Genomic DNA, 55,549 nt, shown 5'->3' on the forward strand with positions numbered 1-55,549 from the left:
GGGGTGTCGGGCAGGGCGAACGTCGCCACCCCGCTGCCCGCCGCCGCGAGAAGCGAGTCGACGTGACCGTGGTAACACCCGGCGAACTTGATCACCTTGGTGCGCCGGGTGAACCCGCGGGCGAGCCGGATGGCCGACATGGTGGCCTCGGTCCCGCTGGAGACGAGCCGCACCTGCTCCAGGGGCTCGATCCGGGCGACCATCTCCTCGGCGAGCGCGACCTCGCCCTCGCCGGGCGTACCGAAGGACGTACCGCGCGAAACGGCGTCCCGGACGGCGGCGATGACCTCGGGGTGGGAGTGCCCGAGGATCATGGGACCCCAGGAACAGACCAGGTCGACGTACTCGCGCCCGTCGGCGTCGGTGAGGTAGGGCCCGCTGCCGGACACCATGAACCGAGGTGTCCCGCCCACCGCCCGGAAGGCGCGGACCGGGGAGTTCACACCGCCGGGTGTGACGGCGGCCGCACGGTCGAACAGAGCCTGCGAGACAGGCGCATCGTATGAATAAGGCAGTTCGCTCATGTCCTGCGACTTCTCCGACCTTCTCCGGGTTCTTGGGCTTCTCGGTCTCCGGTTGCCAGTGACTTCCCAAGGGTAGGCGGCGTGAGAACCGGGCGTCGGCCCCCACCCGTCCAGTCGTCTGCGAAACTGAGACCTGACACACACAAGCCCATGCCGGATCCCGTACGTATGTCATAGGGGAGCCCTCACCGGCCATGCTGTGGCAAGGCTTGTTCAGGGGCTGCGAAGATCCTGCGGACAGGTGTTTCAACGCACGTTTCGGCGGGCGGCCGTGGGGGAGGTCACTGACACGATGATCGGGTTGCGCGGCGGGGGCCACGCGTCCTAGAAAAGCAGTCGGGTGGAGATATGCATCGCGGTGGCGGACTGGGCGAGGGGACTGATGACCTGGGTCCTCGACGTGCCCGGCGGGGAAGGCACCGGCGCGACGCGGAGGAAGCGGCTGAGTCACGTCAGACACAGGGTGGGCACACGGAGTCCGAGGGGCTCGACCAGCGGGTCGAGCGGCTGCGGGCGGGGAGCAGGAATGGTGGTCGGGTGGGGGTGACGTACAAGTACTTCGGCGCACCTGACGGCGCGACCGCGGCCCGCGTCCCGATCTCGATGCGCCCCGAGGAACTCGGCGGCGACGAACTCGGCATGAACGGCATGTTCACCAAGATCAAGCCCGAGACGATGGCCGCGATGGTGCTCACGGGCATCGAAGGCGTTCCTCTGAACAAGGTGCCGCCACTGGAGCTCGTCGTCCTCCACCCCGACTACGCAGTGGTCAAGCTCCCCATGACGGTCGTGGACCCCCTCCGCGGCATCGGCGAGGAGGCGGTGGGCGCCGCCGCGTTCATCTGGTCGACGGTCCCGGACCGGGGTGGGCCGCGGGATGCGTTCAATGTGTACCAACTGCTGCACGAGTGGCAGGACTTCAGCCATCGGTTGCATGAGGCGGGGCATCAGCCGTACTGCTTGGTGTGGCCCTGACCTGGGGTTTCGTGGGATTCGGGCGGGGTCTTCGGGCCTCGCCTTTTTCATGTCCCCAGAGGGGCCGTCAGGCGGCCAGGGCACATTGAGGGCACATGGGTTGCGACCAGGGCACTGACTTGCGCGGACCGTTCCCCCACAGCTAGCGCTCCGCCCGTGCCAGTGCTGCGCGTGCCTCTATGGGCTGCCAGTGACGCGTTGTTCATACAACATTGCCCATTGTCAGAGGCATGCGCCAGAATCGTCGGGCATTTGAGAGGACCTCGTGCCGCAGACGATCCCGCAGGCTCCCGCGAACTGCATGGGTGCCCGCTCGACGGGCGGCGTTGGCGGCGAATGAGTTCCGTTGTGGGAAGGACACTGCTGTGAACAGCGCCGCTGGAAGCGCGAAGCCGGGGGCCTTACGCGCTTCGGCTGAGGCCGCCATACCTCTTCTGACCGACGACCGCGTCCCTTACCTCGCCCGGCTCCCGGAGGCGGCCTCGGCGGCGTTGATCGCAGCCGGAGCCGAACTGCGCTATCCAGCCCGTACGGTCGTGCTCATGAAGGGCGAGCCGTCCTCCCACGTCCTACTGATCCTGGAGGGCTGGCTGAAGGTGACCGACGGCTCCCCCGGCGGACACGAGGCGCTGTTGGCTCTGCGTGGACCGGGGGACGTCATCGGCGAAAGCGCCGCGTTGCAGGACACATCACGGTCCGCTTCGGTGACCACGCTGGAGCCGATCAGAGCCGTGGTCATCTCCTCGGACCGCTTCAGGGCATTCCTGGACGAGCATCCGATCGCAACGCGTCAGCTCATGGCCCTGGTCACCGACCGGATGCGTGCCGCGGATCGCAAGCGGTTGGAACTCGCAGCCTGCGGTGTCAAGGAGAGACTGGCGCGCCTACTGCTGGAGCTGGCCCGGCACCACGGTGAACCGGTACCGGAGGGGGTTCTCGTCAGGGTGCCGCTCACTCAGCAGGAGCTCGCCGGGGCCGTGGGTTCGTCCCGCGAGTCGGTCACCCGCCTTCTGCGCGAACTACGGGAGCGCGGATATATCACCACGCACCGTCAGGCCCTGGTGGTGGTCAGGCCGGAAATGCTGCGCCGGATCGGCGGTTCTGCGTAATCCGTCACATCAACCGTGCGGCATCAGTCCTCGCGGCACACGACGCGCTGCTGAAGTCTGGGCATGGAGCGGTTCGGACCAGGCAGAGCGGTTGGGCCGGTAGTTGATTCCCCACTCCCGTTTTCGCTTTTGACCTGACGCGACGGTCGCGCACACCCGAGGAGACACGCATGGCGGAACCCAGCAACAAGACGATCCTGCTCATGGACATGGAGGGATCAGGACGGCGACGCGACAGCGAACAAGCCGTCATTCACCGCATGTTGTACACAGTCCTCCACGAGACCCTGTCGGCTGCTGCCATCGAGCCGACCGAGTATCGGAGCGAGGACCGCGGCGACGGCGTCTTCGTCCTCATCCATCCGGCCGTGCCGAAGCCCGCGCTGCTCAGGGCCTTGCTGACGGCGACACCTGAGCAACTCGTCAGCACCAACCGGCTGGCCGCCGAGGACGCTCGGATCAGACTGCGGATCGTCGTCCACACCGGCGAGGTGGCACTGGACGAGTTCGGTGCGGTCGGCGCGGACCTCGTCCACGCCTTCCGGCTCTTGGACGCACCAGGGCTGCGAAAGGAGTTGGCCACGACGTCAGAGCCGAGTGTCCTGTGCGTGTCCGACGCCGTGTATCAGGGCGTGGTGCGTCACGCGCATCCCGGTGTCCGGCCCGAGCACTTCCACCCACTGACCGTCGACAGTAAAGAAGGCGCCACTCTGACGGGCTGGTACCACGACAGCTCGCGACCGCACACGGGCACCGTCCGGTCGGAACAGCCCGCTGCTGAGTCGATCGCGTCGACCGTCCCCGCTGAGGCGACCGCGACGGTATCCGAGTCCGAGCGCTCGGCCGATGCGGCTCGGGTTCCGGCTCTGCACACGCGCACCGGCAATTTCTTCTTCGGGACCGCGAGTATCGCCGGGGACGCCATTGCGGGTGACAAGCACGTTGGTACCGGCCCCGCCAAGTCGGCCCAACAGCGTGGCGTGGAAGGAACCGGACAGTGAACCAGCACGTGGAAACCCCCTTAGACCCCGAGGACGTCGGCACCGGACCCGAGGCGGAGAAAGATCCTGGGCGGCCCGCCGATACCGCGGACGTGGGCGCACCGCCACCGGACGAGGACGCCGCCCCTGAGGCATGGGAGGCCATCGAGCAGCTCTTCGCTCTCGCGCCGCATCTGAGGTCGGGGCGAGCCAACGTCATGGGAGACACCCGAGTGTCCGGCGATGTCGTCGCGGGCGACAAGCGCGTCGATGTGTACCTGCGCGAGAATTCGATGCCCCGGTTGCACACTGTCGGTCCCCTGCCGACGGCCGAACTCGACTACCTGGCCGAGACGTTCGCACCGAATCGGCGGTATGACGAGCTGTGTTCGGAACTCACCGTCCGGCGCGTCCTCGTTCTGCGCGGGCGGCCCGGCACCGGCCGCAGGACCGCGGCCCTGCGCATGCTCATGCAGGTCGGCCCGAAGGCCGGTGAGGTGATCGAGCTGGATCCAGGTACGGAGGCGGCCGAATTCGCCGACCACATCCAACCCGGCGGGGCCCATGTGGTGGTGGATCCGATCACCAGCCAGGACAGTCCGTTGCGGGACGTCCATCTGAACGCCGTCCGTCGCCGGCTTGGGGACGACGGACTCTTCGTCGTCGTCGCAGCGCACGGCACCGCCGTGGAGGACGTGACGGCGGATGGTTGGGAACCGCCTCCGGCCGCTGACATCGCGCGGGCGCACCTGCTACACGCGATCCGGCACTCGGCGGCAGACGGGCCATCCGGTGGTGCCGTGGCAGCCGACAAGGCCCGGCGTCTGCTCGAACTGGAGCCGACCGTAAGGTACTTGAGCGTCGGCCCGTCGCCCGGGGAGGCTGCAGGCTTCGCCCGGCTTCTCGTGAAGTACGCAGCGGGCCGCTGCGACGACGAGGAGCTGTCCGGGTACGGCCGTACATCGGCCGAGGAGATCACCAGCAGGTGGTTCGGCGAAGGCGACCAATTACGCGGAGCAACGCTGCGCGACAAGGCGTTTCTGATCTCGCTCGCTGTATTCGACGGATTGCCATATCCGTTGGTGGCCGAACTCGGAGACCTCCTCTATATACAGCTACGCACCGTCGAGGAACCCGATCGCGCCGCCGGATATCCCGTCTTCGGTTCATCCCCGGCGGACCGATTGGCGTTGGCCAGGGCCCAGGAATACGACGATGAGACCGACACCGCATGGGGACGCCTGCCCGAACGGGTCGTCGCATTCCAGAACGAATCCCTCTGGAGCAGTGTCCTGAGTCACGTCTGGACCAGCCACCCAGCCGTCAGAAAGCCCCTGCTGGCGTGGCTTGACACTCTCGTGACGGACCGACGGGTCTTCGTACGACTGCGAGCCGCGGTGGCCTCGGGGGTGCTGGCGGCTGCGGACTTCGGTTACGCCTTCGATAACTTCCTCAACCAGTGGGGTTCTTCGTCGCGGCCAATGCAGCGGCAGCTCGCCGCATGGGCGCTGTACACCGCCGCCGAACATGGTATGGACACTGCGGTCAGGCGCCTGCTCTCCAACTGGAGCAGGCGGCATAACTTGGCACGGAGATGGACGGCAACCCGCTCCTATGCCCTGCTGGGCGGTGCCACTGCGACAAGTGCGCTCCGGGACATTGGACGGATGGCCGCGACCGGACCGGCGCCGGACAGCGCGCTCCAATCAGCGCTCGAGCAGGCCCTGGAGGCATTGCTTCAGGGACCTGCAGCGGTCACCGTCCTGGAGCGGCTCGTGCAGTGGCACGGAAGCCGAGGTCCCCTGCGCGACCTGGCCGCAGCAGGATTTCTCCGGGGGGCACGCAAGCGCCACTCGGCTACGAGTACTGCGGCAACTGCATGGCCCAGGCTGCTGTGGCTGGCAGACCACGATGCCCGTGCCCGGCGGTACGTCGTCGTGATGTGGCGGGCCTTGCTGGCCAACCGTTCCCATCGCGACGCGGCACGTGACGAACTGGCTCGCTGGGTCCAGGTCGCAGAGCGTGCGTCCGCAAAAGCGTCAGAGCACCGCGCGTTCACGAACGCGGCGCAATTCGAGGAGACGGAGCGATACGACACTGCGTCGGACGTCGAGTCGGCGCTGGGCGGACTGCTTCCTCTGCTGGTCGAGACCCAGAACGACTGGGAGCGGTTGGACTTCCTACTGCGTCGGCTCGACACCTCGAACGGAGCCCGGGGCTCCACCGCCGCCCGGCTTCGTGCCGGTCTCGCCGACAGCCCTGCGGCACTGCTCCGTCCCCTGTGACGGCACGTCCGCCACACCCGATTCCGGCCGGAACCAACGCACCGCCCCTCGCGCAAATCGATGCCCCGTGTACGGCGCCCAGAAAGCAGGAGAACGCATGGCACTCATCAATGACCCCGTACGCCAAGTACGAAGCCTGGGCCGATTCGAATACGTACGCAACCGGCCACCGACCTACGCGGAACGCGCACTGGTATTCCTGACGTCCGGAGGACGACCCCAGACGTATCTCCCGCACCAACAGCCCACCCGCGGAGAGCTGGTGACCAGCAACTTCCGCACGTTGTACGAAGTGGACATGGGCATTCAGCACATGTCTCTGGAACACCGGCTCCCGAGCGACGGCGATGCCGCATTCTTCTCCGCAGAGACTGATCTGACCTGGCGGGTTGTCGACCCAGCCAAAATCGTAGAGCAGCAGATCCGTGACGTTCGCGCGGTGCTGGAGCCCCGCCTGCTGACCCAAATGCGCCGGGAAAGTCGCCGTTACGCCATCGAGGAGAGTGCCGCGGCCGAGATCGCGGTGATGGAGGCGCTGGCTGCCGCACCCTTGGCCGCCGACAAGGGGCTAGACATCCAATGCGAAGTGCGGCTCAGCCTCGACGAAGAGGCGATCGGCCAGCTGTCCTCGCTGCGTTCCCTCGACTACACAAAACAGCGGACACGGAGCGAGCACGAACTGACCCGGCTGCGCACCCACAACGAACAGGAAGTCATGGAGGAGAGCAGTTCCTTCTACGCCCGGCTGCTGTCCCAGGGCGAGTTCGAGCGCTGGGGCGCGCACCTGGCACAGAACCCGGGGGACATCCCGCTCGCGATCGAGTCGATTCGCGAGGACGAGCGCGAGGCCAGCGCCAACCAGATTCGCGTCATCGAGCGGGTCCTCGACTCCGGAGCAGTTGAGGATCACATGTTGGAGGATGCCTCGCGGGCGGCTCTGGCGGCTGTGAAGGAGCGACTCAACGACGCTGGCCGGGGACGGACTCGCAAACACCCCCTCTACCGGGAACAGCTGGAGCGGGGGCCCAGCCACCAGGACGAGCGACCGGACACGTCCGGAGACGGAGGGTGACCACGCCTGCGGACGTCGAGCGGGCCCTCGTGCCTGCTCTCAGCGTCGGCGTCGCCTGCTACGTGCTGCTCCGGTGGGCTGCCGTGCCGCTACTGACTCACCTGGAGACTGGCATGGAGTATGCGGTGAACGTCATGGTCGTCGGACTCCTGTTGCCCGAATACTGCTGGACCCGGGCGCAGCGCCGTGTTTCCGGCCATGCCGCACCCTTCGCCTACATCTACGGAGACGCGGTGTGCGCCGTCGCGAGCGCCGGGCACCGCTGCGTGAGCACGGTGCTGTCGGCGCTTCGCGAGGCAGTAGGCCGGCTCGGTCACCGCGGCGCGCTGTGGGGCGGCCTGTTGGGGGCCGGTGCGCTGCTGTGGTCCAGCTTGCCGTGATCTGACGGCAGCAGGGCTGTCTTCTTCCGGAACCAATGTCAGGAGTACCGAAGATGACGGGTGTCACGAGCACGACGTCCTCCTCTCACGAGCCCGCACCACGGCTCATTTCCGATTCGTCGGGGGTGCACGCAGCGGAACGCCTGTTGGCCGAAGTGCGAGCCGAAATCGGTCGTGCCGACGCCAAAGCATCAGTTCTCATCGGCGCGCTGGGAGTGTGTGCCGGAGTCGTCCTGAGCACGTACTGGAGCAGGATGCCGGCCACGGGTTTCAGCCGGCCCTTGGGCGTAGCCAGTGGCCTGACCTGGGCTCTTGCGCTGGGCTTTCTACTGTTCGCGACAGCTCCCCGCTACCGGGCAAGCCAGTGGCAGACCGGCAGTCCCCTGACGTATTTCCTCGACATCCGTCGAGCCGCAGGTTCCGGGGTACTCACCGACGCTCTGCGCACCACCGACGAGGAGCAGATGTCCGGTCTGGTGATCGCACTCCGCAACACGAGCGACATCGTGGCAGCCAAGCACCGGTGGGTCAGGACAGGACTGGTCTGCTTCCTCCTCGGAACGATTGCCCTCGGGGGGAGCGTGCTGGCAGCAGTCTGAGCGGTGAACGCGGCCAGTCGATGCGTGCCGTCCCACTCACCGCCCCGCCCTCGTAATGTGCCGGAAGAGGCCGTCAGGCGGCCAGTGCGCAACGCGGGCACGTTGGTTTCGGCGTAGGCACGGATGTGTCCTGGCCATCGGAAGCGCTGCCTCGATCTTCAGCGTTGGCCTCGGTGAAGGCGTCATCAATCGCCTTGCGAGTGCGGGTCTCGCTGGACGGCAGCAGATGCGTATACGTCCGCAGCGTGAAGCCCGGGTCCGAGTGACCGAGGTACTCGGAGAGCGCCTTGATGCTCTCCCCCGCGTCCAGGAGTACGGAGGCGTAGGCGTGCCGGAGGGCGTGCATGCCGTCTTCCGGGGCCGCTTGGAGGTAGCGCGCGCCGCGCTCGCGCGGAGGAATCACGCCGGCGGCGGCCAGGGCGAGCTTCCAGGCACCCATGTTGAAGACGCTGCGGTTGTACGCCCGACTCTTCTCGTCGACGAAGAGGAGGCGGAAGGTCTTCGGTTCGCCGTCCGGCTTGGCCCAGGGCAGGGTGACGGCGACGGGCGGGAACTCCTTCATGTGGGCCTTGAGGGCGGCGGCAAGTTGGGCTGGCAGGGGCACTGACCGGATCTTGTTGCCCTTGGGCAGGGCGAAGACAGGTTTCGTACCGACCAGCCGCACCTGGCGGTTGACGTGGATCCAGCCGCCCTTGAAGTCGATGTCGTCGACTGCGAAGCCGAACACCTCGCCCTGGCGCAGGCCGCAGCCGAAGGCGAGATTGCCACCGGCCTGGAAGCGCTTCGGGAGTCCGGCGACGACCGCACGTACGCGTTCCAACGGCCAAGGGATGATCTTCTTCTTGGTCGCCGTCGGCAGCTTGACCGACTTCGACTTGCAGGGGTTCTTCGGCAGCAGCCCGTCCTCCACGGCCATCCCGAGGATGCTGGAGAGGATGTCGAAGATGCCCTCGATCGTCGACACTTCCAGTTCCGCGTCCTGGAGCGTGCGGATCCAACCCTGAATGATCGAGGGCTGGTTGAGGGACCGCAGCTCGCGCCGACCGAGGTGCTCCACGATGTGGTTGCGAACGGTCGCCTCGTAGCGGAGCGCGGTCGTCGGGCCGACGGAGTTCGCGTCGAGCCACTTCTGTGCGTAGGCGCCGAGCGTCTGCTTCGTCTCAGCAGGGACGACGTAGGAGCCGCGACGAATCTCGACGTCGACTTCGGCGGCGCGATTGTCGGCCGCAGCCTTTGTGTCGAAGTTCTCCTTCCGCTGATGGCCGTCCAAGTCGCGGTAACGGACCTGCCAGCGCTTGCCGATGCCGTGATCGGCGGTGGGGACCATCCGCTTCGTACGGCTCTTGTGCTCGCCGCACTCGACTTCGGTGGGCTTGGGGTGCGACTTGTGCCAGCGGTCGTACACGTCAGCCAAGAAGGGCCCCCTGGATGTCGTCGAGGGACCCACCGAAGCGGGACACGGAACCGTGATCGGCCCACAGCGGCAGCAAGGCCACCGGCGCGATACCGAGAGCCGCGGCGATCGTGACGAGGTCGTCGATGTCGCAGCGGCGGCGGGCACGTTCGGTGCGGCTGAGGGCGGTGTTGGTCATCGGGCGGCCCATTGCGGTGCAGCGGGCGGCGAGCTGGTGCTGAGTCAGGCCGCGCGTGAGGCGTATGCACTCGATAGCGCGGGCGGAGTGGAGGCCGGCGGGGCCTATTTCGACAGGTCGGGATGCCATAACAGATAGCTGTAACTTGCATCCGGGCGTTATGGCAAGAGTTGGTTCTTAAACTCTCCAAAAGTCGTTCCGGGGCGAAGTGGTGTTCGTCTCATCGAATTCCGGTACCTCGCGAGCCTTTTCGCCGGGAAGGTCGTGCTACTTCCCCTCCGCATCCCAGAGATGGGCGATTTGAACGGGTATTAGGTGCGATGCCTGGCGGGTTGACCGCATCGCTTACGACTGCCAGAAGGCAGCTCTGAGCTGCGGAGGTACCGGATTCCGACCCCTCCGCCGATCGCTTCTCCGCAGAAAAAATCGGCGTCCGCGAGAGCGATTTCGGCAACCGGGGATCCGCCCGTACCGTTTCGGAATCGCCGGTCACACAGAAGTGCTGGAGAGTTTCAGAACCAACTCTGGACTTTTCCGCCTCGGGTGTGGCTGTGTTGTCCAGGCCCGATGGCCAAGACCGAAAAGGAGCCCTGTGCCGAATACCTCTCCCCGTAGCACCAACACCCCTGCCACCACCGAGGCTGCCAGGCGCGGCCCGCTCGCCAGCCCGCAGGAGGTCGCCGCCTACCTCGGCGTGCCGGTGAAGACCCTCTACCAGTGGAAGTACCGGGGCATCGGCCCCAACGTGCACAAGGTCGGCCGCCACCTGCGCTACCGCTGGTCCGAGGTGGACGCCTGGGTGAACGCCCGGTCCGCGTACGACCTCGCGGTCTGAAGCCACCTTTCCGGGACAACGAAACGGCCCTCGGCGAGCCACCGCCGAGAGCCGCAGAGTCCCTGCCCCATCGCCCTTGACTGATCGATCCGGTGGGCCGGGCCTTGCCCGTCCGGCCCACCAGGGAGGAACGCCTGTGGACGAACCTACGTCCTCCACCACCCCCACCTCATCCGTGACGCCCCACTCGCCACCCGTCGTCGCCATCCCCGGCCAACTGGCCATCCCCGCTGCCCCTTCCGCCGACAGGGACCGGGACGACGCATCCTCAGCAGCGCCTCTGCCCGAGGGCGCACAGATCCTGGCCGACCTGCGGGCGCAGATCAAGCGGTATGTGGTGATGCCGAGCGAGGAAGCCCTCACCGCGGTCACGCTGTGGATCGCGGCGACGCACCTGCAGCGCGCGTGGCAGCACGCACCGCGTCTGGCGATCGTGGCTCCGGAGAAGCGGTGCGGCAAGTCACGGCTGCTGGACGTGGTGACCGAGACCGTGTGCAACCCGCTGATCACGGTCAACGCCAGCGCGGCGGCGATCTTCCGGTCGATCGACGACGAGGACCCGCCGACCCTCCTGGTCGACGAGGCCGACGCCCTTTTCGGAACCGTCAAGGCGGCGGAGAAGAACGAAGAGGTGCGCGGCCTGATCAACGCCGGTCACCAGCGCAACCGGCCCACGCTTCGGGTGACCGGGCCCGAGCACAAGCCGACCGCGTTCCCCACGTTCGCCATGGCGGCGCTCGCCGGGATCGGCGACCTGCCCGACACGGTGATGGACCGGTCGGTCGTCATCCGGATGCGGCGCCGCGCGGCGGGCGAGAAGGTCGCAGCCTTCCGCACCACCCGGGATACCCCCGCCCTCCACGCGATCCGCGACCGGCTCTCCGCCTGGCTCAAGCCGCTGTACAAGCGGGCGCTGGCGATGGAGCCGCCCATGCCAGTAGAGGACCGCGCGGCCGATACCTGGGAACCCCTGGTGGTCATCGCCGACCTCGCCGGAGGCGAATGGCCCGCACTCGCCCGCACCGCCTGCCGCGTCATGACCGACTACGAGGCCGGGCAGGACGAGGAAGGCGGGCTGCGCACCCGTCTCCTGGTCGGCATCCGCCGCGCCTTCGCCGCCGAGAACGACCCGGCCGTGCTGGGCACAATGCGCCTGCTGGAGCACCTGAACGCGGACAAGGAAGCACCGTGGGCAGAGTACGGCGCCAACGGCCTGACCCCGCGCGGCCTGCAGGAGCTCCTTAAGCCCTACGGCATCAGCTCGGCCAACCGCCGCTTCCCAGGCGGCACCCAAGCCAAGGGCTTCGCCCGCAACCAATTCCTCGACACCTGGGCCCGCTACTGCCCCGAACCGGCACCGGCAGCCGAGCCCCCTCCCGGCACCGCAGCCTGACCCGACTTGTCTCGTCGCACTCGTCCCTGCCCAGGTCAGCGCGGGGACGAGTGAACGGACCGCAACGAGTCGACTCGACATCACCCCGCCACTCGTACCTGCTCTGACCAGGCATGCGACGAGTGGTACGAGACATCGCATCTCACGGCGGCCACGCCTCGCCCTCCCTCGCGCCGTGGCCGCCACCCCCAAGCCCACCTGGAGTACCCCGCTTGCATGCCCGCATCACCGCCACCGGCGCGATTCGCGTTGGCATCGCCCTTCTCGCCGTGTTCGCCTTCGCCCTCTCCTACGACGCCCTGCGACAGATGGCCGTCGCCATCCACATCCGCTGGCTTCTCACCTACGCCTTCCCCCTCGTGATCGACGGGTTCATCGCCATCGGCGTAGGCGCCCTCGTGATGCTGCGCGCCGCCTCGGCATGGTCCCGTGCCTACGTATGGATACTCGTCGGCGCTGCAACCGTGACGAGCATCTGGGCCAACGCCCTGCACGCCGTGCGCCTCAACCAGCAGACCCGCCACGGTGATGGCCTCCGCCTCGACGACTTCACCGTCGGCGGTCTGTCCGCCATCGCCCCGCTCGCCCTGGCCGGCTCGGTCCATCTCTACATCGTCGTCCATCGCCATGCCGCTGCTTACGGCCCAGCCAACGTGGCGCGAGATTCTGCCGACGTGGCTCCGGACACCACCGAAGTGGCTGAGGACTCGCGATTCTCCACCGAACCGCAGGATCGCGAACCCAGCGAAATCCCTCCCGAACGGCTCGCCCTCGCGCGTATCGCGCCGCTGGGGCGCAAAGGGCGTGCCTCACGCCGCCACATCGAAGCCACCTTCCGCAGCAGGGAGTTGACCATCGGCAGGACGGAGGCGGACAAGCTCAAGGACCTCCTTCAGGCCGAACTCGACGAAGCCGCTTCCCTGCAGCAGCGCGAACTCGACACGACCCCCGCCAGGGCCGCCTGACCCTGCGTTCGCGCCGACCGCCCCGCCTCCCGGGCTCATCCCGTGTCCCCGTGCAGCCGAGCACGGGGACACGGGAGCCGCGCACAGCGAAGCGCCCGACACCCAAGCAACCCCCGGAGACCCCCCATGCACGACCCGTACCGCGAAATCCTCACCCCTCAGCAGGAGATGACCACCGACCTCAACAGCGCAGCAAGTTGTCGGGTAAGGAGTCCTTACCCGGCCACCGCCCCGAGGGGGACGGAGGCATCCGGCGCAGCGCCGGAGTCGGCCGGCCCGGGGGGACCGACCGAGGAAGGGGACGAGAGCAAGCCGTCGTCGCACACTGCGCAGCCGTCCGCAGCGCGCCGCCGACTGCGTCAGTCGCGCCTGCGTGAGCGCCGTGTCCATCCCCGTTACAGCGACAGCGAGTTCACCGAACTCGCACGCGCCGCCGACACAAGCCGGATGCCGGTCGGCGGTTACGTCGCCGAGGCATCCCTGGCCGCCGCCCGCGCAGAGGACCCTACGGCCGCAGTCGCCGACTACCGCGCCACGGTGAAGGCGTTGATGGCCGCCAACGGACAGCTCGGCGGAGTCGGCAACAACCTCAACCAGCTCACCTGGCACCTCCACAAGGACGGCGCCTGGCCCCAGCCCCACACCGTCCATCGCCTCCTGGAACGCATCGAAGAGGCCATCACCACCGTCGACACCGCAGTCGCCCAGGTCGTAGAAGGGCGGTAAGCCAGTGATACCAAAGATCATCCTCGGCCAAGGCGACACCCGCCGCCTGATCGCCTACCTCTTCGGCGAAGGCACAGCCAACGAACACGTCGACCCGCACCTGGTGGCGTCCTGGAACGGCTTCGCCCCCGACCCCGGCCGCAGCCCGCACCGCGACCCCAAGGAAGTCGAGCAGCAGCTCCACACCCAGCTCGACCAGCCGGTGGCCATGCTCGGCCGCCGGGCACCCAAGACGACCATCTGGCACTGCCCGGTCCGCGCCGCCCCCGAGGACCCGATCCTGACCGACGCCCAGTGGGCGGAGATCGCCCGGCGGATCGTGGCCGCCGCCGGCATCGCCCCCACCAGGGACGCGGAGGCATGCCGCTGGGTGGCCGTACGGCACGCCGACGACCACATCCATATCGCCGCCACCCTCGTCCGCCTGGACGGCCGACGGCCCAAACGCGACCACGACATCCGTGCCGTTCAGAAGGAAGCCCGCCAGATCGAAATCGACTACGGGCTCCGCCGGTTGAAGCCCGGCGACGGCACCGCTGCCAAACGCCCCACCAGCAAGGAAGTCTTCAAGGCCAGGCGCCTGGGCCACGACGCCACATCCCGCGAGATCCTGCGCCTGCGTGTCCGCCGTGCGATGGCCGCCGCCTCCACCGAGGCCGAGTTCTTCGCCCTGCTCAAGGCGACGGGTGTGACCGTGCGCCTCAAACTCGGCCCTTCCGGCGACGCACTCGGCTGCAACTTCGCCCTGCCCGGCGACACCAACGACAAGGGCGAGCCCGTGTTCTACGCGGGCTCCACCCTCGCCAGCGACCTCTCCCTGCCCAAGATCCGCCAACGCCTCGCCACCACCAACCCCGAACCGATGGCCGTCCGGCGGGGCAACCCCTGGCACCAGGCCACCGCCGCCACCGAACGCATCCCCCACCACCTGGCCCACCGCGACGACGAAGCCGCCCAGGGCCAGTTGGCCGCGCTCGGCGGAGCACTCGACCTGCTCCCGCTCGCGGCGCCGACTGCAGCGCGGGCCGAACTTGAACGAGCCGCCGTCGCCTTCGAGCGCGCCACCCGTTCCCGCATCGCCGCCGACCACACCAGCGCCCGCGTCCTGCGTCGCAGTGTCCAGGCGATCTGGAAGGACCCCGCACAGCATGGGGACAGCGCCGGACTGGCGATGCTGCTGGACGTCGCGCTCACTGCGGTCGCCTACGCGATGCACTGGCACCGCACCCGCCAGCACGCCCAACAGCAGGCAGCGGCCGAACAGACCCTCATCCACCTGCAGACCGCGTACGCCCAGATCGCCGGACCCGTCCTCGCCGGCCTCGCCAGCCACGCACCCAGCCCGCAGACCCAACACCGCTACGCCCACCACCTGCAACAGGCGGTCCCCGAGCATGCCGAGCACATTCTCAACGACCCTGCCTGGAACGCCCTCGCCGCCGTGCTCGCCGAAGCAGAAGCCGCAGGCCACAACGCGGCCACCGTCCTGGACCAGGCCCTCGACCAACGAACCCTGGACGATGCACACAGCCCGGCCCGCGCCCTGACCTGGCGAATCCGCCGCCTGGGCCAACGCCGCACACCCAGCCCACAGGCCCAGGAAGCCAACGCCCGGCGTACCGGGGAACGTCCTACTGCTCCGCCCCACATGCGCCCGTCGGCTTCGTCTCCGAAGTCCTCGAAGGGGCAGCGGCGCTGATTACGCCCGCGAGGACAGCCGGGGAGCGAGAAGTTCCAGCGCTTCCTCCCAGCGGTAACGGTCGGCTCCGCCGCCGGCCTTCGGCCGGTGTGGCTCGTACGAGCCGATCAGGACGCCCATCTCGCGCAGCCGCTCCAGACTCTGGTGGTACGCGGGGTGGGCGGCCTGGGCCGAGTTCAGGTACGGCAGCACGGCGACCGGCACGCCCATGGCGGGTGCTTCGCACAGGATGCCCAGCGCGAGATTGTCGGAGATCCCGGCGGCCCATTTGTTGACGGTGTTGAAGCTGGCCGGGGCGACTGCGATCGCGTCCGCGGGTCGGGTCGGGCGCGGTAGGTCCGGTGTTCGCCAGGCCGAGCGGATAGGGAGACCGGTCTGCGCCTCGACCGCCTCCAGATCGAGGAAGCCGAGCCCTTGCGGGGTGGCGACGACGCCGACGTCCCAGTGCCGCTCGTGTGCTGCGGTGATCAGCTTGCTGACGTCAGCGGCGACCCCGGCCGCGCAGACCACGATCTGGAGGAACGGCTTGTCGGGCTGATCACTCACGCGTGGTCTCCATTGAGGCGAACTTCTCGTTCGGCAGTCAGTCTGGTCGCCAGTTCACTCGGGCCGGTCGCACTCAACGCCCAGAGGCTGCTGACCCGTCGGGCCCACTTCCAGAGCCGGTCGCCTGCATCCACAGGGGTGTGGAAAGGCACAACGGTGATGCCATGGACGGCGAACGGCTGGTAGTCGAGGTAGCGCAGGCCGCCGGTGCCACACAGGTAGTAATTGCTGCCGGTGGCCACGGCGAGGTCGGCCAGTCGCTCGGACCGGCCCTGGCCGGTCGGGATGGCGCTACTTTCCAGCACTTCACCACTCCAGCCGAGAGCGGTGAGCAGGGCGAGGGTCGATGTCCTCGCGAGGTCCGCCACACGGTCCGTGTTCTCGAACCGATCGAGGACCACGTCCAGGACCTCACTCACCGCAGGCCAGTAGCGGCTACGACCGTAGTACTGGCGAATGAGCAGGCTGACCGTTCGGCGAGACCGGCGCGGCTCGACGAGCAACGTCTGGTTGACGAGCGTCGGGCGTCCGTTGGGCAGGTGCGTGGGGAGCGTGAGCCACTGCTGCCTGCTCGGGTCGTCGAGAGCCGCGAGCCGGGTGCGCTGCTGGTAGTCCCGGCGAGCGAACTGAACATCGTCGAGGACGATCCACCGGTCGGCGGCGAACAGCTTGGCCAGCGTGGACAGCCGAGGAAACAGGTTCGGCTGGTGGATCGCGCACACCCCGCCGCTCGCCCCGAGTCGACGTGTGTCAGCTGTTGATGAGTCGGCTGTCGAAGCCGGCGCCCAGGAGGCGCTCGTAAGCGTCATGCACATCCCCCGGTACGTTCTGCTCGACGGCGAAGCCGAGCTTCGGGTACTCGATCACCCGTTGCAGGTCCCCGACGAGCATGTCGACGACGAGCTTTTCGTCGCCGATGGACTTGATGTAGTCGTCCAACTCCAGCGGCTCGGAGGCGCAGACCACCTCGGCCTCGGGCCACAGCTTGCGGCAGGTCGCGTACGAGCGGCGTTCCATGTACGGCTTGGAGATCAGCAGCAACGACTCCACCTCCACGCCCGCCTCCGCCAGCAACTCCCGGGAGAAGGTGATGTTCTGGCCGGTGTTCGCCGCCTTCGACTCGACCATGATCGCCTCGTCCGGCACGCCCAGGCTCAGCGCGTGCTCGCGGTAGTGGACGGCCTCGCCGCGCGGGAAGCGGGCGCGGGTGGTGGGGCTGTTTCCGCCGCTGAACACGACGACGGGGAAGAGGCCGGCGCGGTAGAGGTCGGCGGCTGTGGTGGCCACGCCCAGGTCGTGGCTGCCCAGGCCGATCGCCGCCGAGCAGGGGCGCTCCTCATGTCCCATCTGGTGGTAGTTCCAGATCAACGTCGCATCGTGGAACTGCTCGTCGGTGATCTGACGCTGCTGGTGCTCCGGCACTGGCACTCCCTGACTCATCCCTGCTGGCCCTTTCGGATGCCCTCGATGCTGCGCAACTGATGGCTCAGCCCGAACTGCTGGGCCACCTGTGCCGCCTGGTCGAGGACGGACAGCCCATCATTCCGGGTCGCCGCATCCGACAGAAGGATGTGCCCGTACGCGGTGTCCAACCGCACTCGCTGCATCGGGGAGTCAACCGTGCCGGTGGTGCGCGCGATGTCGATGTAGTGCAGGGCCTGTTTCAGGTCGCCGGCGCCGCGGTGGGCCAGGGCGAGCTTCTGGTGTGCCACGGACCAGTCCTCCGGCTCACCGAGTTCCTCGAACTCGCGGGTGGCAGCAGCCATGACGTTGGTGGCGTACTCGTTGTTGCCCTCCTTGCTCAGAGCCGTGCCGATCCACAACCGGGCCCGGGCTCGGTCCCGTCGGCTGAGCCGCTGGTCGGCGGCGAGTTGCTCGTACCATCGAGCGGAGGCTTCGAGCTGACCTGACATCTCCTGCACGACGGCGAGGGACAGCTCGATCTGGGCGACCCGGCGCGGGATCGCGAGCTCGGAGAACATGTCGCGCGCGGTCAGGTAGGACTGTCGGGCAGACAGCGGGCCGAGGATCGCGCCCTGATCTCGTTGTACATCACCGAGCAGGACAAGCGAACGCCCGTACAGATAAAGGCCCTTGTCATCCAGGCCGTGCGCGTCACGGCTCGCCAGCCAGCGGTTCAACAAGGTCGCGGCGAAGGGGAAGTCCTGGCGGCTGACGCAGACTACGGCGCGCTCGATGTCCTCGGTCCAGGTCTCGTAGTCCGCCGGCCGCACGCTCTTCCGCTCCGGGAACAGCACCGCCTCGAACCGGGCATGGGCAGCAGCGTCGGCACGAGCGAGCGCGGTGTCGAGGATCGCCTGGGTATCAGGCCGGGGCTGGGTTTCGGCTCCCAGGCTCTCCCACTTCGCCACCGTACGCAGCGCGACACCCAGGTGCTCGGCGAAAGCCCGCATGCTCATTCGCAGAGCAGCGCGCAGAACGCTCGCTTCCCGGCCCGTCCACTGCCGCACGCTGACCACGGATTACCTCCCTCCGTCACGTATGGAAGCACTCTCGGTGACGACGTGGGGCGGGAAGTGCAACGGAAGTACAACAGCAGGTCATTTCAAGGCCGTTCACGCCGACCGACGCTGTGGACATGGACGACGAACTCATCACGGAACGCCGACGCGTCGCCTTCCCGCAGGTCTTCGGCTACCTACGACACGTCACCGGCGGCCTGGTCCGCCATGCGGCGCTCGTCGACTGCCTCACCGACTACTGCCGCCGACACGAACTGGCCCTCTGCGGCGTCTTCACCGACCGCGACGCCACGGTGGCCATCCGCTCCCCCGCCTTCATCGGGCTGGTCGACACCCTCGAACTACCCGACACCTACGGCGCCGTGGTCCCCGCCCTCAGCCACCTCGGCCCCAGGAGCATCGGCAACGAACGGAAGCGACAGATAACAGCAACGGGCACCCGTCTGATCGTGGTCCGCTCCCTCAAGCCGATCACGGAGTCCGCACCTTCCCGCAGCACGAGCCCCAACCTCCAGCCGCAGGGGGACACATGATGTCCGTGCGCGACGCGCTGCGCAGCGCGCCCATGGTCAGCGACGTTCCCGGACTGCGTCTGCTGAAGGTCGGCAACGGCTGGGACCTCGTGCGCACCTCTGCCGAGACCGGCCTCCTGGCCCTGGCCCACCTTCGCGGCGCCGGTGCGTCGATCGGCCCGGTGCTCTACGACGGGCCCAACGAGCGCCTCTACTACGCCATCGCAGCCGGCACCGCCGACTGCTGGGACGGCCTGCCGGTACGGCATCTCTCCACCAACTCCTGGCTCGTCGCGCCCGGCGTGGAGCGGCTCGACGACTGGTTCGGCGGCTGGTGCGAGCTACCGGACGACGACACCCTCACCGACTCAGAAGCCCTCCGCACCGCGCTCCAACACCCGTACGTCGCCTGTGCCCAAGAAGAAGCGCGCACTGACGCCGGTCTCTAGTGCCAGGGACGCTTCGTCAGACCGGGCAACACCTACTTTCCTCCGACCTGACCACAAGGGGACATCCATGACGCCCCACCTCGTCTCACCGAACACCGTCCTCGCCAACGCCCTTCTCCGCGCCGAGGACGTCCTGACGCCACGCATCCTGGCCGCTCCGCCCGAGCGGATCGTGCTCGTCGTCGGCACCCAGATCAACGGCGCCCCGCACATCGGCACCTCGCTCGCACAGTCGCTCGCCTTCGCCATGGCGGCCCGCCTGCGTGACCGCTTCGGCATCCCCACCGAGGTGCTCTTCAGCGCCCTCGACAACGCTCCGTACGAACTGGCTACAGACCCGGCCAGCGGCCACCGCTACCAACGCGCCTACGCCCAGGCCCTCGGCGACCAGGCTCTGACCGACCTCGTCGCCGCCCTGTACCAACCCCTGTTCACGGCTCTCTCCCGGCGCCTGGGCATCCCACACCGCGTCGAGACCTACACCCACCAGCAAGCCGACGAACACTTCCGCCGCACTTGGCTGCGGCTACTGCCCCGGCTCGACGCCGCCCGCTGGTGGCTCGCCCCCTCCACCGGCACCCCACACGTGCGCATCCCCTGTCCGCACCCCGGCTGCGGCTGGTCCGAGAAACACGCGGAGCGCACGCGGGTACATCTCACCGACCGAGAAACGGCCACCGTCGCTGCCGTCTGCCTCCACCACGGCCCCTACCAGGTCACCATCACGCTCACCGCTGGCGCCTATCTCGACTTGGCCACCCTCTACCGCAACCTCGTCAAGGAACTCGCCCACACCAGCACGGGGGCGGGTGGAACCCTGCACGTCATGGTCAAGGGCGGCGACTGGGTCTTCGGCTCCCTCCTCGTCGACGAAGCCCTACACGCCGTCGGTCTGACCCGCGCCCAACTCCCCGCCCGCCTGTTCTGCCCGCAGATCGTCACCGACACCGGCGCGAAACTCTCCAAGTCCCTCATCCGCGAGGGCCACGTCCCCTTGCCCGAGGGCGCCGACGACTGGATGCTCGACACCCGACGATGGCCTGGCACCGGCTCCGAATATGCCGATCAACTGCTGGCTACCGCCGAAACGCTGCTGTCCGACCCCCGGCACTTCTTCCGCTCGTACTCCGCAGCCGAGATCGGCCGCCTGATCACCGCACCAGCCCCCAGGAGCCTTCACTCCCCATGAGCAACACCACCCCGCACGTCCGCGAACTCAACCTCTACCGCCAGTACTTCGGCCTCGTCGCCGCCGGCACCAAGACCATCGAGGTACGGGTCAAATACCCACACCTCGCCGACCTGGCGGCCGGTGACGTCATCCGGTTCCGCATCAAGGGCACGGACGAGACCTGCGAGGTCGAGGTCAGGCGCGTGACTGAGTACCCCGACTTCGGCACCCTGCTCGACGGCGAAGGCCCCTCGAACGTCAACCCCACGGCCACCCGCGACGAGCAGCTCGCCAACATCCGGGCCATCTACCCACCGGATAAGGAAGCCCTCGGCACTCTGGCCATCGAAATCCGGCTTCTCGACTGACCCGTCGACCGCCGCAGACGTTTTATGCGCGGCCCAACCACGATGGAGACCGCCTCCAGTGGATGGAATCCAGCCGAAAGGTCCCAAGTCGCCTTCAGCCGCCCCGACGCGCTGTCACACTGCTCCGCAGGACGAGCAGCTCGTCCATGTTGACCTTGGGGGAGGGTTAGCGGTGGCGCAGATCCGTAAGGGGCATTACCGGGCAGCCACGTACGTCAGGCCGACAGTGGTCTCGGGGCGGGCGAAGAAGCCGTCGACTTGGGTCATCGTGACTCTGGCGATCGTGGCCATCGCCCTCTGGAACACGGTCTTCGGAAGCGACTCGGACAAGCCCAGTACAACACCCCAGCAGACAAGCCAAACTGCCCAGGTATCGCAGGCCCCCTAGGCGCCGAGGCTAACGCGGCTTTGAGCGCCCGATGCGGCCGGTCAGCCTCCGCCAGGCGGCTCCTCTCGTTGTAGCAGGCTCCGTAACCTGGCCATCTGACGGTTGCACAGCGCCCATGGCACTTGGCTGCTCTGCCCGAAGTCTCGTCCAGGCCGCATGCCATTGCTTCACCTGTTCGTCCGGCACACCACAAGCGGACAAGAAGGCCGGTACAGCCGTCCATGTCCTGGGCAGGGTCTCGCGATTGAGCAGTGTCCTGACGCTGCCCTCCGAGATCCGCCCACCCGACCGTTGGCTGACCGCCTTCTGAGTCAAGCCAGAGGTTTCGCGAACCTCCCGGAGCCTGGCAGTGAACCCTTCGGCAGTACGGACACCGTCTGGCGCAGGCCAAGCTCGACGGACCGAGTCCGAGCCAACCGAGGCGCCGATAGGGAGTCCCGGCAGGAAGGCTCGGTTCCGTCCAAGTGCTAGTCGGGCACTGGTATTCCTGTTGCGAGCTTGTGGCATGGGACGCGCCTTCGCGCCGAGCGAGAGTCGCAGATGCCGGTAGACGGCATCGAGCTCCAGCAACTCCGGCCCACCAGGTATGCCTAGGCGAAGAACTTCCAGAAGCTCTCCGGTGAAGGCCGTATACGTCTCACCGGGCGGAGCAAGGGCGTAGCTCGTCTCCGACGCTGCCGCCAAGAGGTAGCTTCCTTCGACGGATGCTTGATCCGCCAGTCCCGGTGTGCCAGCCATCGTCCCCAAGGCCAGGCCGCCAAAGCAGCAGTCCAACACGAGCACATGTCGGTCTGCGGGACCTGCCAGAACGGCCTGGCGCAACCAGTCGTAGGGTAGCGCCGAACCCACCCACCCCTGACGGGACTTGGGCAACGCGAGTTGCAAGGCGTTCTGCAGGTCGATCAACCCGTGTCCGGCGTAGTACACGAGCAACGTGTCGTGGGCCTGCTCTACAGCGGATCGGAGCTCCGCCATCACTTCATCGTTGGATGCCGGGTTCGACACAACCACACAGTTCTGCGGTGCCAGCCCCCAGGAGGTAGGAAGAGACAGGGCTTCTGCAAGTGCTGTGAGGTTGTTGGCGACAGCCGGAAGCTGTTCCAGGTGATCGAATTGGCTGGAGCCGATCAGGACGGCTCGTGATGCTCCTGGGTCAGGCAGCACGCTCACTCGCCCTGTCCCTCCCCGCTCTGCCCCTCGCTGAGGATCCGGATCACGCGCTCCACTTCCTCGTCGCTGCAGTTCGTGAGCGAGACCGTGGTGTCGTCACGGCTGATCGTGATCTGTGGGGTCTGCGGTCGCGTCCGTTTCCATGCCACGACGGCCATCACGAATGAGGCCGCGCTCCACCCGTTCTCGGTCACCAGCTGGATCACTTCGGCAGCAGAGCCCATGTGCCCTGGCTGGAGTGATCCTTCCTGCAGTTCCAGAGTGACCGATCGGCGCGTAACGGCGTCACTCCGTAGCCATGCGTGGAGGGAGCGCAGCTCACCCGCACCGTGTTCCATACGCAGATCAACGCGCACAAGGTCCCCCTGTCCCCGTTCCAACTGTCCTGCTTGGCGCCTGCGATCCCATCGTCGGCCAAAGTCACAGTCCACGAGAGGCATTCGCACGAACGGTGCGCGATTCCATCCCGATCACCGGTGGCTCTGCTGTGCAGACGCCCCGTGAACGGGTTCAACACACAGGGGGGTGAGAAACGCCGGTAACACACGAGAACTCCGGAGAGGCGTCTTCCCAGACCAGGCACGCTGTGGCCGACGTATCCGCAGGTCCCAGTTCCACCGAGGGATAATTCCTAAAACAGTGGAATCCCGGCGGCCTCCAGATTCGCCGCCGCATCCCGCTCCCGGACCTCCAGCTCCTCCTCCGACAGCAGTCGGCGCTCTGCGACGATCACCTGTCCGCCAGCATCGAAGGCAATGCCGACCTCCCACACCTCCGGCAACCGGTCCGGTTCCAGCTCGCTGCACCCCAACTTGCGCGCCGTAGTGCGCATCCAACCGCCCTCATCACATGACATAACAGGCCACACTGCCGCAACGGATTTCACTCCGCCTCGTGAGAATGCGCCCTCCCAGAATGCAACGCAGAAAAAATCTCCGGTCGTGTCATGAGAATGGGCCTGCCACGCCTCTTCAGACATATACGGCCTCGGCCCTGGACCGCAGGGTGGGATGGCCACTGACTTTGAGGAGGAGCTCCGTGGAGATCGCGGGTGCGTTGCTGTCCATCGTCGTCGTCCTGGCTCCGAGCCTGAAGGGGTGGGTGGACAGCGTGTCCTACCGCAATCGGACGCAGGCCCGAGCGGCTCTGATTCAGGCCCGGCGCGGGCGAGGGGACGATGGCAGCAGCGGAGAGCAGGTCCGGAAGCGGGGGAAGAGCCGTGGCTGAGCAACCCGACGACGTATCGGACGGAACCCTGGGAGCTCTGTACCGAGATCACCGTGGGAAAATGGAAGGGTTTGCTCGCCGCCTGCTGGCCGAGGAGCGGCTTCCGGAGTCCGTGCTGTCCGCCGAGGATGTGGTGCAGACCGCATTCGCCAAGGCTCTGCGCACTCCTGAACAGATCCGCGAGCCCCGTGCCTACCTCTACGCCGTAATCCGCAGCGATGTACGGGCCTCAAGCCGGCAGAACCGACGGCGAGCGGCCCTGACCGCCATACTCGTCGGGCAGGCGCGATCGGCGGACATGCACGTCGCGGATTTCAGTGACCTGGTCGCGAATCGTGTGGCCGTGTACAAAGCCTTGTACGACCTGCCTCGTCAACAGCGGACTGCCGTGTGGGCGACCAAGGCGTTGGAGTACACGCACGCCGAGACGGCCGAGGCCATGAAGAAGAAGCCGGGGACGGTCGCCACCCATGTCGTTCGCGCGGTGGCAGCGCTCCGGATCCACCTGACCGCTCTGCTCGTGGCGGGCATCATGGTGTTCTCTCTCGCAGGGAGCCGCTTCCTCAGGACGATGCAGCCCCCAGGGGGCAGCCCACACGCCCCACTTCCTCAGGTCCCGTCAGCCTCGACGTGGATCTACCTGGCCGGAGCCTGCCTGCTCGTACTCGGCCTAGCCAGCTGGGCGTTGAGGCTGTGGACGCGGCGCCGACGAGCCATCGATGAGGGAGGAACGTTCGCACCGCGCCCCATCATGGACCGGATCCGAGATTCATTCTCGGGTAGTCAGTACAGCCGACCGATACGGCGAAATCCGCGGCGCCAGACGTCGGTGTCCGAGGAGGAACTCCCGTACGGTGTCGTGCGCACACGGACACGCCTACCGGACTGGTAGTCACGAGTAACGCACTTGCCCCGAGGGCACATGAGCCTGGGAAACGGCGTCGACCAGTGAGAACTGTCGAGAGCCGTTTCCGCAGTTCAACCCATGTGCATCCTAGAATCCCCAGGTCACCACCTCACCCCTCCCATTCGCTGCGCGAGTCACAGGGGCCTTGCACCTGCCGTGGAGGACACGGGGCGTCGACTGTTTCTCCGATGCTCCCCACCCCGAGCAGGTCTAACGCGTCTGCATGGGACAAGGTGCAAGGCCGCTGCTGGCTCCGCGCTATGCAAGGTCCGACGGCCGCTGCTGTAGCTCGCCCTAGGGACCACGGCGAATACGCCGAAGCCCAGCCTGCGGGAACCGTGGAGTCGGCTTGGACGTCTGTGGAGCGTGAGCACCCGGGCATAAGGGGAGGCATCGTGCGGGTCCAGGTCAGTGTTGAAGGCGCGGATGAACGTGCGAAGGAAGCCGAGTTGAGGTCGCTGCACAGTTGGCTCCAATCGGACCGGCAGACGAGGAGCCTGACGGTCTCGAAGTTAGAGGCATTGGACTCGCCGGTACCGGGAGCGCAAGGGCCGGTGATCGACGTCCTGTCGCTTGTGCTCGGTTCGACCTTCAACGCTGCTTCCTTGGCAATGAGCCTCATCAGCTGGCGCACCACGCGACCGCGTCAGCCCATCCTGACGGTTCGCCGACCTGACGGAACAACCGTCGAGATCAATACCGGCTCGTTGGCGGAGGCACGCGTCCTTCTCGAACAGCTCGGGCTTGAGTAGACGCGGCCGAGCTGTGGACCGCCTTCCCTACCCTGAACGTTCACGGGTCGTGCTCATCGGTGCCAGCAGCTACTCCCATCTGGATGATCTGCCCGCCGTGCAGGCCAATGTGCCCGCGCTAAGGGCGCTGCTATGTGGGCCCAACGCGCCGTTCCAAACAGAGAATTGTGCCGCCTTGGTCGACCCGGCCACCACCGTCGAGGTCTCGCAGGCCGTGCAGAAGGCGGCACGCGAAGCGACCGACACACTGCTGGTCTACTACGCGGGGCACGGGCTCCTCGACGACAGGGGGGATCTACACCTGGCCCTCCCACAGAGCGACAACGCCTCCGTCTACGACACGGCTGTCCCCTACGACTGGATCAGGCGCCCCATCGAGTCCACCGGGGCAGCCCGCCGTGTCGTAATCCTTGACTGTTGCTACGGCGCGCGGGCGTTCGGTGTGCAGTCCGAGTCCGTCATCGACCTTGCAGAGGTGGACGGCACCTATGTGATGGCAGCCGCGAGAGAAACCGCCGTAGCGCTCTCTCCGCCCGGGGAGACCTTCACGGCCTTCACCGCGGAACTCATCGAGACCTTGAGCGGGGGCGTTCCGGGCGCGGGTGAGCTACTCGACCTCAATGTCATCTTCCGCCATGTACGGGGACGATTGAAGGCCCGGAGTCGGCCCACGCCTCTGGACCTGGACCGCAACGGCCTGGGCGCCACCCCTTTCATCCGCAACCGCGCCTATGTGCCAGCCGCGCCCTCGGCGGACGCCCAGCACGACATGCTGCACGTCCTGGAGTCAACGCCGCGTACCGCGACGGTCTCCCAGTTGGTGACGTGGGTGGGTCTGCTGAGCCATCAACGCTCGGCCACCGCGGGCGATCTCGTCCGTACGGCTCTGCAGGTACGAGCGGTCGCCGAACTCGCCCCATTCTTGGCCGCCCTCTTCGACGCCGGCCATCGCGCCCCAGCCGAGGCAGCACTGCCGACTCTGCTGCTGACCCGACCCGTGGAGGAGACGGCGCATCTGTTGGACCTGCTCCAAGCGATGAAAGCGGACGAGTGCCTTGTCAGTGTGTTGCAGCTCTCAGTTCGATTGCAGCCGACACAGCAAGCCGTTCAGCTGGCTGCGGCTCTGCGCCAGATGGGCCTCGCCGAACACGCACTCGCGCTACTCACAGGATTCGCACTGACCAGGGATGTGACAGAGGCAGTCGAGTTGATGCAGCAGCTGGCTCACGGCGAGCTGGCCTGTTCATTCTCCGAGGTGGCTCGGGCCGTCGCTGAGCGCCGTACGGCCTCCGACGTCACGGCCTTGTTCCTGCCTCTACTCACGGACGCCATACCGGATACCTCGAACCTCCTCTCCCAGGTCGTCGCAGAGAGACGTACTGCGATCGACGCCGCCGAGATGATCTCCGATCTGGTGCGAGAAGGGTACGAACACGAAGCACGGCAGATCTTCGCAGTCTGCATGAGCCAACGCGGACCTCAGTACCTGGCCGAGCTAGTCGCAGCCTTGCAAGCGAACCAACTGGCGGACGCCGCCGCCACGGCCCGACTCCTGGCGGTGCGGCAATGGCCTGCAGAGGACATCTCCCAGTTCGTCGCGCATCTTCTGGCGGTCGGCCAGCATCAACACGCCCTAGAGGCTGCCGTGGACACCGCGCGGGAGCGGACGGTCGAGGAGTTCGCCTCGATCACCTCGCACCTCACCGAACTGATCGCCGATCAGGCCATGGAAGCGCTTCTGGACGATGCGGCCCGAGCGTGTTCGCCCAGTCAGGCGGCCTACCTGGTAACTAAGCTGGACGCCGCTGGCCAGGACGGACCGGCAGACCGGATCTTCCGGCTCAGCCTTCACCGGCCCATAGGTCACGCAGCCGAGATGCTCCGCCACTTGGACCAGGCAGGATCACGATTTCTCAGCGACGCCGAGCTGTCCGGACTGTGGCAGACGCGCCCACCCAGCGACCTCGCCCGGCTCGCCGTGGCGCTTGAGCGATTGCTTCCACACAAGTCAGAACTATTGCTCAGCATCGCCGAGCGCCCCGTCCACCAGGTGGCCACGATGGTCGACAGTCTGGAGAAAGCAGAGGGCAACTCACTGTCCAACAAGGTACTAAGGGCGGTTGCCGCTGACTGGGGTATGGCTGCGCAGGCGCAGCTCGTCATCGCGCTGGAGGAACGTTCACAGACCGGTTGCGCTCGGTATCTGGAGGAACGTGCCTCCAGCGCGAGAGGCTTCACCGAAGCCCTGCGCACTGCGCGCGACCAGGCCAAGCCTGCGGAACCCTGGTGGCCGTGGTGGCCACGACAACGGTTCGCATACCAACCATCGCAGCACACGCACGTGATGTATCGGGTCAAACCTGACGAAACCGTCAATGACATTGCACGACGCTACGGCGTACGCCAAGCAGGCATCCTCGAAGAGAATGACCTCCGGGCCCCGTACACGATCTACGCTGGACAGGAGTTGAGCATTCCCCTGCAGTCCGATCGCAGGCGCTTCATGGTTCCGCCTTTCCCTCGGCGCCTTGCACCGGGCCGCGTCCATGCTGACGTCGAGCAACTGCAGAAGCTACTGAAGCGGGCCGGATATCTCGACCAACTCGTAGCCGAGAGTGATCATTACGGCCCCAAGACCTCCCAGGCGGTAGCCAGGCTCAACCGGGAGCATCTACTGGGCCGACCTCCATCCCTAGACAACGACCCCCGAATCACACGCAAGGGCTGGGACATCCTGCACCGCCTCGCAAAAGGGCGGTGATGCAAAGGGTTGCCCGCTCCCACACTCTCCCTCCTGGCTGTAGACGCGGATACCTGGGAGATCTGGTGACACGTATCTCCAAGAATCTCCATTCGCCCATAGTCATTCAGAGCCCATGAGTTGGGCGAGCAACGCCACCATCGCAGTGGCGGCCACCAAGGACGCCCCGAATTCCGGCGCATGCAAGGTCAGGACGGTGACGAGGACTCCGACCAGCAGGAGGACTACGAGGCGCACGCTGATCTGTTCCATGAGGATCTGCCTTCCGTGTGGCACCGGCTGGGTTATGCATCCAGCGTGAGCGCTTCCCGGACGGCTCTGACGGCTCAAGACGATCGCTGACAGCATCGACCAAAAACAGCCGCCGAATGACAGGCGTGACGGATCCTGACGGCCGTGGACTCAGGCATCAACACGCCTAATTTACAGGGTCTGACTCAGAAGCACCAGGAGGAGGAGAGCTAATGGCCGCTCAGCCGTGGAAGAGGCCCGATCTGGCTGACCAGCCTGATCTGAAGAAGCTGAACGACGAGCTCCACGACCTGAGGCTGGACGCGGGGCTCCCATCAGCACGGACTATTCGCGAGAGCGTCGGGAAGGACGCGCAGGACTACTGGATCGTGAATCACCAGGCAGCGTTAGACACGTTCCAGAAGCCAGACCTGCCGCCGTGGGGCCGCCTTGAGGTAATCGTCCGTGTCCTGGCCGAAGCCGCTCAACACGGCGACGTAGACGGCGAAGTTGATCGTTTCAAGGGCCTATGGAAGCAGGTCGTCAGGGAAACCGTCGCCCATGCTTCAGTACACCCTCCGGCAGGTACCACAGCGTCTGCCGGAGATGATGACGTGAACGACGCGCCTGTTCCGTCCGAGGACTTGCCGAAGCAGGGCGCCGAGGGCGCAAGCAAGCGGACAGCTGAAGAGCCACCAGCCAGCACGGAGACGCCGACCAGCGCCGGCCAAGACTCTCCGCAGTTCAACTACGCGCATGAGTCCTTAAAGGGACTGGTCCTCAACGCGGCGCAAGCCCTGTGGTACGACAAGGACGCGTTGCGGGTATTCCTAGGCGTAGTGCGCCGTAGTGAAGGCTTCGTCAGGATGGCTGATGCCGCGGAGGAGCAACGGCCAGCAAACGCGACGTTCTACGGAGTGAAGAGCAGAGAGTTCGAGGTGGGCCACTCACCGGCGCGGCTGGAGTTGGTCACGCTGCATCGCCGCCTCGACGAACACAGACGGAAGCGCAAGTGGTCCTTCACTGCCATGGAGGAGCAGACGGGGATCTCGTCGGATGCGTGGATCCGCTGGTACACCCACGATGAGCTGCCCGAGCGAGAGGCACTTGTCGCCTTCTCCCACGTGGCGAGCCTGACGCAAGAAGATCACGTCCTGTTGCTCGGCCTGTGGGACGCGGCCCATGACGCGTTGGAGGTACAGAAACGCTCTGCCTCTTTGCCGTCCAGCATCAGCTTCGATGAAGCGTGGACCATGCGCGACCCTGCAGCACCGAGGTTGTGGGCACTTGCTGGTGTCGGGGGTGATGACCTGGCTGCATACGGCCCTGATCTGGCCTCCGGTACAGCTCCCGCGTTCGTTGTAGCCGGGCCGGAAAAGTCAGGCCGCTCCACGGCACTGATGAACATCGCACGCTCTTTGCTCGCATCTGGCACTCGGCTCGCCTTAGCCACGCCCAAGCCGTCGCCTCTACGGGAGTTGGCTGATCAGGATGGCGTAGTGGCTTGCTTCGATCAAGACAACATCGGGCACGACGAACTCGCGGAGGCCCTGTCAGTGGCGTCCGCTGAAGAGCCGGTCGTTGTCGTGATGGACGACGCAGAGGTCTTGGGCGAGTGCCAGGCCCAGCGTGTGCTGCGGAACCTGTTAGAGCACGGCTTCGATGAGGGGACGGCGCTGATCCTAGCCGGCGATGAAGACAAGCTCGAGCCGAGCTATGCCTGGCTGGGCAAAGTGAAGAGAGCCCACCGCGGTCTCCTGCTGTCTCCTCAGGTGCGGCACGCCGGCGATTGGATCGGCATCAGGACCGGAGACTCCGTTATCGGCAGCCCCGTCACTCCTGGCCGAGGCTGGCTCCACCTTGGGGACGGCAAACTTATGACAGTGACCGTGCCGCAGTGAGGCTGCTATCTGATTGGGTGGCGCCCTCTCCTCGTGGCCCACGTCGGCTGGGCCTTCGGTGTCGTAGGCAGTGCGGGTGCGGTGGACGACGAGGACGCGGGGCGAGGTAGAGAATCCCGACCTCAATGGGTGTAAGCATCCAGTACGGATCCTTCGTCCCCAAGGTGGTGTCGCTTCTTCGTGGCTGGCGTAGACGGCGCCGAAACCAAGGCTGAGTTCGGCGCTGTCAGCGACTTTCATCGCAGCGATTCGGCGGACATCGGGGCTGCGGCTGGATCAGACCCCACCTGCACCGTCTCTGATGGCGACGACCAACCCAGCCCCGAGGTCTGTCACTGGCTGGTCCACCACCCTCACAAAAGGCCCGCCAATGTCCTTAGCGCGACACCGGCCATCCACCGCACAACGAGCACGGCCATCCGCCGCCGCAGCCTGGGCGTGTGCCACACGTACCGCGCCTTACGCCAGAGAATGCGCATTGCCTGTCCCATCCATGGACTCGACCAACCAAGCGACCGGTCACACGCCACCTGACCTGTTCGGATCGGGGTTCGGCGAGAAGCAACTTCCGCCGAACTGCAGGTATGTGGTGGTCAGACAGGTACGGAATAGGGTTCGTAGAAGGTTCGGAGCGAACGGGGAATTGGCATGGTGGACATCCCGGCGGCAGCATCGCGCCTGGCCGATGAACTGAGGGCAAGCCGGCGAGCATCCGGGCTCTCGTTCGGTCAGATCATCCAGCAGGGCATGCGGCAGTCTCCGCCCGTCGCCCTAACCAAGAGCACTCTCAGCGCGTGGTTCAGCGCTCAAAGTGTTCCGCGGGCCGGACGCCCTTTCGTCTTCCTGACCGAACTTCTCGAAAGCCGCGCCGGTTCGAAGCCGGGGCCACGGTCTCGCGCTCGGTGGGAGAACCTACGCCGAGCGGCCGAGCAAAGCAGGACCCCAGCTCGCCTCAACGGTGCAGCGCCCGCGACCCGCGCTCAGAAGGAGTATCGCGATAAACCCCGCAACGCAGGGCTCCTGCGCGTAGGTCTGGTCCCGGACACAGCCGATGTACTCGTCGAGCGGGAACATCGTGATGCCCTGGCACACGCTCTGGACGGCCCTGAGGACAGCGACGGCGAGGACGCAGCTGACACAGCCGTTAGAGGGCGCGTCATCACAGGAACCGGAGGGGTCGGCAAATCCTGCCTGGCCGCCGACTACTGCCGTCGTGTCACCGAGGGGGCAGACGGTGGAGTGGACGTGCTGATGTGGGTGACGGCGAACACTACGCCTGCCGTAACCGGTGCCTATGCCCAGGCAGCCCGCGATCTTGAGCTGGTGGACAGCGGCGAGAACACCACTTATGCCGCTGAGCAATTCCTCAACTGGCTCCGTGTAACCGATCGCAGTTGGCTCATCGTTCTCGACGACGTGCACTCCCCCGGCGCGCTGGAGGGACTGTGGGCGCCTCGGCGCACCGCCGGTCGCGGCAGCGTCATCATCACCACGCGCAGCCGCGAGAGAGATCTCGTCATAGCAAGTGGTCATCCGTTCCTGTCTGTTGGCGTCTTCACTCCCAAGGAGTCCTTCACCCATCTGCGCAACACACTGCAACGGGCCGAACCCGCCGACCCCAGTACGGACGCGGAGCTGGCGGGACTCGCCAATGATCTCGGCCATCTCCCACTGGCGCTGTCGCGGGCAGCCGCATACCTCGACTACAACACCTCGTGCAGCATCACCCGTTACCGACACCTGCTCGCGGACCGTCGGCTCACCCTCGAACGACTGATCCCTGCCGTGCGCGGCAGTGTTGCGACAAGCTCACTGGCAGCGCTGTGGGACATCTCCGTCGACCAGGCCGACCAGCACACCGGCATGCTGGCCCGGCCCATGCTCGAACTGGCCGCCGTCCTCGACGGGACTACCGGCATTCCCTCCCCTCTGTTCACCAGCGACGCCGCCCTCGATTGGCTGACCGAGCGCAGCAGAACAGACCGACCCGTCGACGAGTTCGAGGCCGAGCACACCCTGGCGACGCTGGACCGACTTCACCTCATCGATCACACCCCGGGCGAGGGCTGTGATGACGCATGGCTGGTCCGCGTGCACCAACTCATCCAACGTGCCGTGCGCGAGCAGCGACCTCCTGGTTTATCGCCAGACATCCGGGCACAGCGCAGGAACACCGTCCTGCCGGCGGCTGCCCGCGCCCTACTTGAAATCTGGCCCGACACCGCCCACGACCAGGACTACGCACAGCGGCTGCGGGCCAGCGCCCGCTCGCTGGCCACCCATGATGAGGACGGTGAGGGCCACCCCCTGTGGCAGGACGACACCGCATACACCCTCCTGTTCCGGCTGGGCACGAGTACAGGTGAATCCGGCGACATCTCCTGGGCACGCGCCCATTTCGACGCGCTCTGCTCCCTCGCTCACCGGCACCTTGGAGCCGACCACCCGCGCACGCTTGTCGCCCGCGGCGAGCTGTCCAGCTGGCAAAGCCGAGCCGGGGATCATGCCGGAGCAGTCGAGACCCTGGAGAGTCTTGAGGCGGACCACGTCCGGTTGTTCGGCGACGAGGCCCCCGAGACACTCGTGACTCGTCACAACCTTGCAGTCGTGCGGGGTGAGACGGGCGACACACATGGCACCGTAGCCACCCTCACAAAGATTCTCGCTGTCCGGCGGCGCAACGAAGCGGACCGTGGCGCGATACTCGCCACTCTCCACAACCTTGCTTACTGGAAGGGCGTCGCGGGTGACGCAGCAGGGGCTGTTGCCGCCTACCGCGAGCTGATTCCAGTCATGGAAGAGGAGTTCGGTACCGACGCCGACGGCACCCTGACCGCACGCCACAACTTGGCCCGGTGGCAGGGTGAGGCGGGCAACCCCGCCGAGGCCGTGAGCTTGCTAGAAGCGCTGCTACCCGACCAGACACGAGCGCTCGGGCCTCGACACCTGCGCACCTTTACCACCCGGCAGAGCCTTGCCCGCTGGCAGGGAGAAGCGGGCGAGACAGACAAAGCCACCGACGGATATCAGGGGCTGATCTCCGACATGGGTGAAGTCCTGGGCACAGACCATCCTGAACTGCTCGCATCCCGCCACAACTTCGCCCATTTGCAGGCAAGAATCGATCCGACCGCCGCGGCCGAAGACCTCGCCGCCGTCATCGCCGACAGAACCCGAGTACTCGGCCCTCACCACCCAGACACACTCGCCTCCCGACACAGCCACGCCCTGTGCCTGGGCTGGGCGGGAAAGCCCCATAAGGCTGTACAAGCGCTGGAGCAAGTCCTCCGCGACCAGCGACACCATCTCGCGCCTGAAGACTCAGGCACTCTCAGCACCCGTCACAGCCTCGCCATGATGCGTGGCTTTGCAGGAGCACCCCAGGCAGCCATCTCCGCACTGCAAGAGCTCTTCCCCGATCAGGAACGCGTCCTGGGCCCCGGACACCTCCGAACCCTGGCGGCCTTCGACGACCTTGGCCACTGGCAGGCCGCAACGGGCGACGCACAGACGGCAAGCGACACCTACCAGGCCCTGCTGACCCACATCGAACGCCACCTCGGCCCTGATCACGTAGCCACATTGTCGGTACTAGACAAGCTCGCCATGTGGCGCGGACGCGCTGGCCACCCCAGGGAAGCCGTCCGTGTCCTCACCCGGATGCTCACCGACACACGACGCCTCGTAGACCCTGCTCATCCCGTCGTCCCCACCATCAGGAACAACATCGCCTATTGGCTGAATGAGGCCGACATTACGGAACAGCGCCACCGACGCTGAGACACAACCACAGGATCCGGAAGCCAAGGGGATTTCCTGGTTGGTATGGCTGTCGTCGTTCGGGGTTGGCAACGCTTTCGTGTGGTCGAGCATCCCTCAGCAGTTGATGTATCGCACGTTCCTGGGGTCGGCCTAAGCGAACAAGGAGATCGCCGACGGCAGCATCCGCTCCATCAAGCTGGACTGAACCACGGTCCCCCGATCAGGCTGACCGACGGCCCAGCCAAGCGTACGTACCACGCGGGCGACCGGCTATCGAAGGGGAACGCGACGATCATACGAAGGCGCTCCTCCGCAAGCAGGGAGTGTTCACGCGCAACTCGACGACGCGAAGACCCTTTGCTCGGCGGCGGAGCAAGGCGCACTCTGGTGAGGGGGCAGTCCCGAGGGCACATCCAGGGCACATGAGCCTGGGAAACGGCGTGGATCGGTGAGAACTACGGAGAGGTGTTCTCCCTGGTCAGCACACATCACGCCGAGAAACCCCAGGCCATCCCCCCGCCGCTCCCATTCGCTGCACGAGTGGCAGGACTTCAGCCACCGCCTTCATGAGGCGGGGCATCAGCCTTATTGCCTTGTGTGGCCGTGACCTGGGGTTTCGGTGGTTTCGGGCGGGGTCTTCGGGCCCCGCCCTTTTTGGTGCCGGAGAGGGGCCGTCCGACGGCAGCGCCTCACGCCGCCTCAGCCGGAACCCGTCCCGACCGGATGGCCTCGACCAGGGCCTGGTGGTCCTTCTCGTTCTGGTCCGCGTACAGCTCGGCGAAGGTCACGAGGGCGCGGTCGAAGGAGTCGCCGGCGCCCAGGTAGGAGGCGATGGCGATGCGGTCGCCGGAGCGGGCGTGGGCGCGGGCCAGGGTGGCGCCGCAGAGGCGGCCGAACAGGGCCATCCCCTTGGGCACCATCTCCTCGGGCACGGCGATTCCCTTCCAGTCCCGCAACTGGCGTACGTAGAAGTCCCGTTCCCGGCCGTCGATGCCCAGGACGTGCTCCCAGCCCAGGAAGATGTCGCTGGTGGCCTGCATGAGCCGCTGGCCGGCGACGACGCGCTCGCCCTGGTTGCGGTAGCCGCTGCCGCCGACGTAGGGCGCCAGCACCGACTCGTCGGCCTCCTTGGCCTGGAGGAACAGGGGGTCCTCGTCGTCCCTGCCGAGCAGCAGGACGACCCAGCAGCGGGTGCCCACACTGCCCACCCCGACCACCTTGCGGGCCATGTCGGCGACGCGGTAGCCGTGCAACAGGAACCGGCGGTCCGTCTGAAGGGTCTCGCCGTAGTGCTCGATGAGGCGTTTGATCTCCGTCTCCAGCGCGCCGCGTTCGGCGTCCGGCAGCAGGTCCTGGAGCCGGACCAGCAGCGGTGGGTCGGGAGCGATCTGCCGCCGCCCGTCGACGACGCTCGTGAGCTTGCCGAAGACCTGCCGGGTGTCGTGGGCACGGGCCCGCTCAGTGGCGTGCTCCCAGCGCTCGCGCTGCCGGGTGTTGAGCAACTGGCTGAACTGGTGCGCCAACTCGTCCGCGTCGGCATGGGTGTACCAGACCTCGAGATTGCCCATTTCGGCGAAGGCCCGCATGCGTTGGCGGTAGGCACCCACGGCCGCGCGGACCACCGTCGCCCGTTCCTTGGCGCTGAAGCCGTTCGCCCGGCCGGCGATGACAAAGCTGGTGGACAACCGCTTGACGTCCCACTCCCACGGGCCGGGCAGCGTCTCGTCGAAGTCGTTGATGTCGAACATCAGCCGACGTTCCGGAGAGGCCAGCAGCCGGAAGTTCAGCATGTGCGCGTCGCCGCAGCACTGGACCCTGATCCCGGTGCGCGGCGTCTCCGCGAGGTCCGCGGCCATGATGGCGGCGGCCCCGCGGTAGAAGCGGAACGGCGCCTCGCTCATCCTGCCGTAGCGGATCGGTACGAGTTCCGGCACCCGCTTCGCCGACTGGTGCCCGATGGTCTCCACCGGGTCCGTGCGCTTGGGCGGGGGCTGGAACTCGGCGTGACTGGACCGGGGTACGTCCACGCGCGCGGCCTTGCCGCGGGCGACCCGCTGCTGCGGGGTGAGGTGCCGTGTCTCGTCGCCGGAGAATTGGTTCTCGGTCATTGCGGACACGCTCCAAGATCTGGTGGCCGGCGCACAGCGCGTGGGTGGCTCGGCGGCCGCCGAGGTCGTGGGTCGTCCAGCATGACGTCGAGGTCGGTGCCGACCGGGTCGCTGCCGCAACAGGTCGTCCCTGTCCGGCCGCACCTGGCGAAACGGGCGTATTCACCCATTTGCTTCAGCCTATCGCCGCACGGTGTTCCCAGCTACCCGGCCCGGAGCCGCGAACCTGCCGTTCACGTGCCGCCGTCCGGTCGCGGCGGTGCCGCCTGTTCGGCGTCGACGGTGGCGCGGCCGGAGGCGGCGAGGAGCGCGAGCAGCGCGAGTACGGCCAGCAGGATGATGACCAGCAGCAGGATGGTCAGCGCCGTGGGGTGGTTCCAGAGCGCGAAGACCAGGGCCACGATCAGCAGCGCCGCCAGGGCGATCCAACGGCGGTGGGCCTCGACCCAGGTCCCCACCCGGCCGGTGCGGACCTGATGGCCGTACGCCCATACCGCCGCGGAGTCCGCGGCGCGCTCGGAGGTGCCGCGGATGGAGCGCGGGAGTCTGCCGGGGCCGATCAGATAGGCGCCCAGCGCGATGACCACGCCGAGCACGATCGCGGTGCGCAGGCTGACGCGCAGGAAGTGCAGCAGGGTGTCGAAGACGGCCGCCGCCGCGGCCTCCGACTGCACCTGGGCCGGCAGGTGGTCCAGGTAGTAGCGGCGGACGACGACCAGGACGATGGCCACGACCAGACAGGCGAAGGCCGCGCCGAGAGCGGTACGGGCCAGGGCACGGCGGCGTCGGTGGGCCAGCAGCACGCCGGCCGCGCCGATCACCACGACGATCACGGGGAGCCAGTTCCCGATCACGTCCAGCAGATGGGCGGCGTCGCGGACCTTCTCCAGCTGGTCGGACTGGAAGAGCACCATCTGCTTGTCGACGTCGGGGATCTTGGACGCCACGGACACCCCGGCGCCCTCGAGCGCCTTCTTGACCTGGTCGACGGCTTCGCCGACGTCGAGGGTGACCGTCCCCCCGTTCACACCCACGGCGCCCCGGCCCTCACCGGTGAGCGCGTGCACGACGGCGGCGTGGGCGTCCCGGTTGGCGTTCGTCCAGATCCGCTCGAACCGGTCGCTGGTCACGAAGCGCGTGGCCACCTTGTCGACCGTGTCGTTGACCGCGGCGTCCAGCTGCGGGCCGAGCCCCTTGACGGCCTGCGCGGCCCGCGGCGGCAGGCCCTGCGACTGGAGCCAGGCGGCGATGTCCGCGGCGGCCTGGCTGCCGTTCACCCGTACGTCGGCGGCATGCGTGATGCGCCGGACCGCCGCGTCCTCGATGGCGGGATCCGAGGCGAGCGGCGAGACCGTCTCCACGTAGCGGTCGGTGTCCAGCGCGATGTCGTGGACCCACACCGTGAGCAGCGCGACCGGCACCAGGATGCAGGTGAGCACGATGAGCACCGCCGAGACGGTCTTCCGTGCGATACGGACACCTGCGGAACCGCGCCCGTGTCCACCCCCTGCCGCATCACCCGCCTCCCCCTTCGGAGCGTCACCGGGCTCGGACAGCTCGTGCGGACCGGTCATGGGGCGCTCCTGGGCTTCAGGGTGGTGTGCCTCCATTCCCGCCGCTGCACGCCGTATCGGCACGCCCGGATGGACCGTATGGGCGTGATGCGTGTGGTGCGCGTGATGCGCCTACGTCCATCAGTGATCGGGATCGGCAGCCGCCGCGCCTCGGCACGCCCCCGAGCTGCCGCGACGAGCTACGCGTCGCGCTTGACCACGCACAGCGCCCAGATGACGAATGCGTACAGCGCGATCAGGGTGATCGACCACACCGGGTAGTACGGGATGGACAGGAAGCTCGCGATGAGCAGCAGCGCGGCGATCCCCACGCCGACGACCCTCGCCCACACGGCCGCCGAGAACAGGCCGAAGCTCACCAGGACGGCCACCGCTCCGAGGATCAGGTGAATCCAGCCCCAGCTGGTCAGGTCGAACTTGAAGACGTAGTTCGGGGTGGCGACGAAGACGTCGTCATCCGCGATGCCCATGATGCCCCGGAAGACGGCGAGAACACCGCCGATGAAGAGCATCACGCCGGCGAAGATCACCAGGCCGCCCGCAGCCGCCATGGATTTTTGCGATCGACGGGGAGTAGCAGTTGTCGTCATGGCCATCCCTCGATTCCTTCCGAGCCGCAGGCTCGCAGCTCCTCTCCTCCATGCTGCGCCGATCGAGGGAATGGGACCAACAGGGCGAAATAGGGTGAGGCGGACCGGCACGTCGGGTGCCGCCCAGGCGTGCCCCAGTCACCTCCACGGCGTGTCCCACTCACCTCGTATCTCGATGGCGCTGCGTCAGGAGCCCCGGTGGCAGCCGCCCAGTTGCAGATCTACGATGAATGTGTGCTGCATGCGCGGCAGGCCGGCACCCGGACTGCCCTGTCGGCCGTAGGCCGAACCGGCGCGTGCCATGCCCCTTGTGGAGCGGACTGCCCGCGAAGGCCCGCCCGCCCGGCGTACCGCGCACCTGCTCCATCCGCCGAAACGTCCAGCCCCTCGGCGGGAAGGGAGGACAGGCACGATGCCAGTCGAGTTCGAACCGACCGGCAGGCCCGACCTCACCACGGGCAGGGGCGCACCTGGACAGGCCGAGCTCTACGTCGACCGCCTCCTGGTCGGAGCCGCCGAGTTCCCGGTGAGCACCCCCATCATGTTCAACCCCGGCGGGATGACCTGCGGCGCCAACCCGGGCCAGCCGGTCACGCCCGACTACCCCTCGCCCTTCCGGTTCACCGGCACGATCCACACGGTGACCATCGACCTCTCGGGCGAACTCATCACCGATGCGGACAGCGAGATGCGTATGCACATGGCGCGGCAGTGAACAGGCTTCCTCGGACCGGACAGTGAGTGAGGGATGGACATGGGCGACGCCGTGAACGAGATAGGACCGATCGACTACCTGGTGGTCGAGTTCCCCGGCAGTCACATGACGGGCGAGGGACTTCCCCTGCTGGTCGATCTGGTCGACCGGGGCATCATCCGGATCATGGACCTGGTGTTCATCAAGAAGGAGCTCGACGGCTCCGTCGTCGCCGTGGAGATCGCCGACCTGACCGGGGACGGGAAGGCCGACCTGGCCGTCTTCGAGGGCGCTTCCTCCGGCATGCTCGGCCAGGACGACATGGAGGAGGCCGCCGCCGTACTCCAGCCCGGCGACTCCGCGGGCATCCTGGTCTACGAAAACCTGTGGGCAGCGCCCCTTGCCGCGGCGCTCCGGCGCGGTGGCGCTCAGCTGGTGGCCGGCGGACGCATCCCGGCCGAAGCCGTCCTGGCCGCCCTCGACGCGGCCTGACCGGCCTCTTCCTGACCGGATCGACCCCTTTCACCAGAACCTGCGACACCAGGGAGAGGAACCATGCCAGGTCTGATCCGCGGAGTGGCGCGCACAGCCGTCGTCGCCGGAACCGCAACCGCCGTCTCCAACCGAGTGTCACGCCGCCAACAGGGCCGCTGGGCCCAACAGACCACCCCCGAACAGCCCGCCCCGCCGCCCCCGCCGGCCAACGCCGCGGACAGCACGCTCGCCCAACTGAAGGAACTCGGCGAACTCAAGACCCAAGGGGTGCTCACCGACGCGGAGTTCGAGGCCCAGAAGCGAAGGATTCTGGGCTCCTGACCGCATCCTCAACGCCCGTCGTGGGATCGTCAGCCCCGCCCCGCCAGCACCCCGAGTGCCGCCTCGGCCGAATCCTCCGGCCGCTCCCGCTCGCCGACGCCCACCTCGACGTACCGGGTTCCGCTCGCCGCGTGGCGTGCGCGGACCGAGGGCACGGGCTCTTCGGCGCAGGGGACGATGGCCACGATGCCGTTGCGGGCCAGTACCTCGGCCATCAGGCCGATGCGTTCGGCGTCGGTGTCATGGTCGTTGAGCCGGTCGAGCACCTCGACCCGGCGCTGTTCGGCCAGCAGGCGTTCGGCCAGCGCGTAGCCGGTCGCGCGGCGGTCGGCGACCGATGGCCCGGTCACCCACACCGTCGCTCCCGGACACGTACATCGGCACTTCACATCGGACATGTCGCTCAACATGGATACCCCCAGAGACGCAGCGCCGCCGGAACCTCACGCTCCCATTGGGTGCTTGACCATACTGTGGCCTGTCCCTGGTTTCACCATGGGGAGCGGATGAGATTCTCCTGAGCGTTACGCGCCCCTGTCGGCTTCCTGGGCCGCGCGCTCCAGTCGGCCTCGATGGTTGTCCCAGAAAGCCGCATCGCCGGGCGGCATGCTGTCGTTGCCCTTGTTCATGCCGACGGCGCCGTCCGTGAGTTCCCGGATGATGTCGGCGTGCCCGGCATGCCGGTGCGTATCGGCGATCACGCGAACCGCGGCATGGTGCAAGGTCACCTCGTCCCGGCCGCTGGGCCACCACGGCACCCTGCCGACCGTGTCCAGCGCCAGCGCGTCGATCGTCGCGTCCGCGTGCGCCCACGCCCGGCGGTAGAGCGCCACGATCTGCTCGCGCGACTCGTCGGCGGTGGCCCACATGTCCGCATTGGGCTCGGCACCGTCCTCGACCCAGGGCAGCGGCTCGCCGGACGGTCGCCCGAAGGTGTCGCCGAGGTAGCCCAGCTCCATGGTGGCGACGTGTTTCACCAGGCCCAGGAGGTTCGTGCCGGTCGGCGTCCGCGGGCGGCGGATGTCGTACTCCGAGAGTCCTTCGAGCTTCCACAGCAGGGCGTCACGGGCGGACTGGAGGTAGAAGCGGAGGTCGGCCTTGGCGTTCGATTCCGGTGCGGTCATGGGCCCAGTCTGCTGCGCACGCGATCTTTGTTCACCGGCTTTTCCGTGCGGTCGTGCGGTCGTACGGCCGCCGGAAGGCACCCGGCGGCCGCATCCGACCTCACGGCCCCACGACCTCACATGTCGGCGGCGTCCACCACCGCGCCGAGGTCGACGAACTTGAAACCGGTGGCCGTACGGTCCTCCACGCCCGGGGTCTCGTCGCCGTCCTGGACGACGAGCAGACCGCGCGGATAGCGGTTGCCCAGCGGGGCGTTGCGGATCGCGGCGCCGTCGCACTCCTCGACACTGTCGAGCGTCGACGACGCGGCGCCGACCTTGAACCCGCCCTCGTACTCGTTCCGCTCGCTGACCTCACGGTCGTACAGGGCGAAGGTGTTGTCGCCCTGGCTGGAGGCGAGGAGGTAGCCGTCGCCGTCCCGCTCCTGGAAGAGCGTCAGCCCCTCGACGTCGGCCGACAGATGCTTGCCGCCGAAGCCGGGGTCGGCGCCCGGCGTGCACTCCTCGGTCGCCTCGTCGTACGTGCCCGGGACGCCGTACTCCTTGGTCTTGTCCATCAGGACGGGCTTACCGGTGAGGTCGGCGCGCAGCCGCCAGATGCCGATGTCCTCCTGTCCGGCGTACAGCGTGCCGGTGGCCGGGTCGACGACCATGCCCTCGACCTGCGGGAGTTCACCGGGCTCCAGGCAGGGGCTCCAGGCGGTGCCGTTCGGCAGGCGGAAGGAGGCGGGGAGGTCGAGGGTGCGGACCTTGCGGTAGCCGACCTTGCCGTTCGCGGCCGGGAGGAGTTCGAGGAGGGCGAGGCGGGTGCGTTCCCGCTGGCTGACCAGGGCGTACGTACGGCCGCTGGCCTTGTCCTTCCAGGTGGCCAGCCCGTACGTGGTGCGCTGGTCGTTGATCTCGCTCTGGTCGGCGGAGAACACCGGGGCGGCCGCCGGGTCGGTGATGTCCGTGAGCGGGGCGCCGGGACGGGAGGCGTCGATCCGGTAGATCCGCAGCCGGTCGTTGCCGCGGTCGCTGACCACCGCGACATCGGCCCGGCCGGCCGAGGTGCGCAGACCGGTGACGAGGTCGACGTTGTTGTACCGGCCCGGCGCGTCGTCCGCCGACGGCGGCTTAGGGGCGGCGATCGACTGCACCAGCCGCGCGTGGAGGTCGTAGACCCGCAGGCCGCCCTCCTTGGCGGTCGCCATGACGAGGCTGCGCCCGGGGTCCGCGGGGTTCCGCCAGATCGCCGGGTCGTCCGCGTCGGCGTTCCCGCCGGCCTCGTCGTCGAAGAGCGGGGCGGACTCGCTGCGCGCGGTCACCACCGGCAACTCGGCCTCGGCGCCCGCGGGGGACGCCGCGAGGAGGGTGGCCAGTGCGGTACCGGCGGCGAGGGCGGCGGCTCTGCGTGCGGCGCGGTGCGTCGTTCTCACAGGCGCTTCCTTAGATGTCGTCGGGGTGTCGGGGACGTGCCGAACCGATGGTGCGTGGGGAAGTTGGCGCCCAGAGGTACGGGGCCTGTCCGGGAGGCATCGCCGGTGACCGGCCGTCAGGGCAACCTCACTTCACCCCCACCGTCCGCAGCACCCCCACCGCCAACGTCCGCGCCACTTCCACCACTTCCCGCACGGACACGCACTCCCGCGCACTGTGCGCAACGGCGATGTCCCCCGGCCCGAACTGCAACGTCGGCACCCCGGCCCCGGCATACAGCCGCAGATCACTGCCGTACGGCGCCCCGCGCTCCCGCAGCCCCGAACCACCGCCCACCGCATCGGCGTACGCGGCACGGATCACCTCCGGCAGCGGATGCCCCTCCGCCAGCCGCCCGCTCGCGAACTGCCCGCCCGGCCACGTCACCGTCGCCGGATGGTCCCGCAGCCAGGGGTCGGCGGCGCAGGCCTCGGCAACGCGGCGTTCGAGCACGGCCCGCGCCTCGGCGGGATCCTCCCCCAGCCGCACCCCCAACCGCCCCTCCGCGACCAGCAGATCGGGCACGCTGCTCGCCCAGTCGCCGGAGTGGACGGTGCCGACGGAGAGGGCGTACGGGATCGGATACTCGGCCATGAGCGGGTCCGGATCGATGTTGCGGGCGGCCTCCAGCCCGGCCAGCGCCCGGTGCAACGGCAGATACGCGTCGATCGCGCTCACCCCCTGATCCCGGGAGCCGGCGTGCGCCGCCTTGCCGGGCACGGCGATACGGAAGGTCAGCGCGCCGGCGTTGGCGGTGACCAGGGTGCCGCCGGTCGGCTCGGCGATGACGCAGACGTCGCCGCCGTACCCCCGCTGCAACGTGCCGAAGGCGCCCAGCCCGCCGTCCTCCTCGCCGACCACGAAGTGCGCGGCCACCTGCCCGCGCAACCGCACCCCGCTGACCCGTATCGCCGCCAGCACGGCGAGATGCGCGGCCAGCCCGGCCTTCATGTCGCAGGCGCCGCGCCCGTGCACGAGATCTCCGGTGACCCGTGGCACGAAGGGGTCGCCCTCCCAGGCGGCGAGATCCCCGGGCGGTACGACATCGACGTGCCCCTGCAACACGAACACCGGCCCGTCACCCCCGTCCGCCGTCCGCCCGACCAGCCCCCACGCCTCCTCACGCGGCGCCTCCGAGCCGGGGAAGTCAGGGTGCGCGCGGAGCGCGGGAAGGTCCATCGACCACAGGTCCACGTCCAGTCCCAGCCGCTCCAGCCGCCCGGCAAGGTGATGCTGAATCTCCGACTCGGCCGCACTCCCGGTCACACTCGGGATCGCGATCAGCTCCATCAAGGTCCGGGCGAGCCCAGCCTCATCAATCTCGGCAACCACCGAGGCCTCTTCACGACTCAACACGCGGGCGGCTCCTTACACGAAGGGTGAGGTAGCGCCCCAAAGGGGCGCGGGGAACTGCGCGACCAGCCCCATCAAACCCGCAGCCGCACCGCGACAGAAAGCCCCGAGCTGGAAGGCGCACCGTCACCCCCGGTCCCGCCCACCCACCGTGAACCCGATCACCGACCCCCCACCCTCCCGCCGAAAGGCAAACGGCGCCCCCCCATGCGCCAGCGCAACCTCCCGCACGATCGACAACCCCAGCCCGGACCCCGGCAGGGACCTCGCATCCGCGGCCCGGTAGAACCGGTCGAAGATCCGCATCAGATCCTCGTCCGCGATCCCCGACCCGCGATCGAGGATCTCGACCCGGATCGTGCCGGGCCGGGCGGGCCCTGAGACGGCGATCTCGATCGGCGCCGACCCCTCCCGGTCGAACTTCGCCGCGTTCTCGACGAGATTGGACAGCGCGCGTTGCAGCATCGCCGGCCGCCCGTCCGTCGTGGTGTCGCCGCTCGCCCGCACCACGACCTCCCGCGAGGTTCGCCGTCGCGCCAGCCCGGCGACGTCCTCGGCGATGTCGGCGAGATCGACGCGCTGCGGCGGTTCCGTGTCCGACTGCCCGGCCGCCAGGTCCACCAACTCATTGACGAGATCGGTCAGTTCACGCGCCTCCTGACCGAGGTCGGCGACCAGCTCGTCCCGCGCGTCGGGCGGCAGTTCGTCGATGCGCCTCAGCAGGGAGATGTTGGTACGGAGCGAGGTCAGCGGCGTCCGCAGTTCGTGCCCCGCGTCCTGCACCAGCCGCCGCTGGTCCTCCTCGGACTGGGCGAGGCGGCCCAGCATGCGGTCGAAGGCGCGACCGAGGCGGCCCACCTCGTCGTAGCCGGTGACGGGGACCTGGATGCCGAGCCGCCGGGTGCGGGCGACGTCCTCGGCGGCGGAGGTGAGGATGACGAGGCGGCGGGTGATGCGGCGGGCCAGCCACCAGCCGAACAGCCCGGCGGCGACGACGACCGCGGCCATCAGGATCAGCGTCCGCTGCTGAAGCGCCCGCAGCAGATCCTCGGTGTCGCTGAACTCCTGCGCCACCTGCACCGCACCCCGCCCGCCGCCGAGCGCGACGGTGGCGACCCGGTACACGTCGTTCCCGACGTCGACGTCCGCGTGCTCGGTCAGCGCCCCGGCGGTGGAGCGGGCGGCGATCCGCCGGTCGGCGTCGGTGACGGGCAGCCCCGGGCTCCCGGGGTCGACGACGGCACCGTCGGGCCCCAGCACCTGCACATCGGTCCGGGCGGGCCGCACGAGGTCATGTCCCGGCGCCGACGACGAGAAGTCGTCCGGCGTCATCCGCTCCTCTTCCAGCGTGTCCCGCAGATCCTGCACGACCTCGTCGAACACGGTCTGCTGGTCCACGCGGACGAGCCGGGCGGCGGCGCCGTACGACAGGATGCCGACCAGGACGGTGACCGCGGCGGTCACGGTCGCGAACGACAGGGCGAACGTGGTCCGCAGCGACAGCAGCCGCAGCCGCCGGGGCCGGACCATTCAGTCCTCCCGCAGCACGTAACCCACGCCCCGCACCGTGTGGATCAGCTGCGCCGCACCCGGCTCGTCGAGCTTGCGGCGCAGATAGCCGACGTAGACGGCGAGGTTCTTGGAGCCGGGCCCGAAGTCGTAGCCCCAGATCCGGTCGTAGATCGTGGAGTGGTCGAGCACGATCCCGGCGTTGCGCACCAGCAGCTCCAGCAGCTCGAACTCGGTGCGCGTCAGCTCCAGCTCCCGCTGCCCACGCCAGGCCCGCCGCGCCTGTACGTCCATCCGCAGACCGGCGGCTTCCAGGAGCCGCTCGGGAAGCTGCGGCTCCGCGGCCTTGGCCGGCACCTCGACGGGGGCCGTACTGGTCCTGCGCAGCAGTGCTCGCAGCCGCGCGAAGACCTCCTCGACGTCGAACGGCTTGACGACATAGTCGTCGGCGCCCGCGTCCAGTCCCGCGATGCGGTCCTGTGTCTCCACCAGCGCCGTCAGCATCAGGATCGGCGTCCGGTCGCCCTCGGCCCGCAGCACCCGGCAGACCTGGAGGCCGTCGATCCCCGGCATCATCACATCCAGCACCAGGACGTCCGGCGGGGTGCGATGCGCCTGCGCCAGCGCCTCCACCCCGTCGGCGACCGCGGTGACCTGGTAGCCCTCCAGAGTCAGGGCCCGTTCCAGGGCATGACGGATGGCGCGGTCGTCTTCGGCGAGCAGAACAGTCTGGGGCACCCGTCCATAGTGGCAAAGCGCGGGGATCGTACGACCTGATGAGCGGGTCAGAACGGTCCTTCTTACTTACGTCTCACCCTGCCGGGCGCAGCGCCGCGAGCTGCTGCTCGAACGGAACGATCTCGTCCGCCGCGGGCCGCGCCGCCTTCGGGGCCCCGGTCATCAGCCCGGCCAGCTCCCCGGCCGCCCGCTCGATCCGCCCGTCGAGGCCCTCCGCGCCCCAGTCCTCCGAGGCCGCGTACACGGCGGTCGGGACGACGATGGCCCGCAGGTAGGAGAAGAGCGGGCGCAGGGCGTGCTCCAGGACGAGCGAGTGGCGTGCGCTGCCACCCGTGGCGGCGATCAGCACCGGCTTTCCGGCGAGCGCCTCCGGATCGATCACGTCGAAGAAGGACTTGAACAGTCCGCTGTACGACGCGGAGAAGACGGGGGTGACGACGATCAGCCCGTCCGCCCCGGTCACGGCGTCGATCGCGGCGGACAGGTTCCGCCCGGGGAATCCGTTGGTGAAGTTGTGCGCGATCTCGACGGCGAGTTCGCGCAGCTCCACCACCTGGACCTCCGCGGCGGCCCGTGCCGCGGTCGCCTTGGCCAGCCGGTCGGCCAGCAGGCGGGTGGACGACGGGACGCTCAGCCCCGCCGAGACGACGACGAGCTTCATACGGTGGTCACCTCGTCCGAAGCGGCACCGGCGGTGGCGGTGGCGAGCAGGGAGGCGTGGGTCGGCGCGTCCGGCACGGACTCCGGGCGCCCGGCGGCGAACTCCTTGCGCAGCACCGGCACGACCTCCTCGCCCAGCATGTCGAGCTGCTCCAGCACGGTCTTCAGCGGCAGCCCGGCGTGGTCCATCAGGAACAGCTGGCGCTGGTAGTTCCCGGCGTAGTCGCGGAAGCCCAGCGTCTTCTCGATCACCTGCTGCGGCGAGCCGACGGTCAGCGGGGTCTGGTCGGTGAAGTCCTCCAGGGAGAGCCCGTGACCGTAGACCGGCGCGTTGTCGAAGTAGGGCCGGAACTCGCGGACGGCGTCCTGGGAGTTCTTCCGCATGAACACCTGCCCGCCCAGCCCGACGATCGCCTGCTCGGGCGTGCCGTGCCCGTAGTGGGCGTACCGGGTGCGGTACAGCTCGACCATCTGCTTGGTGTGGTCGGCCGGCCAGAAGATGTTGTTGTGGAAGAAGCCGTCGCCGTAGTACGCGGCCTGCTCGGCGATCTCGGGCGAGCGGATCGAGCCGTGCCAGACGAAGGGCGGTACGCCGTCCAGCGGGCGGGGCGTGGAGGTGAACCCCTGAAGGGGCGTGCGGAACTTCCCTTCCCAGTTCACCACGTCCTCGCGCCACAGCCGGTGCAGCAGGGCGTAGTTCTCGATGGCGAGGTTGATGCCCTGCCGGATGTCCTGCCCGAACCAGGGATACACCGGACCGGTGTTGCCGCGGCCCATCATCACGTCCACGCGACCGTCCGCCAGCTGCTGGAGCATCGCGAAGTCCTCGGCGATCTTCACCGGGTCGTTGGTGGTGATGAGGGTGGTGGAGGTGGAGAGCACCAGCCGCTCGGTCCGCGCCGCGATGTAGCCGAGCATCGTCGTCGGCGACGAGGGCACGAAGGGCGGGTTGTGGTGCTCGCCGGTCGCGAAGACGTCGAGTCCGACCTCCTCGGCCTTCAGCGCGATGGCGACCATGGCCTTGATCCGCTCGCGCTCCGTCGGCGTCCGGCCGTTCGTCGGGTCCGGCGTGACATCGCCGACGCTGAAGATCCCGAACTGCATGATCGCTCATCCTCCAGGTTGTTGACTGTTCAACTATACCCGGAGAACGGCACCCCGGTGCCTCCTATTCCCTCACACCACCGGGGCCCAGTGCGGGTCCCGCCCGGTCGCCGCGAGCAGCCGCTCGAAGGGCGACGCCCCCTCCTCCACCGGCACCGGGTCCGCGAACACGCCGGTCTTCCGGGCGGTCGGCGCGAGCCCGGCGACCGTGCCCGTCAGCTGCTCCACGACCGGCTCCGCCCAGCCCTGCACCGGATACGGCTGCCCCGTGGCCCGCGCCAGGTCCCACACGTGCACGGTCAGATCGAGCAGCGCCATCGAGCCGACCAGCCTCGCGGGCATCTGCCACGCCCCGGCCACGCCCTCCTCGGCGCCCGGCGCGGACCAGGCCGCCACGAGCCGGTCCGCCTCGTCCGCGAACCGCTCGCGCCAGTCGGGACCCGCGGCGACCCGGTCGGGGGTCGAGGCGAAGTCCGACTCCCCCTTGGCGGCCAGCTTCTGGAACTCCACGACCACCTGGAAGAGATGGTTGACCAGGGACTTCACGTCGTACTCGGCGCACGGCGTGGGCTCGGCGAGCGCCGCGTCGGGCACCGCCGTCAGCACCGGAACGGCCCGGTCACGGGCCATGCCGAGCAGCTCGCCCACGCCGTACTTGCTCTCCTGCATGCTCTGGCTCTCGATGTCCATACTCCGACCGTAGGGACGTCAGGGCCTGCCCCGCTTGAACAAACGCGACGTACGATCCGGCCATGGCCGCACCCCGCCGCGACACCCGCGGGATCGTCGACCCGGCAGCACTGCTGACCCGTGTGCGGTTCCGCCGCCACCGGCCCGCCGAGCCGCTGCGCCGGTACGTCGAGACGTACTGGTTCATCGACTGGGACCTGCCCGAGCCCTACGCCTCACACGTCGTCCCGCACCCCTCCGTGAACCTCACCTTCCAGTGGGACGGGGCCGACATGGAGGAAGCGCCGCCGTACGGCGAGGTGACCGGCATCCCGCTCGGCCTGTTCACCAGGAAGCTGACCGGGCGCGGGCGGGTGTGCGGGGCGAAGTTCCGCCCCGGCGGCTTCCGCCCGTACGCACCCGGGGCACCGGCGTCGCGCTGGACGGGCCGCGCGCTGCCCGCCGGGGAGGTGTTCGCGCGGGCCACGCCCGACACGGCCCGCTCGATCGTGACCCCGGCCGACGACGGAGCCCGGCTGACCGCCCTCGACGCCTTCCTTCTCTCCCTCGCCCCCGAGCCCGACCCACAGGCCGACCTCGCCATGGACCTCGTCCAGAGCATCCGCGCCGACCGCACCGTGCGCCGCGTCGGCGACTTCGCCCACGCGCAAGGCCTCTCGGTGCGAGCGCTGCAACGGCTCTTCTCGGCGTACGTCGGAACCACCCCGAAGTGGGTGATCCTCCGCTACCGCATCCACGAGGCCCTGGAACTCGCCGGCGCCCGACGCGACGTCGACTGGTCCGCCCTCGCCGCCGACCTCGGCTACGCCGACCAGGCCCACCTGGTGCGGGACTTCACCAGCACGGTCGGCGTCCCGCCGGCGGCGTACGCGGCGAGCGCGCGCACGGACGGCACCGCGGACTGACGCGGCCTACGGGACCAGCACGATCCGCCCCCGCACGCCGCCCTCCGCGAGCCGCGCGTGCGCCTTGGCCGCCTCGTCCAGGCGGTACGTCTCGGCGACGCGGAGCGTCAGCACCCCCTCGTCCACGAGCGCGGCCAGTTCCGCGAGGCGCGCACCGTCGGCGAGGACCCCGAGTTCGGCGACCCGGATGCCGCGCTCGGACGCCGGGGCGGTCCCGGGGATGACGCCGACGTACGCGCCCCCGTCCCGCACCCGCTCCAGGCCCGCCCTGCCGAGGATCGCCGCGTCGAGCACGGCGTCGAAACCACCGTCGTCGACGCTCGTGAAGCGGGTCGCCCCCAGGGACCGTACGAACTCCTCGTCCGCCTGCCGGGCCAGCCCGGTCACCGATATCCCCCGGTGGGCGGCGAGTTGGACGGCATACCCGCCGACCGCACCCGCGGCGCCGGTCACCAGCAGAGACCGGTCCGGCGTCAACTCCATCAGATCCAGGGCCTGTACGGCGGCCAGGGCGTTCAGCGGCAACGTGGCCGCGTGCACGGCGTCGACGCCCGCCGGTGCCTTCGCCACCGCGTCCGTGTCCACGACCACGTACTCGGCGTGCGTGCCCAGCGCCTTCACCGGGCCGTGGTGCAGGGCGACCACCTCGTCGCCGGCGCTCCACGCACTGCCCTCACCCGTCGCGTCGACGGTCCCGGCGACATCCCAGCCGAGGCCGATCCGCTTGCCCCCGCCGCCGAAGACGCCCGCGCGCGCCCCGGCGTCCACCGGGTTCAGTGCGGCCGCCGCGACCTTGATCCGCACCTGCCGCGCGGCCGGCTCCGGCACCTCGGTCTCCACGACCTCCACGGCCTCGGGCCCACCGAAGGTCGTCACCACAACAGCTCGCATGACTGAAATCTCCCTGTGTGTCATTGTTCGACGAGGTATCTCCCTCGCTGAAACAACACTAGGAAGAGCTACTCTCTATTGGTAAGTAGTTACCTGAAGGTGCGTACCTATCCAGGAGGTGAGCCATGGCGACCAAGACCGCGGCCCAGCGGCGCGAGGAAGCCCGCGTCGAGTACGACGCGTTCCTCCGCGACTGCCCCACCCACCAGCTCGTCGACCGCATCAGCGACAAGTGGGTCTGCCTGGTCATCGCGGCCCTCTCCACCGGGACCATGCGCTACGGCGACCTCAGCCGCAAGATCGCCGGAGTGAGCCCCAAGATGCTGACGCAGACGCTGCGTTCACTGGAACGCGACGGCATCCTCTCCCGCACGGTGACCCCGTCCGTGCCCGTCCGCGTCGACTACGAACTCACCCCGCTCGGCACCGGCCTCGCCCACGTGCTCACCGCGGTGAAGGACTGGGCGGAGACCCATATCGAGGAAGTCCACGAGGCACGGGAGCGGTACGACACGGACAGCCCGAGCAGCTAGGGCCTGTGTCGAGCCCTAGACCTTCCCGGCCCGCAGCCGCGCGACCTGCTCCCCACTGAACTCCACCGTCCGCCTCATATGCCCGATGATCAGGGCGAGTTCGGCCTCGTCCAGCTCGTCGAAGAGGGCGGACCAGCCACCGCTCAGCCGCTCCCACATCCGCCCGAACTCGGCGCTCTTCTCCGGCACGGGCGCCACCAGCACCCGCCGCCGGTCACCCGCGTCCCGCTCCCGGACGACGTACCCCGCCTTCTCCAGCCGGTCCACCAGACGCGTGGCCGACCCCGTGGTCAGCCCCGTGAGCGCCGCGATCCGGCCCGTCGTCACCGGCCCGCCCTCCAGCGTCAGCAGGTTCAGACACTGGAGGTCGGTGGGGTGCAGCCCGATGCGGTCGGCGACGGCCTGGTTGAACAGCGCGTACGAGGCCATGTAGCGGCGGGACACCGCGGACAGCTCGTCGAGCAGCCGCTCCCGTGCGTCGCCCGTCATGCCACCCGCCCTTTCGTCTGCGCCGCGCAGAGATCGTACGACGCAGAAGTCGCCGTACATCTAGAAGTAGTACTCGTCCCCCGTGTCCAGGACCAGCACCCGCTGCCGGTCGTTGTCCCGGTTGCGGTCCACCGTCCCGCCGTTCCACACCGTGTCGATCTCCAGCAGCACCTCGGACGGCGTACCCCGCAGCCCGACCCGCAGACTCATCTGCTTACCGAGCTTGTCCGCGGACAGTGCCCCGACCCGGCACACCACGTCCTTCTCCCCGGCCCGCGCACACCCGCCCGGCAACGTCTGCGCGTCGGCGAGCGGCGCCGACCAGTGCAGCTGCACCGAGGCGTCGGAGACGGCGGACGGCCCGTGATTGCGCGGCGTGAGCCGTACGTCGACCCGGCCGGCGGCCATGGACGCGGCACCGTGATAGGCGAGGTCGGCCTCGGGGGCCTCGTCGGCGACGGCGAGCGGAGCCGCGCCGCCGATCATCATCAGGGCGGCGCCGCACGCCGCCAGTACCCGCGTCGTTCTCATCCAGCCGACTCCTCTGCTCCACGGTGGTCGTACGGATGTATCCCCCGTGGAGCCGTCCACAGGCGCCGTCCAACAGGTGACGCGAACCCCGGAATCGGTGCATGCGAAGCTGCTGACATGCTGATCGTCCGCTCCGCCGCCCTCTTCGTCGTCGCCGCCCTCTTCGAGATCGGCGGCGCCTGGCTGGTCTGGCAGGGCCTGCGCGAGCACCGCGGCTGGCTCTGGATCGGCGGCGGCGTCCTCGCCCTCGGCGCCTACGGATTCGTCGCCACCTTCCAGCCGGACGCCCACTTCGGCCGCATCCTCGCCGCATACGGCGGCATCTTCGTCGCCGGTTCGATCGCCTGGGGCATGGTCGCCGACGGCTACCGACCGGACCGCTACGACATCGCGGGCGCCCTGATCTGCCTCGTCGGCATGGCAGTGATCATGTACGCGCCGCGAGGACAGTGACACGACGGACTGAGACCGACGGACTCAGGCCGGCAGGTCGGGCAGCAGCCCCAACTGCTCCAGGAACTCCATCTGGTCGAAGTAGAGGCGATAACTGACGATCCGGCCGTCCCGGACGGTCGCGAAATCGACCCCGCGCATCCTGAGCTCCTTCTGCGTGGCCGGCAGGGACTCCCCGGAGGGCAGCTGGATCGGTCCCGTGTTCCTGCCGCTGAAGAAACCCTCGTCGATGGCGGTGTCCCCGATCTCGTACGAATACACCGACTCGTACGTCCCGTCGGGAACCGCGTCCGTCATCTGGCGCCAGTACTCCACGATGTGGTCACGACCGTGGATCTCACCGCCGTCCGGCGTGATCGCGACCGCGTCCTCGGCGTAGATCTCGGCGAGGGCCTTGAGATCCGGCGTACCCGTCACCGCCTCGGTGAGCCGGTCCATGACATCGCGGGCTTCACCCATGATCCACCTCCTGCCTCGGGAGAGGATCACCCACTTCATTGTCTCCCCCGGGCCAGGTGTCCCGCCCCTCGAACCGACGCCCGGACGTCGCCGGGGCCCACCTATCCTGGCGGACAGGCACACCCGCACACGAAACCGTCCGGACCCACCTGGAGCTGCCGTATGACCCCCGCCGCCGCGTCCCGTATCGCCGTCGTCACCGGTGCCAGCAGCGGAATCGGCGCCGCGACGGCACGGCAGCTGGCGGCCGCGGGCTACCGCGTCGTCCTCACCGCCCGCCGCAAGGACCGCATCGAGGCGCTCGCCGAGGAGATCAACCAGGCGGGCCACTCGGCGGCGGCGTACGCCCTGGACGTGACGGACCGCGCGGCGGTCGACGAGTTCGCAAGCGCCTTCAAGACGATCGGCGTCCTCGTCAACAACGCCGGCGGCGCACTCGGCGCCGACCCCGTCGCCACCGGCGACCCGGCCGACTGGCGCCAGATGTACGAAACGAACGTCATCGGCACCCTGAACCTCACCCAGGCCCTGCTCCCCGCCCTCACCGCTAGCGGCGACGGCACGGTGGTCGTCCTCTCCTCCACAGCAGGCCACGGCACCTACGAAGGCGGCGCCGGCTACGTCGCCGCCAAGCACGGCGCCCACGTCCTCGCCGAAACCCTCCGCCTCGAAATCGTGGGCCAACCTGTCCGGGTCATCGAGATCGCACCGGGCATGGTCAAGACCGACGAGTTCGCCCTGACCCGCTTCGACGGCGACAAGGAGAAGGCGGAGAAGGTCTACGCCGGCGTGGCACACCCGCTGACCGCCGACGACGTCGCCGACACGATCACCTGGGCGGTGACCCGCCCCAGCCACGTCAACATCGACCTCCTCATCGTCCGCCCCCGCGCCCAGGCATCCAACACCAAGGTCCACCGGGAGTTGTGATGCCGGAGCAGGAACAGCAGCAGGAGCAGGACGACCGCGAGCAACGCCAACTCGCCCTGGAGAAGAAGCGCGAGCGCATCGTCTGGTACTACCTCGCGTACTTCCTCTTCGGCATCCACATCGTGGCGTTCGTGATGATCTATGCGGTGACGCACGCGAAGTGAGCGGGCCGAAGCCCCCTGGCCCTTCAGCCCGTCAGCCCTTCACGCACACGACCTGCTTCAGCTTCGCCACGACCTCCACCAGGTCCCGCTGCTGATCGATGACCTGCTCGATCGGCTTGTACGCCCCAGGGATCTCGTCCACGACACCGGAGTCCTTACGGCACTCCACGCCCCGCGTCTGCTCCTCCAGGTCCTTGGTCGAGAAGCGCCGCTTGGCCGCGTTGCGGCTCATGCGCCGACCCGCGCCGTGGGAGGCCGAGTTGAAGGACTTCTCGTTGCCGAGGCCCTTCACGATGTACGAACCCGTGCCCATGGAGCCGGGGATGATCCCGAACTCGCCGGAACCGGCCCGGATCGCGCCCTTCCGGGTCACGAGCAGGTCCATGCCGTCGTACCGCTCCTCGGCCACGTAGTTGTGGTGAGCGCTGATCTCGGGCTCGAAGGTCGGCTTGGCCTTCTTGAACTCCTTGCGGATCACGTCCTTCAGGAGCGCCATCATGATCGTGCGGTTGTACTTGGCGTACTCCTGCGCCCAGAACAGGTCGTTCCGATACGCCGCCATCTGCGGGGTGTCCGCGACGAAGACCGCGAGGTCACGGTCGACCAGGCCCTGGTTGTGCGGGAGCTTCTGGGCCACGCCGATGTGGAACTCGGCCAGTTCCTTGCCGATGTTCCGGGAACCGGAGTGCAGCATCAGCCAGACAGAACCGTCCGTATCCGTGCAGACCTCGACAAAGTGGTTGCCCCCACCCAGCGTTCCCATCTGCTTGCCGGCCCGCTCCTGACGGAACTTGACCGCATCCGCGATCCCGTCGAACCGCCCCCAGAGGTCGTCCCACCCGGCCGTACCGAAGCCGTGCATCCGCCCCGGCTCCACAGGACTGTCATGCATCCCCCGCCCCACCGGAATGGCCTGCTCGACCTTCGACCGCAGCCGCGACAGATCCCCCGGCAGGTCATTGGCCGTCAACGACGTCTTGACCGCCGACATCCCGCACCCGATGTCCACCCCCACCGCCGCGGGACACACAGCCCCCCGCATGGCGATGACGGAACCGACCGTCGCGCCCTTCCCGTAGTGCACGTCCGGCATGACCGCCAGCCCCTTGATCCACGGCAGGGTCGCCACGTTACGGAGCTGCTGGAGTGCCACGTCCTCGACTGTCGCCGGGTCGGTCCACATGCGGATGGGTACCTTCGCGCCCGGCATTTCCACGTACGACATATCGCCCTCGATCCCCCACGAAAAAACAAAAGACTGAAATCGCAAAACCAGCGCCAAGGTTCACGAATGAGACAACGGACCGGCGTCCACGGTGTTGCGTGCGATACACATTGTCTCCAGCGGACACCCCCGCGCGGCAAGCGATTAACCAGCGGGGACACTGGCAGAGCGGGCAAGCGGACCCGGCACGAGACACCGTCGAGAGGAGCCTCACCGTGCAGCGGAAGGCGTACGTACCCGGCGTCGCAGCGCTTCTCGCGGCGCTGCTGGCCGGCTGCACCGGCGGCTCGGCAGACGGCGGTACGACGGACAACTCCAACCCCGGCGACACCGGCACCTCGGCCCCCGAGGCCCAGCCGGGCCGCTACCGCACGCTCCCGGAACCGTGCAGCGTCGTGAGCCAGGGTTCTCTCGACTCGCTCCTGCCCGGCATCAAGCAGATCCCGGACGGGGAGCAGCGCGAGAACGCCTACGCGGGCACCCCGACGTTGACGTACGACACGGACCGCAAGGTCGGCTGCCGCTGGAAGGTCGAGTCGACGGACGCGACCGACCACCTTCTGGTCGACTTCGAGCGCGTGGTGTCGTACGAGAACGCCGTCAGCGACGACAGCGAGGCGCAGTCGCTGTTCGCGGCCCAGGAGGAGGCGGCCGACCTTCCCGAGCCGACGGTCTCGGAGACGGGTTCCGCGTCGGAGTCGGCGTCGGAGTCGGAGTCCCCGTCCGATGCGGCGTCCGACTCCTCGTCCCCCTCCGCGTCGCCGTCGGAGTCCGCGTCGGGTTCCGACT

59 protein-coding genes (2 of these 59 only partly in view) are annotated in these 55,549 nt (G+C 68.1%); 30 read left to right on the forward strand and 29 right to left on the reverse strand.

All coding sequences use genetic code 11. The features are described from left to right. A protein-coding gene (hemL, locus tag ACIHFB_RS36555) for a glutamate-1-semialdehyde 2,1-aminomutase (protein ID WP_400129132.1) crosses the window boundary here: on the reverse strand, positions 1-524 show its start. The gene continues 793 nt to the left of window position 1, outside the view; 524 of the gene's 1,317 nt are visible here — the first part of the coding sequence; its start codon is at positions 522-524; its stop codon lies beyond the left edge, outside the window. A 348-nt stretch (positions 525-872) separates the two neighbouring features. Between hemL and ACIHFB_RS36560 the strand changes: the two genes are divergently transcribed. From ACIHFB_RS36560 to ACIHFB_RS36590, 7 genes are all read left to right on the forward strand, one after another. After that, positions 873-1,499 (forward strand): hypothetical protein, encoded by a 627-nt coding sequence (locus ACIHFB_RS36560; protein WP_365281493.1) that lies wholly within the window; start codon positions 873-875, stop codon positions 1,497-1,499. A gap of 425 nt (positions 1,500-1,924) precedes the next feature. Continuing rightward, entirely contained in the window at positions 1,925-2,608 is a 684-nt protein-coding gene (locus ACIHFB_RS36565) for a Crp/Fnr family transcriptional regulator (protein ID WP_400129191.1), read from the forward strand. Positions 2,609-2,778: 170 nt separating this feature from the next. Continuing rightward, positions 2,779-3,609, forward strand: a complete 831-nt coding sequence (locus ACIHFB_RS36570; protein ID WP_400129133.1) for a hypothetical protein — start codon at positions 2,779-2,781, stop codon at positions 3,607-3,609. Next, the gene (locus tag ACIHFB_RS36575; protein WP_400129134.1) at positions 3,606-5,873 is read left to right on the forward strand and encodes a hypothetical protein; all 2,268 of its coding nucleotides are present in this window, start codon (positions 3,606-3,608) and stop codon (positions 5,871-5,873) included. The genes ACIHFB_RS36570 and ACIHFB_RS36575 overlap by 4 nt, the downstream gene beginning before the upstream one ends. 262 nt (positions 5,874-6,135) lie before the next feature. Further along, positions 6,136-6,945, forward strand: coding sequence for a hypothetical protein (locus tag ACIHFB_RS36580; protein WP_400129135.1), 810 nt, complete (start codon positions 6,136-6,138; stop codon positions 6,943-6,945). Then, positions 6,942-7,325, forward strand: coding sequence for a hypothetical protein (locus ACIHFB_RS36585; protein ID WP_400129136.1), 384 nt, complete (start codon positions 6,942-6,944; stop codon positions 7,323-7,325). The genes ACIHFB_RS36580 and ACIHFB_RS36585 overlap by 4 nt, the downstream gene beginning before the upstream one ends. A gap of 53 nt (positions 7,326-7,378) precedes the next feature. Then, entirely contained in the window at positions 7,379-7,924 is a 546-nt protein-coding gene (locus ACIHFB_RS36590; RefSeq protein WP_400129137.1) for a Pycsar system effector family protein, read from the forward strand. A 73-nt stretch (positions 7,925-7,997) separates the two neighbouring features. On the opposite strand, the gene ACIHFB_RS36595 is transcribed toward ACIHFB_RS36590, so the two are convergent. Next, positions 7,998-9,329, reverse strand: a complete 1,332-nt coding sequence (locus ACIHFB_RS36595; protein WP_400129192.1) for a tyrosine-type recombinase/integrase — start codon at positions 9,327-9,329, stop codon at positions 7,998-8,000. 1 nt (position 9,330) lies between these two features. Continuing rightward, on the reverse strand, positions 9,331-9,645 hold the full coding sequence (locus ACIHFB_RS36600) for a helix-turn-helix domain-containing protein (RefSeq protein WP_400129138.1): 315 nt from the start codon (positions 9,643-9,645) through the stop codon (positions 9,331-9,333). A 463-nt stretch (positions 9,646-10,108) separates the two neighbouring features. On the opposite strand from ACIHFB_RS36600, the gene ACIHFB_RS36605 reads away from it, so the two are divergent. The 5 genes from ACIHFB_RS36605 to ACIHFB_RS36625 all read left to right on the forward strand — a co-directional run bounded on the left by ACIHFB_RS36605 (position 10,109) and on the right by ACIHFB_RS36625 (position 15,134). Beyond that, the gene (locus tag ACIHFB_RS36605) at positions 10,109-10,351 is read left to right on the forward strand and encodes a helix-turn-helix transcriptional regulator (RefSeq protein WP_400129139.1); all 243 of its coding nucleotides are present in this window, start codon (positions 10,109-10,111) and stop codon (positions 10,349-10,351) included. 136 nt (positions 10,352-10,487) lie between these two features. Next, positions 10,488-11,744, forward strand: coding sequence for a DUF3631 domain-containing protein (locus ACIHFB_RS36610; protein ID WP_400129140.1), 1,257 nt, complete (start codon positions 10,488-10,490; stop codon positions 11,742-11,744). Positions 11,745-11,956: 212 nt separating this feature from the next. After that, positions 11,957-12,709: a DUF2637 domain-containing protein gene (locus tag ACIHFB_RS36615; RefSeq protein WP_400129141.1), complete on the forward strand. Its 753-nt coding sequence runs from the start codon at positions 11,957-11,959 to the stop codon at positions 12,707-12,709. Positions 12,710-12,835: 126 nt separating this feature from the next. Next, complete coding sequence (locus ACIHFB_RS36620; RefSeq protein ID WP_400129142.1) at positions 12,836-13,435, forward strand: plasmid mobilization protein; 600 nt, start codon at positions 12,836-12,838, stop codon at positions 13,433-13,435. Between the two features lie 4 nt (positions 13,436-13,439). Further along, entirely contained in the window at positions 13,440-15,134 is a 1,695-nt protein-coding gene (locus ACIHFB_RS36625; protein ID WP_400129143.1) for a relaxase/mobilization nuclease domain-containing protein, read from the forward strand. On the opposite strand, the gene ACIHFB_RS36630 is transcribed toward ACIHFB_RS36625, so the two are convergent. From ACIHFB_RS36630 to ACIHFB_RS36645, 4 genes are read right to left on the reverse strand one after another with little or no spacing between them, the layout of a single operon-like run. Beyond that, on the reverse strand, positions 15,135-15,680 hold the full coding sequence (locus tag ACIHFB_RS36630) for a flavoprotein (RefSeq protein ID WP_400129144.1): 546 nt from the start codon (positions 15,678-15,680) through the stop codon (positions 15,135-15,137). It lies immediately after the preceding gene. Further along, positions 15,677-16,402 carry a WbqC family protein gene (locus ACIHFB_RS36635; RefSeq protein ID WP_400129145.1) on the reverse strand — a complete coding sequence of 242 codons (726 nt, stop codon included), beginning with the start codon at positions 16,400-16,402 and terminating at the stop codon, positions 15,677-15,679. Before ACIHFB_RS36635 ends, ACIHFB_RS36630 begins: the two co-directional genes overlap by 4 nt. A gap of 28 nt (positions 16,403-16,430) precedes the next feature. Then, positions 16,431-17,120, reverse strand: coding sequence for a YdcF family protein (locus tag ACIHFB_RS36640; RefSeq protein WP_400129146.1), 690 nt, complete (start codon positions 17,118-17,120; stop codon positions 16,431-16,433). Further along, complete coding sequence (locus tag ACIHFB_RS36645) at positions 17,117-18,160, reverse strand: helix-turn-helix domain-containing protein (RefSeq protein WP_400129147.1); 1,044 nt, start codon at positions 18,158-18,160, stop codon at positions 17,117-17,119. Before ACIHFB_RS36645 ends, ACIHFB_RS36640 begins: the two co-directional genes overlap by 4 nt. Before the next feature lie 119 nt (positions 18,161-18,279). On the opposite strand from ACIHFB_RS36645, the gene ACIHFB_RS36650 reads away from it, so the two are divergent. The 4 genes from ACIHFB_RS36650 to ACIHFB_RS36665 all read left to right on the forward strand — a co-directional run bounded on the left by ACIHFB_RS36650 (position 18,280) and on the right by ACIHFB_RS36665 (position 20,663). Further along, positions 18,280-18,696 carry a hypothetical protein gene (locus ACIHFB_RS36650; protein WP_400129148.1) on the forward strand — a complete coding sequence of 139 codons (417 nt, stop codon included), beginning with the start codon at positions 18,280-18,282 and terminating at the stop codon, positions 18,694-18,696. Further along, a complete protein-coding gene (locus ACIHFB_RS36655) occupies positions 18,693-19,124 on the forward strand; it encodes a hypothetical protein (protein WP_400129149.1) in 432 nt (143 codons plus the stop codon). Before ACIHFB_RS36650 ends, ACIHFB_RS36655 begins: the two co-directional genes overlap by 4 nt. Before the next feature lie 67 nt (positions 19,125-19,191). Beyond that, the gene (locus tag ACIHFB_RS36660; protein WP_400129150.1) at positions 19,192-20,313 is read left to right on the forward strand and encodes a hypothetical protein; all 1,122 of its coding nucleotides are present in this window, start codon (positions 19,192-19,194) and stop codon (positions 20,311-20,313) included. Then, positions 20,310-20,663, forward strand: coding sequence for an ASCH domain-containing protein (locus tag ACIHFB_RS36665; RefSeq protein WP_400129151.1), 354 nt, complete (start codon positions 20,310-20,312; stop codon positions 20,661-20,663). Before ACIHFB_RS36660 ends, ACIHFB_RS36665 begins: the two co-directional genes overlap by 4 nt. Positions 20,664-20,858: 195 nt before the next feature. On the opposite strand, the gene ACIHFB_RS36670 is transcribed toward ACIHFB_RS36665, so the two are convergent. The 4 genes from ACIHFB_RS36670 to ACIHFB_RS36685 all read right to left on the reverse strand — a co-directional run bounded on the left by ACIHFB_RS36670 (position 20,859) and on the right by ACIHFB_RS36685 (position 23,053). Continuing rightward, positions 20,859-20,993 (reverse strand): hypothetical protein, encoded by a 135-nt coding sequence (locus ACIHFB_RS36670; protein WP_328830839.1) that lies wholly within the window; start codon positions 20,991-20,993, stop codon positions 20,859-20,861. A gap of 67 nt (positions 20,994-21,060) precedes the next feature. Continuing rightward, on the reverse strand, positions 21,061-22,221 hold the full coding sequence (locus ACIHFB_RS36675; protein ID WP_400129152.1) for a caspase family protein: 1,161 nt from the start codon (positions 22,219-22,221) through the stop codon (positions 21,061-21,063). Continuing rightward, entirely contained in the window at positions 22,218-22,661 is a 444-nt protein-coding gene (locus tag ACIHFB_RS36680) for a hypothetical protein (protein WP_400129153.1), read from the reverse strand. The genes ACIHFB_RS36675 and ACIHFB_RS36680 overlap by 4 nt, the downstream gene beginning before the upstream one ends. A 191-nt stretch (positions 22,662-22,852) precedes the next feature. Continuing rightward, positions 22,853-23,053 (reverse strand): hypothetical protein, encoded by a 201-nt coding sequence (locus tag ACIHFB_RS36685; protein WP_400129154.1) that lies wholly within the window; start codon positions 23,051-23,053, stop codon positions 22,853-22,855. 345 nt (positions 23,054-23,398) lie between these two features. Between ACIHFB_RS36685 and ACIHFB_RS36690 the strand changes: the two genes are divergently transcribed. The 3 genes from ACIHFB_RS36690 (at position 23,399) to ACIHFB_RS36700 (ending at position 27,868) form a co-directional block, all read left to right on the forward strand. Next, positions 23,399-24,340, forward strand: a complete 942-nt coding sequence (locus tag ACIHFB_RS36690; RefSeq protein WP_400129155.1) for an RNA polymerase sigma factor — start codon at positions 23,399-23,401, stop codon at positions 24,338-24,340. Between the two features lie 410 nt (positions 24,341-24,750). Continuing rightward, positions 24,751-25,107: a hypothetical protein gene (locus tag ACIHFB_RS36695; RefSeq protein WP_400129156.1), complete on the forward strand. Its 357-nt coding sequence runs from the start codon at positions 24,751-24,753 to the stop codon at positions 25,105-25,107. A gap of 49 nt (positions 25,108-25,156) precedes the next feature. Then, positions 25,157-27,868, forward strand: a complete 2,712-nt coding sequence (locus ACIHFB_RS36700) for a caspase family protein (protein ID WP_400129157.1) — start codon at positions 25,157-25,159, stop codon at positions 27,866-27,868. Between the two features lie 102 nt (positions 27,869-27,970). Here ACIHFB_RS36700 and ACIHFB_RS36705 read toward each other — a convergent pair whose 3' ends face one another. Continuing rightward, entirely contained in the window at positions 27,971-28,120 is a 150-nt protein-coding gene (locus ACIHFB_RS36705; RefSeq protein ID WP_400129158.1) for a hypothetical protein, read from the reverse strand. Between the two features lie 212 nt (positions 28,121-28,332). On the opposite strand from ACIHFB_RS36705, the gene ACIHFB_RS36710 reads away from it, so the two are divergent. Together ACIHFB_RS36710 and ACIHFB_RS36715 are read left to right on the forward strand one after the other, a co-directional pair. Then, positions 28,333-30,000: a hypothetical protein gene (locus tag ACIHFB_RS36710; protein WP_400129159.1), complete on the forward strand. Its 1,668-nt coding sequence runs from the start codon at positions 28,333-28,335 to the stop codon at positions 29,998-30,000. A gap of 648 nt (positions 30,001-30,648) precedes the next feature. Continuing rightward, positions 30,649-33,780, forward strand: coding sequence for a tetratricopeptide repeat protein (locus ACIHFB_RS36715; protein ID WP_400129160.1), 3,132 nt, complete (start codon positions 30,649-30,651; stop codon positions 33,778-33,780). Positions 33,781-34,451: 671 nt separating this feature from the next. On the opposite strand, the gene ACIHFB_RS36720 is transcribed toward ACIHFB_RS36715, so the two are convergent. The 3 genes from ACIHFB_RS36720 to ACIHFB_RS36730 all read right to left on the reverse strand — a co-directional run bounded on the left by ACIHFB_RS36720 (position 34,452) and on the right by ACIHFB_RS36730 (position 38,034). Further along, entirely contained in the window at positions 34,452-35,870 is a 1,419-nt protein-coding gene (locus ACIHFB_RS36720; RefSeq protein WP_365281496.1) for a DUF2252 domain-containing protein, read from the reverse strand. Between the two features lie 233 nt (positions 35,871-36,103). After that, the gene (locus ACIHFB_RS36725) at positions 36,104-37,444 is read right to left on the reverse strand and encodes a hypothetical protein (protein ID WP_400129161.1); all 1,341 of its coding nucleotides are present in this window, start codon (positions 37,442-37,444) and stop codon (positions 36,104-36,106) included. Between the two features lie 179 nt (positions 37,445-37,623). Next, a complete protein-coding gene (locus ACIHFB_RS36730) occupies positions 37,624-38,034 on the reverse strand; it encodes a hypothetical protein (RefSeq protein ID WP_400129162.1) in 411 nt (136 codons plus the stop codon). Between the two features lie 412 nt (positions 38,035-38,446). On the opposite strand from ACIHFB_RS36730, the gene ACIHFB_RS36735 reads away from it, so the two are divergent. The 3 genes from ACIHFB_RS36735 (at position 38,447) to ACIHFB_RS36745 (ending at position 39,544) form a co-directional block, all read left to right on the forward strand. Further along, positions 38,447-38,749 (forward strand): hypothetical protein, encoded by a 303-nt coding sequence (locus ACIHFB_RS36735; RefSeq protein WP_400129163.1) that lies wholly within the window; start codon positions 38,447-38,449, stop codon positions 38,747-38,749. 39 nt (positions 38,750-38,788) lie between these two features. Further along, complete coding sequence (locus ACIHFB_RS36740; RefSeq protein WP_400129164.1) at positions 38,789-39,220, forward strand: DUF6325 family protein; 432 nt, start codon at positions 38,789-38,791, stop codon at positions 39,218-39,220. A gap of 63 nt (positions 39,221-39,283) precedes the next feature. Next, positions 39,284-39,544 (forward strand): SHOCT domain-containing protein, encoded by a 261-nt coding sequence (locus ACIHFB_RS36745; protein WP_365281513.1) that lies wholly within the window; start codon positions 39,284-39,286, stop codon positions 39,542-39,544. Between the two features lie 29 nt (positions 39,545-39,573). Here the strand turns inward: ACIHFB_RS36745 and ACIHFB_RS36750 are convergent, their stop codons facing one another. The 9 genes from ACIHFB_RS36750 to ACIHFB_RS36790 all read right to left on the reverse strand — a co-directional run bounded on the left by ACIHFB_RS36750 (position 39,574) and on the right by ACIHFB_RS36790 (position 48,180). Then, positions 39,574-39,894 carry a hypothetical protein gene (locus ACIHFB_RS36750; protein ID WP_365281515.1) on the reverse strand — a complete coding sequence of 107 codons (321 nt, stop codon included), beginning with the start codon at positions 39,892-39,894 and terminating at the stop codon, positions 39,574-39,576. A gap of 174 nt (positions 39,895-40,068) precedes the next feature. Beyond that, the gene (locus tag ACIHFB_RS36755; protein ID WP_365281518.1) at positions 40,069-40,668 is read right to left on the reverse strand and encodes a DinB family protein; all 600 of its coding nucleotides are present in this window, start codon (positions 40,666-40,668) and stop codon (positions 40,069-40,071) included. Between the two features lie 116 nt (positions 40,669-40,784). Then, on the reverse strand, positions 40,785-42,086 hold the full coding sequence (locus tag ACIHFB_RS36760) for a phytase (protein WP_400129165.1): 1,302 nt from the start codon (positions 42,084-42,086) through the stop codon (positions 40,785-40,787). A gap of 127 nt (positions 42,087-42,213) precedes the next feature. After that, positions 42,214-43,416, reverse strand: a complete 1,203-nt coding sequence (locus ACIHFB_RS36765; protein ID WP_400129193.1) for an ArgE/DapE family deacylase — start codon at positions 43,414-43,416, stop codon at positions 42,214-42,216. A gap of 189 nt (positions 43,417-43,605) precedes the next feature. Further along, complete coding sequence (locus ACIHFB_RS36770) at positions 43,606-45,009, reverse strand: ATP-binding protein (protein ID WP_400129166.1); 1,404 nt, start codon at positions 45,007-45,009, stop codon at positions 43,606-43,608. Continuing rightward, positions 45,010-45,726 carry a response regulator transcription factor gene (locus tag ACIHFB_RS36775; protein WP_365281526.1) on the reverse strand — a complete coding sequence of 239 codons (717 nt, stop codon included), beginning with the start codon at positions 45,724-45,726 and terminating at the stop codon, positions 45,010-45,012. A 73-nt stretch (positions 45,727-45,799) separates the two neighbouring features. Further along, a complete protein-coding gene (locus ACIHFB_RS36780) occupies positions 45,800-46,387 on the reverse strand; it encodes an FMN reductase (protein WP_365281529.1) in 588 nt (195 codons plus the stop codon). Continuing rightward, complete coding sequence (locus tag ACIHFB_RS36785; protein WP_400129167.1) at positions 46,384-47,490, reverse strand: LLM class flavin-dependent oxidoreductase; 1,107 nt, start codon at positions 47,488-47,490, stop codon at positions 46,384-46,386. The genes ACIHFB_RS36780 and ACIHFB_RS36785 overlap by 4 nt, the downstream gene beginning before the upstream one ends. Positions 47,491-47,562: 72 nt before the next feature. Continuing rightward, complete coding sequence (locus tag ACIHFB_RS36790; RefSeq protein WP_365281535.1) at positions 47,563-48,180, reverse strand: TIGR03086 family metal-binding protein; 618 nt, start codon at positions 48,178-48,180, stop codon at positions 47,563-47,565. Between the two features lie 62 nt (positions 48,181-48,242). On the opposite strand from ACIHFB_RS36790, the gene ACIHFB_RS36795 reads away from it, so the two are divergent. Then, positions 48,243-49,085 (forward strand): AraC family transcriptional regulator, encoded by an 843-nt coding sequence (locus ACIHFB_RS36795; protein WP_365281538.1) that lies wholly within the window; start codon positions 48,243-48,245, stop codon positions 49,083-49,085. 6 nt (positions 49,086-49,091) lie between these two features. On the opposite strand, the gene ACIHFB_RS36800 is transcribed toward ACIHFB_RS36795, so the two are convergent. Beyond that, positions 49,092-49,976, reverse strand: a complete 885-nt coding sequence (locus ACIHFB_RS36800; RefSeq protein ID WP_365281541.1) for an NADP-dependent oxidoreductase — start codon at positions 49,974-49,976, stop codon at positions 49,092-49,094. A 125-nt stretch (positions 49,977-50,101) separates the two neighbouring features. On the opposite strand from ACIHFB_RS36800, the gene ACIHFB_RS36805 reads away from it, so the two are divergent. Then, the gene (locus ACIHFB_RS36805; RefSeq protein WP_365281543.1) at positions 50,102-50,509 is read left to right on the forward strand and encodes a helix-turn-helix domain-containing protein; all 408 of its coding nucleotides are present in this window, start codon (positions 50,102-50,104) and stop codon (positions 50,507-50,509) included. 15 nt (positions 50,510-50,524) lie between these two features. Here ACIHFB_RS36805 and ACIHFB_RS36810 read toward each other — a convergent pair whose 3' ends face one another. Beyond that, positions 50,525-50,998, reverse strand: a complete 474-nt coding sequence (locus tag ACIHFB_RS36810; protein WP_365281546.1) for a MarR family winged helix-turn-helix transcriptional regulator — start codon at positions 50,996-50,998, stop codon at positions 50,525-50,527. A gap of 60 nt (positions 50,999-51,058) precedes the next feature. Next, positions 51,059-51,529: a hypothetical protein gene (locus ACIHFB_RS36815; protein ID WP_365281548.1), complete on the reverse strand. Its 471-nt coding sequence runs from the start codon at positions 51,527-51,529 to the stop codon at positions 51,059-51,061. Between the two features lie 117 nt (positions 51,530-51,646). Here ACIHFB_RS36815 and ACIHFB_RS36820 point away from each other — a divergent pair, with 117 nt between their 5' ends. After that, positions 51,647-51,982: a YnfA family protein gene (locus tag ACIHFB_RS36820; protein WP_365281551.1), complete on the forward strand. Its 336-nt coding sequence runs from the start codon at positions 51,647-51,649 to the stop codon at positions 51,980-51,982. A gap of 24 nt (positions 51,983-52,006) precedes the next feature. On the opposite strand, the gene ACIHFB_RS36825 is transcribed toward ACIHFB_RS36820, so the two are convergent. Next, complete coding sequence (locus tag ACIHFB_RS36825) at positions 52,007-52,441, reverse strand: nuclear transport factor 2 family protein (RefSeq protein ID WP_365281553.1); 435 nt, start codon at positions 52,439-52,441, stop codon at positions 52,007-52,009. A 162-nt stretch (positions 52,442-52,603) separates the two neighbouring features. Here ACIHFB_RS36825 and ACIHFB_RS36830 point away from each other — a divergent pair, with 162 nt between their 5' ends. Further along, positions 52,604-53,371 carry an SDR family NAD(P)-dependent oxidoreductase gene (locus ACIHFB_RS36830; protein WP_365281556.1) on the forward strand — a complete coding sequence of 256 codons (768 nt, stop codon included), beginning with the start codon at positions 52,604-52,606 and terminating at the stop codon, positions 53,369-53,371. Then, positions 53,371-53,535 carry a hypothetical protein gene (locus ACIHFB_RS36835; RefSeq protein ID WP_365281559.1) on the forward strand — a complete coding sequence of 55 codons (165 nt, stop codon included), beginning with the start codon at positions 53,371-53,373 and terminating at the stop codon, positions 53,533-53,535. The genes ACIHFB_RS36830 and ACIHFB_RS36835 overlap by 1 nt, the downstream gene beginning before the upstream one ends. A gap of 31 nt (positions 53,536-53,566) precedes the next feature. Here the strand turns inward: ACIHFB_RS36835 and ACIHFB_RS36840 are convergent, their stop codons facing one another. Beyond that, positions 53,567-54,760 (reverse strand): RtcB family protein, encoded by a 1,194-nt coding sequence (locus ACIHFB_RS36840; RefSeq protein WP_365281562.1) that lies wholly within the window; start codon positions 54,758-54,760, stop codon positions 53,567-53,569. Between the two features lie 215 nt (positions 54,761-54,975). Here ACIHFB_RS36840 and ACIHFB_RS36845 point away from each other — a divergent pair, with 215 nt between their 5' ends. Further along, positions 54,976-55,549 carry the 5' portion of a DUF3558 domain-containing protein gene (locus ACIHFB_RS36845; RefSeq protein ID WP_365281565.1) on the forward strand. It continues 293 nt past the right edge of the window, so the window shows 574 of its 867 coding nt (coding positions 1-574); the start codon lies at positions 54,976-54,978; its stop codon lies off the right edge, out of view.

Source organism: Streptomyces sp. NPDC051963 (genome assembly GCF_044593495.1).
Classification (GTDB): Bacteria; Actinomycetota; Actinomycetes; order Streptomycetales; family Streptomycetaceae; genus Streptomyces.

Coding starts and splice junctions, on each gene's coding strand:
- ACIHFB_RS36660 (WP_400129150.1), top strand. CDS start 19,192: ATGACGCCCCACCTCGTCTCACCGAACACCGTCCTCGCCAACGCCCTT.
- ACIHFB_RS36825 (WP_365281553.1), bottom strand. CDS start 52,441: ATGGGTGAAGCCCGCGATGTCATGGACCGGCTCACCGAGGCGGTGACG.
- ACIHFB_RS36795 (WP_365281538.1), top strand. CDS start 48,243: ATGGCCGCACCCCGCCGCGACACCCGCGGGATCGTCGACCCGGCAGCA.
- ACIHFB_RS36815 (WP_365281548.1), bottom strand. CDS start 51,529: ATGAGAACGACGCGGGTACTGGCGGCGTGCGGCGCCGCCCTGATGATG.
- ACIHFB_RS36560 (WP_365281493.1), top strand. CDS start 873: ATGCATCGCGGTGGCGGACTGGGCGAGGGGACTGATGACCTGGGTCCT.
- ACIHFB_RS36685 (WP_400129154.1), bottom strand. CDS start 23,053: ATGCGCACTACGGCGCGCAAGTTGGGGTGCAGCGAGCTGGAACCGGAC.
- ACIHFB_RS36820 (WP_365281551.1), top strand. CDS start 51,647: ATGCTGATCGTCCGCTCCGCCGCCCTCTTCGTCGTCGCCGCCCTCTTC.
- ACIHFB_RS36665 (WP_400129151.1), top strand. CDS start 20,310: ATGAGCAACACCACCCCGCACGTCCGCGAACTCAACCTCTACCGCCAG.
- ACIHFB_RS36735 (WP_400129163.1), top strand. CDS start 38,447: ATGCCAGTCGAGTTCGAACCGACCGGCAGGCCCGACCTCACCACGGGC.
- ACIHFB_RS36690 (WP_400129155.1), top strand. CDS start 23,399: ATGGCAGCAGCGGAGAGCAGGTCCGGAAGCGGGGGAAGAGCCGTGGCT.
- ACIHFB_RS36835 (WP_365281559.1), top strand. CDS start 53,371: ATGCCGGAGCAGGAACAGCAGCAGGAGCAGGACGACCGCGAGCAACGC.
- ACIHFB_RS36745 (WP_365281513.1), top strand. CDS start 39,284: ATGCCAGGTCTGATCCGCGGAGTGGCGCGCACAGCCGTCGTCGCCGGA.
- ACIHFB_RS36805 (WP_365281543.1), top strand. CDS start 50,102: ATGGCGACCAAGACCGCGGCCCAGCGGCGCGAGGAAGCCCGCGTCGAG.
- ACIHFB_RS36830 (WP_365281556.1), top strand. CDS start 52,604: ATGACCCCCGCCGCCGCGTCCCGTATCGCCGTCGTCACCGGTGCCAGC.
- ACIHFB_RS36650 (WP_400129148.1), top strand. CDS start 18,280: ATGGACGACGAACTCATCACGGAACGCCGACGCGTCGCCTTCCCGCAG.
- ACIHFB_RS36785 (WP_400129167.1), bottom strand. CDS start 47,490: ATGCAGTTCGGGATCTTCAGCGTCGGCGATGTCACGCCGGACCCGACG.
- ACIHFB_RS36590 (WP_400129137.1), top strand. CDS start 7,379: ATGACGGGTGTCACGAGCACGACGTCCTCCTCTCACGAGCCCGCACCA.
- ACIHFB_RS36655 (WP_400129149.1), top strand. CDS start 18,693: ATGATGTCCGTGCGCGACGCGCTGCGCAGCGCGCCCATGGTCAGCGAC.
- ACIHFB_RS36755 (WP_365281518.1), bottom strand. CDS start 40,668: ATGACCGCACCGGAATCGAACGCCAAGGCCGACCTCCGCTTCTACCTC.
- ACIHFB_RS36620 (WP_400129142.1), top strand. CDS start 12,836: ATGCACGACCCGTACCGCGAAATCCTCACCCCTCAGCAGGAGATGACC.
- ACIHFB_RS36705 (WP_400129158.1), bottom strand. CDS start 28,120: ATGGAACAGATCAGCGTGCGCCTCGTAGTCCTCCTGCTGGTCGGAGTC.
- ACIHFB_RS36780 (WP_365281529.1), bottom strand. CDS start 46,387: ATGAAGCTCGTCGTCGTCTCGGCGGGGCTGAGCGTCCCGTCGTCCACC.
- ACIHFB_RS36810 (WP_365281546.1), bottom strand. CDS start 50,998: ATGACGGGCGACGCACGGGAGCGGCTGCTCGACGAGCTGTCCGCGGTG.
- ACIHFB_RS36725 (WP_400129161.1), bottom strand. CDS start 37,444: ATGACCGGTCCGCACGAGCTGTCCGAGCCCGGTGACGCTCCGAAGGGG.
- ACIHFB_RS36840 (WP_365281562.1), bottom strand. CDS start 54,760: ATGTCGTACGTGGAAATGCCGGGCGCGAAGGTACCCATCCGCATGTGG.
- ACIHFB_RS36600 (WP_400129138.1), bottom strand. CDS start 9,645: ATGGCATCCCGACCTGTCGAAATAGGCCCCGCCGGCCTCCACTCCGCC.
- ACIHFB_RS36680 (WP_400129153.1), bottom strand. CDS start 22,661: ATGCCTCTCGTGGACTGTGACTTTGGCCGACGATGGGATCGCAGGCGC.
- ACIHFB_RS36765 (WP_400129193.1), bottom strand. CDS start 43,416: ATGGAGCTGATCGCGATCCCGAGTGTGACCGGGAGTGCGGCCGAGTCG.
- ACIHFB_RS36790 (WP_365281535.1), bottom strand. CDS start 48,180: ATGGACATCGAGAGCCAGAGCATGCAGGAGAGCAAGTACGGCGTGGGC.
- ACIHFB_RS36710 (WP_400129159.1), top strand. CDS start 28,333: ATGGCCGCTCAGCCGTGGAAGAGGCCCGATCTGGCTGACCAGCCTGAT.
- ACIHFB_RS36720 (WP_365281496.1), bottom strand. CDS start 35,870: ATGACCGAGAACCAATTCTCCGGCGACGAGACACGGCACCTCACCCCG.
- ACIHFB_RS36740 (WP_400129164.1), top strand. CDS start 38,789: ATGGGCGACGCCGTGAACGAGATAGGACCGATCGACTACCTGGTGGTC.
- ACIHFB_RS36800 (WP_365281541.1), bottom strand. CDS start 49,976: ATGCGAGCTGTTGTGGTGACGACCTTCGGTGGGCCCGAGGCCGTGGAG.
- ACIHFB_RS36770 (WP_400129166.1), bottom strand. CDS start 45,009: ATGGTCCGGCCCCGGCGGCTGCGGCTGCTGTCGCTGCGGACCACGTTC.
- ACIHFB_RS36640 (WP_400129146.1), bottom strand. CDS start 17,120: ATGAGTCAGGGAGTGCCAGTGCCGGAGCACCAGCAGCGTCAGATCACC.
- ACIHFB_RS36570 (WP_400129133.1), top strand. CDS start 2,779: ATGGCGGAACCCAGCAACAAGACGATCCTGCTCATGGACATGGAGGGA.
- ACIHFB_RS36730 (WP_400129162.1), bottom strand. CDS start 38,034: ATGACGACAACTGCTACTCCCCGTCGATCGCAAAAATCCATGGCGGCT.
- ACIHFB_RS36715 (WP_400129160.1), top strand. CDS start 30,649: ATGGTGGACATCCCGGCGGCAGCATCGCGCCTGGCCGATGAACTGAGG.